Here is a 43,488-nt window from a genome sequence, read left to right as displayed (position 1 = left end):
GGCACGAAGGTCTACAACATCAACCGCGAATGGGCCCGCCTGCTCGGCGAGCGCGGCGAGATCGAAGCCTCGATCGCCCGCGCCCGGCTGCGCGTCAGCGACGCCCGCCTCCAGATCATCGCCGTCGACGAGACCGCCCGCACCGAGGCTCAGCGCGAGCTGCGCCAGGTCGAGGCCAAGGTCTCCGAGCTCAGCGACCGGCGGCTCGCCAGCGAGGACCGGCTCTCACGCTCCGAGATCCGCGCCCCGATCGCCGGCATCGTCAACGAGTTGACCGTCTTCACCGTCGGCGGCGTCATCACCCCGGCTGCCCGTCTCGCCACCATCGTACCGGGCGAGGCCARGCTCACCGTCGAGGTCAGGATCGCGCCGACCGATATCGACCAGGTCAGGCCGGGCCAGCCCGCCCGCCTGCGCTTCTCCGCCTTCGCCAARAATTCGACCCCGGARCTGCCGGGCACCGTCAGCCATCTCTCCCCGGCGACCACCCGCGACCCCACCACCGGCGCCAATTTCTACACCGGCGAGATCCAGATCGACGGCGATCTCGTCGCYGCCCTCGGCGACCGCAAGCTCCAGCCYGGAATGCCGGTCGAGGTCTTCATCACCACCGAGGAACGCACCGCGCTCTCGTTCCTGACAAAGCCCTTCGCGGACCACGCCAACAGGATCTTCAAGGAACGCTGAAACAGAGCCATACGAGGGGAGGGGCTGTGCCCGCCCCTCTTGGAGCACTCATTGCCGCAAGGCCGCCTCGATCCCGGCGGCAATGGCAAACAGGGTGCGATCGCCGCCGGTCTCGCCGGTCAGCATCAATCCGACCGGAGCCTCGCCAAGCTTATGGCAGGGCAGGCTGATCGCGCAGCGATCAAGGAAGTTGCCGAGGCTCGGGTTGCGCAACAGCAGCCCGTTCAGCCGGAAATACTCGGGATCCTCCGTCAGATCGTCCAGGCGCGGCGCCATGATCGGGCAGGTCGGCATCAGCAGCGCGTCGTAGCCTGCGGTAAGCGCATCCATTACCGCGATGATCTCGCGCCGGGCCAGCACGAGATCGAGATAATCGGCGGCCAGCGCCTGTGCGCCGGTCGCGATCCGGCTGCTGACCCGGGGGTCGTAAAGCTCGCCCTTCGTTTCGAGCAGCGCGCGGTGCCAGGCGAAAGCCTCGGGCGCCGCGAAGCCGAACTTGCTGTTGGCCTTGCCAATTGCCGCGAGCGGCGCGAAATCAACATCGCTGATCAGCGCGCCAAGCGCGCTCAGGCGGCTGACTGCGCGGTCGAAAGCGGCGGACACGGTTGCATCCATGCCATCCCTGACGATCTGGGTCGGAATGGCAAGGCGCAGGCCCGCAATCGGGCGTGGCAGCGGCGGCGCAAGAGAGTCGGCCGCCAGGACGCCGTCAACAATGGCGCAACAGGCCACGCTGGCGCCGAGCGGCCCCAATGAATCAAGGCTGCTCGACAACGGGACGACGCCATCGAGCGGCACCCGTCGCGCTGTCGGCTTGTAGCCGACAATGCCGCAGAGCGCGGCCGGAATCCGGCATGACCCGCCCGTGTCACTGCCGAGTGCAACCGGTGCCATGCCATCGGCAACCGCCACGCCGGAGCCTGACGAGCTGCCACCCGGAATGCGGCGTGAGGCGCGATCCCAGGGACTGAGCGGCGTTCCATAATGTGGATTGGCACCGATTCCCGAATAGGCGAATTCGGTCATGTTGGTCCGACCGATCGGGATGAACCCGGCCGAAATCATGCGTGCGATCGTCGGCGCATGAGCCTTCGCCGGCGCGCAATCGGCCAGTGCACGTGAGCCAGCCATGCTCCGTTCGCCGGCAACGTCGAAGAGGTCCTTCACGGCGAAGGGAATGCCGGCGAATGGGCCGGCCGCACGGCCGACACGCCGCAAGCCGTCATGGGCATCAGCCGACGCCCGGGCGCTGTCTGCCGAGACCGAGATGAAGGCGCGTCGACCTTCGCCCGCCGGATCTGAAATCCGTTCGAGGCATTCCTCCACCAGCGCACGGGCGGTGATCGTTCCACCGGCCAGAGCTTCAGCACAATCCTGCAACGTGCGCATGGTCATCGATTCCCCGAAGCAGCCATCATGTCAGGCTGTATCCGGGCTGACGGTCGAAATCCATTCCTGGCGACCATGGCTCTGCCATGCATTTCGAGGCGCGCGGTCCGCATCAATCAAGCCTGCTCCAAGACAATGAGCCAGTGTCCCGAACGGTTGGAATATCGGCAAGCGGAGCCGCCAATCTACTTTCGCATGTTGCCATAAGAGGCTGTCGTAAATGACCTATTTGATTTATCGATCGACTGATTTCCTGATCGGCTGGCTATTCGGCAAGCAAGGCCGCGCCCGGATCAGGGGATCGAGGATCATAGAGTTTGGTTCCAAATAGTGTGGTTTCGGCAATGAAGCTGAGTGAGTGAGTTACAGTGAAATATCATAAAGACACCAGAATATGCGAGATTGTGGACCTCGGTCTATTGCGCGGTCGGGATAGGCGCCTCTGTTGCAGATCAAAATTTGCCTTTTGCAACAGAGTCGTATGCATTGCGGTCACTTTGGGATTTCGATAAAACTGTTGCAGTGTCAGAGCACTCGGCTCTCTGTGGCCAATAGCCAAGGCAGCCGAGGTCCGCTTTCCGGTAAGCTGATTGTCCCGCCAGCAAAAGGCGATAGATGGCCCATCTCGGACATCTGCAGCGTCAGCTTTCGGGCATATTGCTAGCTCGCGCGCACCTTCCACTGTCATCACACACATGCGCTTGGCAGCTCATCCGTGGTGTCACGATCTGGAAGCGACGCCCAAGCCGTGGCCCTTGGCGCCGCGCAGATGCGGTCAAGTGTGCTCGATCGTAAGGACCGGGACGAAACCTCCACGTTTCCGGTTCTGGTCGTAGATTCGCAGCGGCAGGTCGCTCTCGGCATCCAGGCACGACCCGTCTCGACCGCGAACGAGACCGGCACCGCCGAAAAGATATGGATGGTTGCGCCCTCGCCGTGGGAGGCCTCGATACGGTCGAACGCTCGTCGAAGAACCGCGCGGTACGAAACCAAGTCTCGAGGTCGTCTCATCACGTCATTGCCTGGTGTGGCCGCCGCGATCGACCAGATCAAAGTTTCGGCACCGAACACAGCCTCGATGCGCTCGCTACTAACTGTGGCGCTGACGCCGAGCTTCAAAGCGACCACGCCGCCACGCTCTAGGATCTGTGGACACTTATCTGATCCATAGGATCATGGCGGCGATTGTGACGACGGCGAGGTAGTGTTTGGCCGTCTTTTCGAAACGCGTCGCGACCCGACGAAACTGCTTGAGCCTCGAGAAGCAGCATTCGATGAGGTGGCGCTGGGCGTAGAGGTGCTTGTCGAGGGGATATTTGCGCGCCCGTGACGGGTTGTTGGGAATGACGGCGATGGCGCCCTTCTCGGCAATCTTTCGCCTGAGGGGATCGGCGTCATAGGCCGCGTCAGCCATGACGAGCTTTGCGGGCAATCCTTCGATCAGAGCGTGAGCCTGCGGACAATCACCGCGTTGGCCGGCGGTCAGGACGAAGCGCACTGGGCAGCCCAGGCCTCTGACGGCCATATGGATCTTGGTGCTCAGGCCGCCGCGGGAACGGCCAATGGCCTGATCTTCAGGCCCCCCTTTTTAGCGCCCGACGCGTGCTGGTGAGCGCGGATGATCGTGGAATCGACGATCAGATACTCGAAGTCCGGATCGTCCGACATCGCCGCGAAGATGCGCCACCAGACACCCTTGTGGCTCCAGCGGCTGAAACGGCGGAAAACGCTGTTCCAGTCGCCGAAAACCTCCGGCAGATCGCGCCAGGGCGAGCCCGTTCGCACGATCCACAAGACCGCTTCCACGAACATCCGATTGTCGCGACCAGTCGAACCGCGCGTCCTCTCGTCGCCGATGATATGGAGCGATATCCGCTCCCATTGATCGTCCCGAAGAATCAGGCGGTCCAGAACACCCATGGCTGCCTTCCAAAAGACAGCCTTGAATCACGCATCAGCGCCCATGGGAATCCCAAGAGTCCACGGCTCCTAGTGCGCAGCCGGATGGGCGTCCTTGCCGGTGGCGGGAGCATCCTTCTTCTTGCGAGACAGAACGCTCGCGAGCCAGCGCACCACCACATAGAAGACCGGGGTGAACAGCAGCCCGAACAGCGTCACGCCGATCATGCCGGAGAACACCGCGACGCCGAGAACCTGGCGCATTTCGGCGCCGGCACCGACAGAGATCGTCAGGGGCAGCACGCCAAGGATGAAGGCGAGCGACGTCATCAGGATCGGTCGCAACCGGGTCCTGGCCGCTGCGATCGCAGCCTCGCGCCGGCTCATGCCCTCGTCCTCGGCCTGCTTGGCGAATTCGACGATCAAGATCGCGTTCTTCGCAGCAAGGCCGACGAGCACGACGAGACCGATATCGACGAGCACGTTGCGATCGAAGTCCTTGTAACCGACGCCGACCATCGCCGCGAGAATACACATCGGCACGATCAGGATGACGGCGAGCGGCAAGGTCCAGCTCTCGTACAGTGCCGCCAGCAGCAGGAAGACGAAGACGACGGCGAGGCCGAAGGCGATGATCGCAGTGTTGCCGGCAAGCTTCTCCTGCAATGCGATCTCGGTCCATTCGAAACCGAACCCGGCCGGCAGAACCTGCTGCGCGATCTTCTCCACCTCCGCGATGCCCTGGCCGGTCGAGTAACCGCGCGCCATCGAAAGCTGGACCTCGGCCGCCGGATAGAGGTTGTAGCGCGGCACGCGATAGGCGCCGGTCGTGTCGGAGAAGGTCGCGACCGAGCCGATCGGCACCATCTCGCCGTCGACATTGCGCGTCTTCAACGCCGCGACGTCGCGGATGTCGAGCCGGTAGGGATTGTCGGCCTGCGCCGTCACCCGGAAGGTGCGGCCCAGGATATTGAAATCGTTGACATAGGCCGACCCCATATAGACCGACAGGGTCTCGAACACCCGGGTCACGGGCACACCGAGCATTTCAGCCTTGGTCCGGTCGATATCGGCGTAGATCTGTGGCGTCCTGGTCGAGAACAGCGTGAACGGCTGCTGGATGCCCGGAGCCTGGCCCGCGGTTCCAGCCACTGCCCAGGTCGCGCCCTCAAGCGCCGGCAGGCCGCGCCCGCCGCGATCCTGGACATAGCCCTTGAGACCACCGCCGTTGCCGATTCCGGGAACGGCAGGAGGCTCGATCACCAGGGCGAAGGCCTCGCCGATCTGGCCCAGCTGGCTGCGCAGATCGTTGAGGATGCCCTGGGTCGTGAGGCCCGCCTTGGCCCTTTCCCTGAAGTCGGTGAGGGTGACGAAGGCGACGCCGGCATTGGGCGCCAGGGTGAAGGTTGCGCCATCAAGGCCGGCGAAGGCGACGATATGGGCGACGCCAGGCCGCGACAGCAGCATGTCGGTCGCCTTGCGGATGACCTCGTCGGTTCGCGGCAGCGACGAGCCCGGAGGCAGCTGCACGACGGCGATGAAGTAGCCGCGGTCGAGCTGCGGGACGAGGCCCGTCGGAATCGCCGCCAGGCGCTGGCCGGCGACCGCGATCAGGGCGGCATAGACCAGCAGCATCAGGACGCCGACGCGGATCAGGCGCGAGGTCGCCGCGCCGTATGCGCGCGAGAGCCAGTCGAAGGCCATGTTGAAATATTTGAAGAACCAACGCAGCGGCGCACCGATCGCCGCGAAGAAACCCTTCGGCTCCTCATGGCTGTGCGGCTTCAGCAGGATCGCCGACAGCGCCGGTGACAAGGTCAGCGAAACGAAGCACGAGATCGCCGTTGAGGCTGCGATTGTGACTGCGAACTGCTGGTAGAACGTGCCCTGCAGACCAGTGATGAAGGCGGTCGGGATGAACACGGCGCACAGCACGAGCGCAATCGCGAGCAGGGCGCCGCCGACCTCGTCCATGGTCTTGTGCGCTGCGTCCTTGGCGCTCATGCCTTGCGCCAGATACCGCTCGACATTCTCGACCACGACGATCGCGTCATCGACGACGATACCGATGGCCAGCACCAGCGCCAGCAGCGAGATCGTGTTGAAGGAGATACCGACCGCGCTCATCACCAGGAAGGTGCCGACCAGCGAAACCGGGATCGCGATGATCGGGATGATCGCCGCACGCCAGGTCTGCAGGAACAGGATCACGACGAAGACGACGAGCACGATCGCCTCAAGCAGCGTCGTCACCACGGCGGAGACGGATTCAGCGATGAACTCCGTCGGGTTGTAGACGATCTTGTATTCGACCCCGGCCGGGAAGTTCTTCGACAACCCGTCCATTGTCTTGATGAGCGCTTCGGATGCCGACAACGCATTCGAGCCCGGACGCTGGAACACGCCGATCGCGACGGCTTCCTTGTTGTCGAGATAGGAGTTCGACAGATAGTCCTGCGCGCCGAGTTCGACGCGGGCGACGTCGCGGACGCGGATCGTGCCGCCATCCGCGTCCGAGCGGACGACGATGTTGTAGAACTCGTCGATGCTGGTGAGGCGTCCCTGCGTATTGACCGAAAGCTGGAAGGCGCCATCCGACTTCGCCGGCGGCTGGTTGATCGCTCCGGCGGCGACCTGGATGTTGGCGGCACGGATCGCGGCGATGACATCACCCGCCGTCAGATTGCGCGCCGCGACCTTGGCGGGATCGAGCCAGACGCGCATCGAGTAGTCGCGCGCGCCGAAGACCTGCACGTCGCCGACGCCTTCGACGCGGGTCAGCACGTCCTTCACGTTCAGCGTCGTGTAATTCGAGACGTATTGCTGGTCGCGCGAGCCGTCGGGCGACAGCATATGGATGACCATTAGGAAGTCTGGCGAGGCCTTGCGGACCTGCAGGCCGAGCGTACGGACGTCCTGCGGCAGGCGCGGCTCGGCCGCCGACACCCGGTTCTGCACCAGCACCTGTGCCTGGTCGACATCCGTGCCGGCCTTGAAGACGACGCTGATCGTAACACGCCCGTCACCGGTCGATTGCGACGAGATATAGAGCATATCGTCGACGCCGTTGACCTCCTGCTCGATCGGCGCTGCGACGGTCGAGGCGACGACCTCGGCCGATGCGCCCGGATAGGTCGCGGTGATCGTGACGGTCGGCGGCGCGATCTCGGGATATTCCGCGATCGGCAGGCTGCGCTGCGCGATGGCGCCGGCGATCGTCAGCAGGATCGAGAGAACGGTCGCGAAGATCGGCCGGTCGATGAAGAAATGCGCAAAGCGGAACATGCTGGGGTCCTGGCCGGGAGGGCAGGGCGGGCGGCCGATACCGTCCGCTTCCGGTGATGGCGGCGTAAGCCGTCAGTTGGTTGCGGCGACCTTGATCTCGCCGGCCTGCGGTGAGACGGTCGCGCCCGGCCGCACCATCGGGCTGGCGAGCCCGTTGATGATGACCTTGTCGTCCTTCTCCAGGCCCTTGGTGATCACGCGCAACCCGTCCGCGATCTGACCGAGCACCACCGGCTTGGGCACGACCTTGTTGTCGGCGCCGACCGTCAGCACGATCTTGCTGGCCTGGTCCGAGACGATGACGGCGTCGGGAACGAGCAACGCGTCGACCTGGCCGGCATAGATGCGCACGCGCCCAAAGGTGCCGGGCGTCAGGAACTGGTCCTTGTTCTCGAATACGGCGCGGCTGCGAATCGTGCCTGAGCGGGCATTGAAGGCATTGTCGACGAAGTCGATCTTGCCCTGGCGCTTCCAGCTCGTCTCGTCTGCGAGCCTGACCTGTGCGGTCGGAGCGCTTTCACGGTTCGTCAGCCCGCGCTGCTCGCCGGCAAGCCTGGAATAGCGGAGGTAATCGGCTTCCGACGTATCGAACACGAAATTGATCGGATCGGTGGCCACGATCGTCGTCAGCAGCGTCGCACCCGACTGGCCGCCCGCGACGAGGTTGCCCGCATCGACGCGCTTGTTCGAGATCCGGCCGGACAGGGGGGCGCGAACCTGCGTCCATTCCAGATTGAGCTCGGCGGTCTTGAGATTGGCCTCGGCCGCCTGCTGGGACGCGACGGCACCGTTCAAGTTGGCGCGGCGCTGGTCAATGTCGCGAACCGTGATCGTCCGGTTCTGCGTCAGAGCCTCGGCGCGCTCGACCTCGTTCTGGGCGAGCTCGACCTGGGCCTTGGCGCGCGCGACTTCAGCGCGTGCCGCATCGACGGCAAGCTGATACGGGCGCTGGTCGATTGTGAAGAGCAGATCGCCCTTGTTCACCCGATCGCCGTCGCGGAAATGGATGCTGTCGAGGAACCCGGAGACGCGGGCCCTGATCTCGACCTGCTCGCGCGCTTCGAAGCGGCCTGTGTACTCGTCCCAGTTGGTCACGCGCTTGGCGAGCGGCGCTGCAGTCTGGACCGGCGGAGCCGGTGGGGCGCCCTGGGCGAGGGCCGTGGCGGCGGACGTCGCGAGCAGCACCGCGAAGGTGGCAAGAGTCCGACCCGTTGAGCGGCGGATTCGCATGGAAAAACTCCGGATAGCGGGGCCGGCGCAACCACTCTCGGTTTCCGGGCCGCGCGCAAGAAAGGTTGCGTGCTGACGATTGTCAAGTTCCGTCACTCGACAGCACCGTCGAATGACGACAGATTAGCAACATTCCGGCCAGGGGGTGACAGGATGGCAACAGACGCTTGCCGCCCGGGCGCCAAGGTTCTACCGAAGACGCGACCTGACCAGAGTTGGAAGACCGATATGAACGCGCATGCCCGCCCTGCCGACCCGAAGAAGCTGATCAAGGGTGCAACCGGCGATTGGGAAATCATCATCGGCATGGAAATCCATGCCCAGGTCACCTCCAACGCGAAACTTTTCTCAGGCGCCTCCACCGCCTTCGGGGGCGAGCCGAACGAGCATGTCAGCCTAGTCGACGCGGCCATGCCCGGCATGCTGCCGGTGATCAATGCCGAATGCGTGCGTCAGGCAGTTCGTACCGGCCTAGGGTTGAACGCGCGCATCAACAACCGGTCCGTGTTCGATCGCAAGAACTATTTTTATCCCGACCTGCCGCAGGGCTACCAGATCAGCCAGTACAAGAGCCCGATCGTCGGCGAAGGTGAGATCGTTGTCGATCTCTCGCCGACCGAGCAGATCAGCGTCGGCATCGAGCGCCTCCATCTGGAGCAGGATGCCGGCAAGTCGATCCATGATCAGCATCCGACGATGAGCTTCGTCGATCTCAACCGCTCCGGCGTCGCGCTGATGGAGATCGTCTCGCGCCCCGACCTGCGCTCGGCCGACGAGGCAAAGGCCTTTGTCACCAAGCTGCGCACCATCCTGCGCTATCTCGGCACCTGCGATGGTGACATGGAGAAGGGCAACCTGCGCGCTGACGTCAACGTCTCGGTGCGCCGCCCCGGCGAGCCCCTCGGCACGCGCTGCGAGATCAAGAACGTCAACTCGATCCGCTTCATCGGCCAGGCGGTCGATGTCGAGGCGCGCCGCCAGGTCGGCATCCTCGAGGATGGCGGCAAGATCGACCAGGAAACGCGGCTCTATGATCCCGGCAAGGGCGAGACCCGTTCGATGCGTTCCAAGGAGGAGGCGCATGATTATCGCTATTTCCCGGACCCGGACCTGCTGCCGCTCGAATTCGACGATGCCTTCGTCGAGCATCTGAAGGCAGCGCTGCCGGAACTGCCCGACGCCAAGAAGGCGCGCTTCATCGCCGAATACGGCCTGACGCCCTATGATGCCTCCGTGCTCGTCGCCGAGCGCGAGCAGGCGGATTACTTCGAGGCTGTCGCCAAGGGCCGCGACGGCAAGGCCGCCGCCAACTGGGTGATCAACGAGTTGTTCGGCCGTCTGAACAAGGAAGGCAAGGATGTGACCGCCTCGCCGGTCTCTGCCGCCCAGCTCGGCGGCCTCGTCGATCTGCTTGGCGAGAGCGTCATTTCGGGCAAGATCGCCAAGGATCTGTTCGAGATCCTCTGGTCCGAAGGGGGCGATCCGCGCGAAATCGTCGAGACGCGCGGCATGAAGCAGGTGACCGACACCGGAGCGATCGAGAAGGCGGTCGACGAGATCATCGCCGGCAATCCCGACAAGGTCGAGCAGGTCAAGCTGAAGCCGACCATGCTTGGCTGGTTCGTCGGCCAGGCCATGAAGGCGTCGGGCGGAAAGGCCAATCCGCAGGCGCTGAACGAGATCCTGAAGAAGAAGCTGGGTATCGAGTGACGCCAGACAGGCTCATCATCCGCGACGCGGTTGCGGCCGATCTCCCGGCCGTCCGCTCGCTGTTGGTCGAGACCTGGCATGCCACCTATGACGGCATTTATGGCTGGCAGCGTGTCGCCGAGATCACCAATGCCTGGCATTCGCTGGAGAATCTGAGCGCCCAGCTCGGTCGCGACGGCGAAGCCTTTCTCGTCGCTCTGGTCGATGACCAGATCGTTGCGACCTCGTCCGCCCGCCGCGAGCGCGACCGGGCGGCGCTGCTGACGCGGCTCTATGTCCTGCCGACCTATCAGGGCGTCGGGATCGGCCGCACCCTGCTGCACGTCACGCTCGCCCATTTCCCCCTGGCGCCGGTTGCGCGCCTGGAAGTCGAGCTGCAGAACGAGCCCGCGATCGCATTCTACGAGCGGATGGGCTTCTTCCTGCAGCGCTCGGCCCGCTTCGACGGCCGCGATGACACGCCCAACACCTTGCTGATGGCAAAGCGCCTGTTTGCCGAGTGACGGCAGCCGGCGGAGCCCGTCAGCGTGCCGCACGGGCCGGCATGCCGAGTTCCGTTTCGGAAAGGGCTTTGCTAACACCGCGCCAACCGCGGGGCTGTCCAGCGGTCCGGAGGCCTGGCCATGAGCAAGAGCAAGATCGATCCGTCCGAGATTTCCATTCGCCAGGCCCGGCGCGACGATGTCCAGCGTGTCGCCAGCCTGATCGTGCTTGGCTCCGCGACACAGGAAGTGACGGAACAGGACGCCGCAGCTGAAGCCGCGCACCCGGACTATGAGCGGGCCTTCGACGAGGTTCTGGCGAGTCCCGACACCACACTTTTCGTCGCCGAGCGCGCCGGAGAGGTCGTCGGCACCTTCCAGGTCACGCTCATTCCGGGTTTCGCCGCACGAGGGCGCAAGCGTGCGAAGTTCGAGAGTGTCCACGTTGCGCCGGAAACGCGGGGAATGGGGATCGGCGCAGTGATGATGACCCACGGGCTCGCCTTCGCAAAGGAGAAGGGAGCGGGGCTGGTCGAGCTGACCTCGCACAAGGCTCGCACCGACGCCCATCGCTTCTATCGCAATCTTGGCTTCGACCAGAGCCACGAAGGCTTCAAGAAGCCGGTCTGAAGGCCGCAGAGCCGTCCAGGCCGATCGCGGGCGGCTTACCATGCCCGGACATGACCAACCTGCTTGCCAAGCAGGTCGGCAACCCTACCGACGGCCTGCCGGGCGGCCTACATCAGATCCCGGCCCAATCGCGACAGGAAAGCTGTGATGCTCGCACGTTCGTCAAAGCCGATCGATCTCTACTACTGGCCGACGCCCAACGGCTGGAAAATCACCATCATGCTCGAGGAGTGCGGGCTTCCTTACAACCTCATCCCCGTGAATATCGGCAAGGGCGATCAGTTCAAGCCCGACTTCCTGGAGATCTCGCCGAATAATCGCATGCCGGCGATCGTCGATCATGATGGGCCCGGCGGAAAGCCGATCTCGGTCTTCGAGTCCGGTGCGATCCTGCAATATCTCGGCCGCAAGACCGGACAATACTACCCTGCCGATGAGCGTGGCCGCGTCGCGGTCGATGAATGGCTGTTCTGGCAGATGGGCGGCTTTGGGCCGATGCTCGGCCAGACCCATCATTTCCGCATCTACGCGCCCGAGAAGCTGCCTTACGCCATCGATCGCTACACCAACGAAGCCAACCGGCTCTATGGCGTGCTCAATCGCCGTCTCGAGGGCCGCGACTATATCTGCGGCGCTTACTCGATTGCCGACATGGCCTGCATCGGCTGGGCCAGGGGGTGGGAGAAGCAGGGGCAGGACATCAGGCAGTTCCCGAATGTCGGGCGCTGGCTGGAAACGATGCAGGCCCGCCCGGCCGTGCAGCGCGGCCTCGCGATCGGCGCTGAACTGCGCAATCCGGCCGGCATCAGCACGCCGGAAGAGAAGGCCGTTCTGTTCGGGCAGCGGGCCCGCTGAGCTGATCCGTTGGCGATGGTCGTCCTTGGGTTGACCGTCGCCCTCCCGTCATGCTCGGCGCGTGCCGGGCTGGCGGCGCAGATGCCGGTTGCTGACTGACCGGACAGCGCCCTAAGCTCGTCGCGTCAGTTCGCCCGAGTCCATTTCACCGAGCGGCAGATGATACCGCCGAGCACGCAGCCCGAGGTGGTCAGCGCATCTCCGGACAAGGACATCGTGCCGGAATAGGTCTTGCCATCCTCCGGATTGAAGGCGCTGCCGCCCCATTTGCCGGCGCCGGTCGGCTTCATGTCGTAGAAGATGCGCTGGCCGACCTTGGCGGGGCCGTTCGTGTCCTTCAGCCAGGCCAGTGTGCCGCACATCGCCTCGCCGCATTTGGCAAAGCGCACCCGCGAGGCCCCGCTATCGCGCAGCCAGGTGCCGCTGACATCCTGTGCCAGGGCGGAGCCGGTGCCGGCGAGTGCCAGCGTCGCGAATCCGAGCAGAGCGGCCCTGGCCGAGGTTTTGTGAAAGCGCATGCGATCCTCCCGTTTCGACCAGCTATGGCTGCATGGTTCAGATATGAACTATATCCAAGCCGGCTTTCACTTCAAGCAGGGGACGCGTCGGGCTTGATGGACGGCTCCCGCCGGACCGACACGAAGCGGGACAGGCAAACGAAGCCGGCCGGGCAGCCTTGTAGGGCGGGGAGGCGGCAGCTATAAGCCGCCGCATTCTCCAGATTGTCCCTAAGGAACCAACGATGGCTGTCCAGCGTACCTTTTCCATTCTCAAGCCCGACGCGACGCGGCGCAACCTGACCGGCGCGGTCAACGCGGTGATCGAGAAGGCTGGCCTGCGCATCGTCGCGCAGAAGCGCATTCAGATGACCAAGGGCCAGGCCGAGACCTTCTATGCCGTCCACAAGGAACGGCCCTTCTTCGGCGAGCTGGTCGAGTTCATGACGTCCGGCCCGGTCGTCGTTCAGGTCCTGGAAGGCGAGAACGCCATCGCCACCTATCGCGACGTGATGGGCGCCACCAACCCGGCGAATGCCGCCGAGGGCACGATCCGCAAGCTCTTCGCCGAGTCGGTTGGCGAGAACACCGCTCACGGTTCGGATGCGCCGGAGACTGCCGCCATCGAGATCGCGCAGTTCTTCGCCGGCAACGAGATCGTCGGCTGACGCGGCGCGACTGCTGATCGTCTTCGAACGGCGGAGCCAGTGGCTCCGCCGTTTTCGTTCGGGGAACTAGTTGAAGCCGAGATCGAAGGCGTAGCTGGCGGAGACGCCGACAGTCAGCGAATCCCGTGAGCCGAACGGCTTGACGATCGGCGATCTGGTCGCATCGCCGACGAGGTGCTTGTATTCGAGATAGGCAGTCGTCTGCAGCTTCTCGGACCAGTTATAGGTCACCTGCGCGATCGCGCCGATCGAGTTGATCCCGGCATTGTAACGCTGCAGCAGGCCGCCTCTGCCCGCGTAATTGCCGCCGAAATAGGTCCGGACATAGTCGGCCCCGACGACGCTCATGCGCGGGCCGGCGCCGATCGTCCAGGCCCCGATCTTCTGGAAGGCGTCGATCTTGAATTCGGCGACAAGCGCGTCATGCGTGATCACGCCGCGGCGCAGGTCGACGCGGCCGCGCAGCCAGGAGGTCGGGTAGAATTCGACAAAACCGCCGAGCTCGGCGCCGAACTTGACGTCCGGCATGCCGATCAGCGCACGGTTGGTGCTCGCCTTGCGCTCCCAGAGCAGGTTGCCGGAGAAGCCGACGCGCCAGGCCTTGCCCGAGAAGAAGCCGATGCTGATCGCATCGTCTTCCGATGACCACCAGGTGCTCTTGGTGCCACGCGCCAGGTTCACGATCGCCCGCGGCCGGAAGACATAGTCGTTCGAACCGGAATAGTCCGGCGTGTAGCGCAGGCCGCCTCCCAGGGTCAGGTGCCAGTTCTGGACGGATTCGGGGGAGGTGAGGGTGGTGTAATCGCTGGACTGGGCTTGAGCTGAGCCGGCAGGCGACAGGCAGAGACTGGCCGCAAGGCCGGTCAGAAACGCAACGCAACGCATTATCGAACTCCGGCGCAACGGCGCCTTGGCAAGCGGAAGTTCCGACAATCTGAAGCGTTATCGTTAATCCCGGGTTGACGCCGCCGGCATTGACCGCAAAAGCCCGGCGCGTCACCAGTAGCGGGCTGAAGGATCATCCATGACCGAACTGCCCCGCATCACGCATCTGCCGTCAGTCTGCCCACATGACTGCCCATCGGCCTGTTCGCTGGAAGTCGAGGTGATCGACGGGCGCAGCATCGGGCGGGTGCGCGGCAGCAAGCGCCAGAGCTACACCGACGGCGTGATCTGCGCGAAGGTGGCGCGGTATTCCGAGCGCATCCATCATCCGGACCGGCTGCTGCACCCCTTGCGCCGCACCGGACCGAAGGGCTCCGGGCAGTTCGAGCGCATCTCCTGGGACGAGGCGCTGGACGAAACCGCACGCCGCTTCGTCGCGATCGAGGCCGAGCATGGCGCCGACGCCGTCTGGCCCTATTACTATGCCGGCACGATGGGGCTGGTGATGCGTGACGGCATCAACCGGCTGCGCAACGTCAAGCGCTACTCCGGCCAGTATTCGACGATCTGCACGACGATGGCCTGGACCGGGTTCATCGCCGGCACGGGCCGGCTCGCCGGTCCCGATCCGCGCGAGATGGCGCAATCGGACTGCGTGGTGATCTGGGGCACGAACGCCGTGCACACCCAGGTCAATGTCATGCATCACGCGATCAAGGCGCGGAAGGAGCGCGGCGCCAAGATCGTCGCCATCGACATCTACCACAACCCGACGCTGGCCCAGGCCGATCTCGCATTGGTGCTGCGCCCGGGTACCGATGGCGCGCTCGCCTGCGCCGTCATGCATGTCCTCTTCCGCGACGGCCATGCCGACCGCGACTATCTCGCGCGCTACACCGATGCGCCCGCCGAGCTCGAGGAGCATCTCGCCAGCCGCACGCCGGAATGGGCGGCTGCGATCACAGGGCTCGACGTCGCCGCGATCGAGGAATTCGCGACCCTGGTCGGCACCCGCAAACGCAGCTTCTTCCGCCTCGGCTATGGCTTCGCACGCCAGCGCAACGGTGCGGTGAACATGCATGCGGCGCTCTGCGTCCCGACGGTGACAGGCGCCTGGCAGTACGAAGGCGGCGGCGCCTTTCACTCGAACAGCGGCATCTACCAGTGGCGCAAGAGCCTGATCGAAGGGCTGGATGTCCGGGATCCCCGCATCCGCCAGCTCGACCAGTCGCAGATAGGCAGGGTTTTGACTGGCGATACCGAGGCCTTGCGCCAGGGCGGGCCCGTGAAGGCGCTCTTCATCCAGAACACCAATCCCGTCTCGGTTGCGCCCGAGCAGGAACTGGTCAAGCAAGGCTTTGCCCGTGACGACCTGTTCACGGTCGTGCACGAGCAGTTCATGACCGAGACCGCAGCCATGGCCGACATCGTGCTGCCGGCGACGCAGTTCATGGAGCATGACGATCTCTACCAGGGCGGCGGGCATCAGCACATCATGTGGGGCGGCAAGCTCGTCGAGCCGCCCGGCGAGTGCCGCTCGAACCACGAGGTGATCTGTGCGCTGGCCGGGCGCCTGGGCGCCGAACATCGCGGGTTCGCGATGACGCCGCGCGAGATCGTCGACTGGACGCTGCGCGAGACCGGCCGCGGCACGTTGGACGAGCTGATCGCGGCCGATTTCCACGACATCCAGCCGGGGTTCGATCGCGCCCATTACGTCGACGGTTTCGGCTATCGCGACGGCAAGTTCCGCTTCAAGCCGGACTGGCCCAAGGTGCCCAACGCCAATGACGGTCCGGTCGGCCCCTATGGCCAGATGCCGGGGCTTCCCGATCATTGGGGCGTGATCGAGAACACGGACGAGGCGCATCCCTTCCGCCTCGCGACCAGCCCCGCCCGCAGCTTCCTCAACTCGACCTTCACCGAGACACCAAGCTCGCAGAAGAAGGAGGGCGGACCGAGCTTGATGATTCATCCGCAGGACGCGGAGGAGCTCAGCATTTTCGATGGCGGCGAAGTCGTTATCGGCAACCGGCGCGGCAGCGTGCATCTGACGGCGAAATTCTTCTCCGGCGTGGTGCGCGGCGTCGTCATTGCCGAATCGATCTGGCCGAATGCGGCGCACAGGCATGGGCGCGGCATCAACACCATCACCGGCGCCGATGCGGTCGCTCCCTTCGGCGGGGCCGCCTTCCACGACAACAAAGTGTGGATCAAGAAGGCGTGACTGATCGGCCACTTGACCTTTACGGAGGGCTGTGACCATTCCGCCGCGCGCGGGCGAGGCATGGATGATGCTTGCCCCGGCATGGGCATGTCTCGAAGGAACTGCGGAATCATGAAGATGCGGCGGATAGGTGCGGTCGTTCTGGCCGGTGGGTTCCTGATGATGGCTGCGGTTTCGGCCCAGGCCGCGAGCGGCACGAGCGCGTTGCCGCCGCCCGATCCGACCGCCAAGAACCTGACGCCCTACATGATCCAGCTTCGGGCCTTTGATGCCTGCTTGGTCACCCAGTCGCAACTGATGGGCACGACGCGTGAAGCCGTCCACACGCCTTGCAGCTGCTATGCCAAGGGCACCGTCAACGCGATGACCAAGGACGAAATCCAGGCCTTCCGCGAAACCGGCTATTTCAACGACAGCGCCCGCGCCAAGGGCTACGATTTCATCGATCGCTGCAAGCTCAGGCGGCCGAGCTGATCAGCTTCCGGTCGGCGAAATAGCGCGCCCCGATCCGTCCCGCATAGGCGACGAGATTGGGGTGGCTCTCGATCACGCCTCGTATCGGCGATTCGAAAAGAGTGCACAGCCCCGAGGCCAGGAAGGCGCCAAGCGTGGCGTCTGCGCCGCAAGGCTCATTGCCCATCAGATAGAGCCGCTCGCCCAGGATCGCGGCGGCGGCTCCCAGCGCATGCCGGGCAAGCTCCGCCTGTTCAACCGGGCTGTGGCGCCCGGTGCCCTGGCCCTTCAGCGTGCGCTGCACCTGGCGTTTGACCATCGCGGCAACGAGCGGTCGCAACGGCGCCGGAACGACTCTGAAGAACTGAAGCGGCCCCCGGTTGAAATTGCTGTCATTGGCCCAGCGCTCGCTGACCACGAACCAGTAGAGATGATCCTCCAGCATCTTCTCGACGGCCCAGGCGATGCCGCGCTGTTCTGGTGTCAGGCCCTTGTCGAAGTCGATGCCGTATTTCCGCTCCAGATGCAGTCTGATGAAGGTGCTGTCGGCGACGATCTCGCCAGCGTCGATGATCAGCGGCAGCTTGCCCTTGGGCGCCCGCCTCATATTGCCGATCTTGCGCTCATGCGGGAGACCCGACATCTGCAGGAGGATGTCCGCCTTCATGCAGAAGGGGCTCGGATCCGGCAGGCCGAACCCGGGACCGAAGACCTGTAGCGTGATCATGCGAAATCCCCCATTGGCAGAGGCAAGGCGTCGGTTTTCTGCTGACAGACTGCTGACAACTCTTGTCAGCAGAGCTAGAGCATTCTCCTGCCCAACTTGATGCTTGGGAATTCCTCGTCATGCAACGTGCCGAACGTCTGCTCGATCTGATCCAGGGCCTGCGCCGACGTCGCAGGCCGGTGACGGCCGATACCCTCGCCGCCGAACTCGATGTCTCGGTGCGGACGATCTACCGCGATATCGGCGCATTGATGCGCCAGGGCGTGCCGGTGCGCGGCGAGGCCGGCATCGGCTATGTGCTCGACGCTGGCTTCGATCTGCCGCCGCTGATGCTCTCGCCGGACGAGATCGAGGCGGTTCTCGTCGGCATGCGCTGGCTTGGCGAGCGTGCCGACCCGGTGCTGGCACGCGCGGCGGAAGACGTCGTCAGCAAGGTCGCAGCCGTCCTGCCGCCGCATCTGCGGCCGATCCTGCTCGATGGCGCCCTGTTCGCGCCGGCCTATCGCTGCGACCAACCGGTCGATCAGATCGATGCCGCCGGTATCAGGGCTGCGATCCGCCAGGGCCGCAAGCTCGCGATCCGGTATCGCGACGAGGCCGGTCAGGAGACCGACCGGATGATCTGGCCGATCGGCATGACATTCTACGAGCGGGTGCGGATCGTCATCGCCTGGTGCGAGCTGCGGCAGGCCTTCCGGCATTTTCGCACGGATCGCATCACCGATCTCGTCCCGCGCGAAGAGCGCTATCCGGCAAGACGGGCCGATCTGTTCCGTCGCTGGGAGAAGGAAGAGGAAGAGGCGGCACAGGCCCGATCCTGCCCGATCGATCAGCCGCGCACGACCTCGCCCCCGGCCAGCGTGGCCCTACCGGAGGCAACCTCCGCCAGCGCCCGCTGATAGAGCGCGTGTTCGACGCCGAGCACGCGTTGCGCCAGGGCATCCTCGTCGTCGCCGGCAAGCACGGGAACCCGGGTCTGTGCGATCACCGGCCCGGCATCGAGCTCCGGCACGACGAAATGCACGCTGCAGCCATGCTCCTTGACCCCGGCTTCGAGAGCCTGGCGATGGGTATGCGTGCCCTTGAACAGGGGAAGCAGCGAGGGGTGGATATTGAGCAGCCGTCCTTCCCAGCGCCTGACGAACCAGGGCGTCAGGATGCGCATGAAGCCGGCGAGCGCGATGAGCTCGATCTGGTTGACGCGCAGGACATCGTCCATGGCACGCTCGAAAGCCTCACGATCCCGACCGAAGGAGCGGTGATCGACGGTTGCGACGGGCACTCCGGCAGCCGCAGCCCGGGCCAGGCCACCGGCCTCGGGCACGTTCGAGAGCACAAGAGCGATCTCGGCCGGATAGTCGCCGGCCTGCGCCGCCTCGATCAGCGCGGCCATGTTGGAACCGCGCCCCGAGATCAGGATCGCGGTGCGACGGCGCGCCGGCTGAATCACAGGCTGAGCGTCCCGCGATAGCTCACGGGCTCTTCGCCGGCCGCGACCGGGACGATTTCGCCAAGCCGCACCGGCGCTTCGCCGGCGTCCCTCAGGGCGGCCTCGACCTCACCGGCCTTGCCGGCTTCAGCGGTGACGATCATGCCGATGCCGCAATTGAAGGTGCGAAGCATCTCGCGCTCGGCAACGCCGCCGACTTTGGCAAGCCAGCCGAAGACCGGCGGAACCGGAATGGCCGCGAGATCGAGCGCAACGCCGAGCCCTTCAGGCAGCACGCGCGGAATATTGTCGGGGAAGCCGCCCCCGGTGATGTGGGCAAGCGCCTTGATGCCCGCTGTCGCCTTCAGCGCAGCCAGCAGCGGCTTCACATAGATCCGTGTCGGCACGAGCAGCGCTTCGGCGAGGCTGGTCTCAGGCGCGAAGGGGGCGGGAGCCTCCCAGCTCAATCCCGACAGCGCGACAATGCGCCGGACCAGCGAGTAGCCGTTGGAATGGACGCCGGAGGAGGGCAGGCCGAAGACCACGTCGCCAGGCACGAGATCCGCACGTGGCAGCAGTGCTCCGCGCTCGGCGGCGCCGACCGCAAAGCCCGCGAGGTCATAATCCTTCTCGGCATACATGCCGGGCATCTCGGCCGTTTCGCCGCCGATCAGCGCGCAGCCGGCTTGCCGGCAGCCATCGGCGATGCCGCGCACGATCTCGACGCCGACCTGCGGATCGAGCTTGCCGGTAGCGTAATAGTCGAGGAACAGCAGCGGCTCGGCGCCCTGCACGATCAGGTCGTTGACGCACATCGCGACGAGGTCGATGCCGATCGTCGAATGCCGCCCGCTTTCGATCGCGATCTTGACCTTCGTGCCGACGCCGTCATTTGCGGCGACCAGGATCGGGTCATTGAAGCCCGCAGCCTTCAGATCGAAGAGCCCGCCGAAGCCTCCGATCTCCGCATCGGCACCGGGGCGGCGCGTGGCACGCACCAGCGGCTTGATGGCATCGACCATCGCGTTGCCGGCATCGATGTCGACGCCCGCCTGCGCATAGGTCAGTCCGTTCGCTCCTGGCTTGCTCATGGTCCTCGGCTTCCATTCCGTTCGCGCGAGCGATAGGCAAGCCAGCCGCGCCTTGCAAGCCGCTATGACGGATTCGGCCTTGCCGGTGCACCGTTTCGGGCTCTAGCGTCGCACAGGACAGCGCTGCGAATCCGGAAGAGCATGACCCTTCCCAACCTCATCACCATCGGCCGGCTGTTTCTGGTGCCGCTCGTCGTGGTGATGATCACCAATGGACGCTGGGAGACGGCCTTCATCCTCTTCGTGGCGGCCGGGGTCTCGGACGCGGTCGATGGGTTCATTGCCAAGCGCTTCGGCATGACCAGCGAGCTTGGCGCCTATCTCGACCCCGTCGCGGACAAGGCGTTGATCGTCTCGATCTACATCACGCTTGCGCTGGTCGGGGCTATCCCGGTCTGGCTGGTCGTCCTGGTGGTCTCGCGCGACCTGATGATCGTCTCCGCCGTGATCCTGTCCTGGGTGATGGAAAAACCCGTCGAGATCGCTCCTTTCGTGGTCAGCAAGCTCAACACGGCCGCACAGCTCAGTTTCGCCGCGCTGATGCTCGGGAGCAAAGCCTTCGGGGTCGATCCCGGGCCGGCGATCGATGTCGGCCAGCTCCTGGTCGCCGTATTGACGCTGGGATCAATGGCGGCCTATCTCGCGTTCTGGCTGCGCCATATGGCGGCCTGACCTGCGGCGAGCGGGCGCGATTGCGTCCGTTTCAGTGCTGCGGCTTGGAACTTGCTCCGTGTTCACCCATCTTCGTGGACGCGGTCGATGATCTCGCATCGCGGAATCCGCCGGGGACTGCCTGTTCATGTCGTTGCAACGCCAAATCGGTTTCTGGCTGATCTCGCTCGCAGTCTTCGTGCTGTGCCTGGTCTTGCTGCGCGACGTGCTGCTGCCATTCATCGCGGCGCTGGCGCTGGCCTATCTGCTCGACCCCCTTGCGGATCGGCTCGAGCGGCTCGGAATGAGCCGTCTGGCCGCGACGATTGTCATCCTGATCGTCTTCCTTCTGATCTTCGTGCTGTCACTCGTGCTGCTCATGCCCTTGCTCGGCCAGCAGCTCGCCGGCTTCGTCGCGCGGATGCCCGAGGTCGCTGCCAAGCTGCAAACGCTGATCCTGGAGCGGGGGGCGCCGCTCCTCGAGAAGCTGGGCGGTGGCAAGCTTGCCCAGGATGCCCAGAATTCACTCGGAAATCTCGTCGGCGAAGCAACCAAATGGGTCGGCAGTGTCCTGCAATCGCTCTGGTCCGGGGGGACCGCGATCATCGGCGTGTTCTCACTGCTGGTTCTGACCCCCGTCATCGCCTTCTATCTGCTGGTCGACTGGGACCGCATGTGCGCGACCGTCGACAGCTGGTTGCCGCTCGACCATCGCGACACCATCCGCGGCCTGCTGAGCGAGATGGATAAGGCGATCGCCGGCTTCCTGCGCGGGCAGGCGCTGCTCTGCATCCTGCTCGGGACCTTCTATGCCGTGGGATTGAGCATCGTCGGCGTCAATTTCGGCGCGCTCATCGGCATCATCAGCGGCTTCCTCTCCTTCATCCCCTATGTCGGCTCGCTGACGGGCCTCGTGCTGTCGGTCGGCGTCGCGATCGTGCAGTTCTGGCCGGAGTGGACCTGGCCGTTGGTGACGCTCGGCGTCTTTGCCGCCGGTCAGTTCATCGAAGGCAACATCCTGCAGCCAAAGCTCGTCGGCGACTCGATCGGCGTGCATCCGGTCTGGCTTATGTTCGCGCTGCTTGCCTTCGGCTCTCTCTTCGGCTTCGTCGGGCTCCTGCTTGCGGTTCCCCTTGCGGCAGTCATCGGGGTCTTGAGCCGTTTCGCGCTTCGGCAGTATCTGGCGAGCAACATCTATCATGGCGGCGATGTTTCGAAGTCCGCCGAAGCCCGCAAGCGTCTCGGAGCCGATGTCTGACCATACAAGCCGCCCGCGTCAGCTCGCCTTCGACCTGCCCGTCGACAGCCGCCACGGCGTCGAGGATTTCCTGATCGGCCCGTCCAACGAAGCCGCCTATGGGATGATCGAGGCCTGGCCGCACTGGCCCGAGGCCTGGCTGCGCCTGGTTGGCCCGGAAGGGGCGGGAAAGACCCATCTCGCGGCGATCTGGGCCAAGGCGGCCCATGCCTGGGTCGTGCCCGTCTCCGAGGTGACCGAGGAGAACGTGCCGCACCTGATCTCCGGAGGGGCGCTCGTCGTCGAGGATTGCGACAGAGGGCCTCGCGACGAAGCCGCCCTGTTCCACCTCTTGAACGCGATCAAGGCGAAGCGCGGCTCGCTGCTGCTGACCGCACGCGCGGCTCCCGATCAATGGGGCGTACGTATTCCCGACCTGTTGTCGCGCCTGCGGCTGGCGCCGCATGCGACGATCGCGCCGCCGGACGATGCGCTGCTGCGGGCGCTGCTGGTCAAGCTCTTCATCGACCGACAGCTCATCGTCGATGCCGGCATCATCGAAGCGCTAACGCTGCGGATGGAGCGCTCGTTTGCCGCGGCGCGTGCACTGGTCGACGCGCTCGACAGGCTTTCGCTGGAACGCGGGCGGCGCGTCACGCGCGCGCTGGCCGGCGAGGTCCTGGCGGACCTCTTTCCGGATGATGCGAACTGAACAGGCGGCGCAGCCAGGCAGGTTGGAAGGAGAGCGGTATGGCCGACGGGCGTGAGATCCGGCTGTTTTCCTACGGCACATTGCGCCAGAGGAACGTCCAGCTCGCCACATTCGGCCGAGAGTTCGGAGGCCGTGACGACGCCCTTGTCGGCTTCGCCCGCACAATGGTCGAAATCACCGATCCGGAGGTGATCGCCACCAGCGGCGAGACGCATCATCCGATCGTGACCCGGTCCGGCAATCCTGCCGACGAAGTGGCCGGAACCGTCTTCAGCATCACAGCCGCGGAGCTCGCCGCGGCCGATTCCTACGAGGTCACGGATTATCGCCGGATTGCGGTGCGGCTCAGATCCGGGACCGAGGCGTTCGTCTATGTCCGGGCTGCGGACGCGTCCTGAACCGAACGTTCAGGCCGCGCCTTCCGAAGCCGACTTGACCGGCGATCCAACGAGGCGTGCATGCATGGCCTCGATCAGAAGTTCATGCGCACGGGCTGCGATCGCGTCGAGCGAGGGCGTCCGTACGAACATCGCGGCCGCCTTCTCGCTGAGTTCCTCGCGGCTCGGCAGGACCGGCAGATGCCATTGCGCAACGGCGTCCTGGGCCTGCTGCTGCATTTCGGCCAGCCGGTCACCCGCACGTTGCTGCAGTTCGGCGAGCGCATCGCGCAAATCGACGAGCGTCATGGTCGGCAGATGCAGCTCCGACAGGGCAGGGCTCGCCGCATAGGCTTCCCGGAAGGCGCTGACGACGCGGTCCAGCGGCACCGAAGCCGCAAGCCGCTCGGCGGAACGTTCGATGACGCGTGGCGGCAGGGCCTGCGAACGATCGACGACGGCCTGCGGCGGCGCCTTCAGGTCCCAGACCGCGCCGATCTTCGAGAGACCGAGGATCACGTAATAGGTCGGGTCCCACTGCCACCAGCGGAAGCCCTGGCGCACGCTGTACTGATAGGCGTGGTGGTTGTTGTGCCAGCCTTCGCCCATGGTGATGATCGCCAGCCACCAGTTGTTGCGGCTCTCGTCGCCGGTCACATAGTCCTTGTCGCCATGCACATGCGCGAGCGAATTGATGCAGAATGTCGCGTGATAGACCGCAACCGTCGACCAGAAGAAGCCAACGATCAGGCCGGCCCAGCCGTCGATCGCGAAGCAGAGGCCGGCGAGCAGGATCGCGGGCGCCAGCTCGAAACGGTGCAGAAGGCGCAATTCGGGGAACTTCGTCAGGTCCTGAATCGTTGAATCGTCGAAGGTGCTGTGATCCCGGCTGAAGATCCAGCCGACATGCGAATAGGCGAAGGACGTCATGACCGGCGAATGCACGTCATGCTCGGTATCGGCATAGCGATGATGGTGACGGTGCTTGGAGGCCCACCAGAGCACGCTCTTCTGCGCCGTCGATTGGGCCAGCAGCGCGAGCAGAAACTGCCCGAAGCGGCTGGTCTTGTAGGAGCGGTGTGAGAAATAGCGGTGATAGCCACCGGTGACTGCGAACATCCGCAACCAGTACAGCCCGATCGCGAGCCAGACCGAGGTCCAGGTCACACCGCTCCAGAGCGCCCCGAAACAGGCGAGATGCGCCAGCACGAAGGGAACGGCGGATGGGTAGACGATGTCGCCATCATCATGAGGGGCAGTGCTGTCGTTCAAGAATGCTCTCTGTGGGGTTTGCGCGGATCCGCCGCTTCGGTGCGGCACGGGCCGCATGTCCAGCGGCACCAAACAGGACGAGCCGGCGCCGCGCAAGTAGGCCACTCGCCGCAGCATGGCAAAGGAAACCACGTGGGAAGGCAATTGGTTTCGAGGCAACGCAGGAATAGCACTCGCTCGTCATCGAAGCGTCACGCTAGGATGGCTTCAAGTTTGACAAGTGGGCGATCTCGGCCCGGCTTGCGTTCGAGACGAGGGCGAAACTCATGAATATCGAACCGACAAACGTGAAGGCTGCGGACATCGCGCCTGAGGTCGGTCCCGTCGGTCTGCGCCATTCGCCGGCCCGCTTCGTCAATCGCGAGCTGTCCTGGCTGCAGTTCAACCGTCGGGTGATGGAGGAGGCGTCGAACCGCAACCATCCTCTGCTGGAGCAGCTCCGCTTCCTCTCGATCTCTGCCAATAATCTCGACGAGTTCTTCATGGTCCGCGTCTCGGGCCTGCGCGAGCAGCTCAAGGCGGGTGTCGTCACGCCCAGCCAGGATGGATTGACCCCGGCCGAGCAGCTGATCGAAATCGCCAAGGCGACGGCCGATCTTACCGCCGACCAGCAGGCGCGCTGGGTCGAACTCAAGCGCGAGCTGGACGATAATCGGATCGTGCTGCTGGGGCCGAAGGACATCGGTGCGCAGCACCGCACCTGGCTCGAGGACCACTTCCTCCATCTCGTCTTCCCCGTGCTGACGCCATTGGCGATCGACCCGGCGCATCCCTTTCCCTTCATCCCCAACCTTGGCTTCACGCTGGCGCTGGCGCTGGAGCGGATCAGCGATGGCCGGCAGCTCGACGCGCTGATCCGGGTTCCCGGGAAGATCGACCGATTCATCGAGCTGCCCGATCTGGCACGCGACGGCGTGCACCGCTTCATCACGCTGGAAGACACCGTCTCGCTCTTCATCGGCAAGCTCTTCCCTGGCTACGACGTCAAGGGAACCGGCTCGTTTCGCGTCATTCGCGACTCCGACCTCGATATCGAGGAGGAGGCCGAGGATCTGGTCCGCGTCTTCGAGACGATGCTGAAGCAGCGCCGCCGTGGCGTCGTCATCCGTCTCGAGGTCAGCGACGGCATGCCGCCGCATCTGCACCGGCTGATCGTGCGCGAGCTGAAGGTCGATCCCGACGAGATCGTCCAGGTCGATGGTATGATCGGGCTGAACGAGCTCTCGCAGCTGGTCGGCGTCGACCGGCCGGACCTCAAGTTCAAGCCGTACAACGCCCGCTTCCCCGAGCGCATTCGCGAGCATGGCGGCGATTGCTTCGCCGCGATCCGCCAGAAGGACCTGCTCGTCCACCACCCCTATGAAAGCTTCGACGTCGTCGTGCAGTTCCTGCAGCAGGCGGCGCATGACCCCAACGTCGTTGCCATCAAGCAGACGCTCTACCGCACCTCATCAAACTCGCCGATCGTCAGGGCGCTGGCCGAGGCTGCCGAGGCGGGCAAGTCGGTGACGGCCCTGGTCGAGCTCAAGGCGCGCTTCGACGAGGAGGCGAATATTCGCTGGGCCAAGGATCTGGAGCGCGCGGGCGTGCAGGTCGTCTATGGCTTCATCGAGCTGAAGACCCACGCCAAGCTCTCGATGGTGGTGCGGCGCGAGGCCGGCCAACTCGTCAGCTACTGCCATATCGCGACCGGCAATTATCACCCGATCACGGCGCGCATCTACACCGACGTCTCCTTCTTCACCGCCGATCCGGTGATGGGGCAGGACGTCGCGCGCGTCTTCAACTTCATCACCGGCTATGCGGAGCCGGCCGAGCTGGAGCAGATGTCCGTCTCACCGGTGGGGCTGAAACAGCGCCTGCTGTCCGACATCGCCGAGGAGATTGCCCATGTGAAGGCAGGCCGCAAGGGTGCGATCTGGGGCAAGTGCAACTCGCTGGTCGACCCCGAGATCATCGACGCGCTCTATGATGCGAGCCAGGCCGGTGTGGAGATCGACTTCGTCGTGCGCGGCATCTGCTGCCTGAGACCCGGAATTCCGGGGCTGTCGGAGAACATCCGGGTCAAGTCGATTGTCGGACGCTTCCTCGAGCACACCCGGATCTATGCCTTCGGCGCCGGCTTCGGCCTGCCCTCCGCCAAGGCCAAGCTCTATATTTCCTCGGCCGATCTGATGCCGCGAAATCTCGATCGGCGCGTCGAGGCGTTAACCCCGATCCAGAATCCGACGGTGCACCAGCAGTTGCTGGAGCAGATCATGCTGGCGAATTTCCTCGACAACGAGCAAAGCTGGACCATCTTGCCCGATGGTGGCTCAAGACGCATTGTCCCGCCGCCGAGCGACGAGTCGTTCAACGCCCACAAATATTTCATGACCAATCCGAGTTTGTCCGGACGTGGAAAATCGCTCTCCAATTCAAGCCCCCGCAGCCTTGCGCGCCGGACCGGCAGAAAGGCTTGACCCGGCGTTGATCCCGGGGCGGCTGAGCCTCGGCGAGACGCTCGCCATCGTCGATATCGGCTCGAACTCGGTGCGTCTCGTCGTCTACGAGATGCTGTCGCGTTCGCCGGCGCAGGTCTTCAACGAGAAGGAGATGGCCGGCCTCGGCCGTCAGGTCGCGACAACCGGGCGGCTTGCCGATGACGCCATCGAGAAGGCGCTTGGCGCGCTCGTGCGCTTCCGCATTCTCTGCGAGGCGATGCATGTCCGCGATATCCGGGTCATCGCGACGGCTGCGGCACGCGACGCCGCCAATGGACCTGCGTTCATTGCGCTTGCCGAGCGGGCGATCGGCCAGCCGATCGAGCTGATCTCCGGGGGGCGTGAAGCCTATTTGTCGGCTCTCGGCGTGATCTCGGGCTTTGACGCACCGCGTGGCGTCGTCGGCGACCTTGGCGGCGGCTCGCTTGAGCTTGCCGCCGTCGACAACGACCGGGTGGGCGAGGGGGCCAGCCTGCCGATTGGCGTGCTGGCGCTGCTCGACCGCTCGAAAGGCTCGGTCAAGCTCGCCGAGAAGATCGTCCGCGAGGCACTCGACAACCTGCCGCAGCTCGCCGCGATGCGCGGACGCGATTTCTACGCCGTCGGTGGCACCTGGCGTGCGCTCGCAACGTTGCATCAGCGCCAGTCGGTCTATCCGCTGAGCGTGATGCACGCCTACACCGTGCCGGCGCGGGACGTGACGGAATTCGCCAAGCTGGTCGAGCGGGCCGACAGCGCCGTGCTGGAATCGATCGAAGCAGTGTCCTCGGCGCGCCGGCCGCTCCTGGCCTATGGCGCACTGGTGCTCGACCAGTTGATCAAGCGCGGCCGTCCCAGGTCTGTTGTGATTTCGGCCAACGGTGTCCGCGAGGGACTGTTGCACGAACAGCTCCCCGACGAGGAGCGCAGGATCGATCCGCTGCTTCAGGGGGCACAGGACTACAACCAGCTCAGGGCCCGCGACCCGCGGCATGCGATCGACCTGATTGCCTGGGTCGCAAAGCTCTTCGCCAGCGCTGGCATGCATGAGGATGCGGCAAGCCGCCGCTTGCAGGACGTCGCCTGCCTGCTCTCGGATATCGGCTGGCGCGCCCATCCGGACTATCGCGGCGAGCAGAGCCTCAATGTCATTGCCCATGCCGCCTTCAACGGCGTGGATCACCCCGGCCGCGCCTTCCTGGCGCTCGCCGTGTTCCATCGCTATGCCGGCGCCAAGAGCGACACGCCGGTGGCATCCGAGCTGCGGCGCCTCCTGACACCCCGGCAGCTCGAACGCGCGCTGCTGCTCGCGGCGACGTTCCGCGTGGCCTATCTGCTTTCGGCGGGCATGCCCGATATCCTGACCCGCATTTCGCTGACCTGCGTCGACCGCCGGCTCGTGCTGCGCTTCCCGGCAGACCTCAAGGCGCTGTCGAGCGAACGGGTCACCGGGCGGCTGAAGCAGCTCGCCCGCCTGCTCGGCCGCGAGCACGAGGTCGCGGCGGGCTAAGGCATCGGCCGTAAAGAGGGTTCGATCATCGGGCCCGATGCGATACCCGGTCCGGGGACCTAACGCCTGCTGACATCGACCTCGGTCGCCGAGCGTACATCGACATCGACAATCGCGAGGTCGGGGCGATCGATGGCCGGATAGGCGCGCGTCTCGCCTGGCCGTTGCACGAAGACCAGGCTGGCGAGGGCAGGGTGGCTCGCCAGTTTCGAACGTGCCAAGGCTGGCTCCATGGCGCCGGGAAGCACCAGATGTGCCTTTCTGCCTCCTTCGAGGCAGGCATGCAGGTCGCCGAGGCTGAACAGGCCAAGCGGCAGCAGCTCGACACCTGTCAGGATCGCCATACCGGGCCCGGAGGCGAGCGCGGCGAGGTCCCCGCCGACCAGCGTGGTGATGATCCGTGACGAGGCCAGCGGTTTCAGCAGGCGCGAGATCTCCAGCGCCTTGCTCAGCAATGCGCGTTCCGAGATGGCCTGCGGTCCCGCAAAGCTCCTGCTGTCGACGACCTGGAGGGCCGGGCGTTCCGTCGATTCCGGCAGGGGGTGGCGCACGCCATTCGCAATCAGGGTATCGAGCGGAGCGACGCCGTCGGGAATGTCACGGCCGAAACCGCCGACGAAGCGCGTTCCGAAGGCACGCATGGCAAGTGTCCGCAGCATCAGCAATGGGCGAACGTGCCCGATGCGGCCGGCGCCGAGGGCCATCACCGCCCCCGATGCCTCGATCAACCGGAGCAGATCCAGCTCATTGGCGTGCAGCGGCAACATCAGCGGCGAGAGGCCGGAGCGCAAGGCGGCCAGAATGGAAACCAGTGCCTCGGGCCCTAGCGGCGCAAGGATCGCGACGCTCGCGCCGGGCTGGGCATGATTGGTGCTCAGAAGCCCGGCGAGGCGCGAAACCCGGTCGTCCAGTTCCACGAAACTGAGGGAGCGCGGCTGCTCGTCGCTCCAGCTGCGGCGTCCCGGGGGATCGCGCAGCGCCGCCTCGTAGCCGCGGCTGCGCACCAGGGCTTTCAGCAAAGTATCGAGATCGAGGCCGTCTAGCAGGGCAGCAGCGTCGTCGTAGTCAGCCCGCATCGACGATCCTTCAGTTCGCCGGAGCGGGCGGCGCCGGGACGCGGGCCAGAACTTCGGTGGACAGGAAATAGGTCGGCCTGCGGGCCGGCAGCACGACATCGCGTGAACGAGCGAGCCAGGTCTCGGGCAAATAATAGAGCGGCACGACATAGAATCCGGAGATCAGCAGCCGGTCGAGCGTGCGCACCGAGGCAACGAAATCGGCGCGTTCGCGGGCGGAGAGCAGCGTCTTCAATACCGCGTCGACGGCCGGCGATTTCACGCCTGCATAGTTCAACGAGCCCTTGCGCTCGGCATTGCTCGAATCCCAGCGCCCGACCTGCTCGTTCCCGGGAGAGGCCGAGGCCGGCCATGTCCACTGGATCATGTCGAAATCGAAGGTGGAAAGGCGGCGCCAATACTGCACGTCGTCGATCAACCTGACCGTGACGGCGATGCCGAGCCTGGTCAGCGACTTCGCATAGTTCAGCGCAAGCCGCTCCTGCGGCCGGCTGGTGACGGTGATCTCGAAGCTCAGCGCCTCGCCGTTCTTGTTCTGGCGCAGCACGCCGTCCTGAAGTGCGTAACCAGCGCTCTGCAGCAGATCGAGCGCTTTGCGCGCCTGATCGCGGTCACGGCCGGAACCGTCGGTCGCCGAGGGCATCCAGGTTCCCGCGAGAACGTCCTCCCGGACGGCCCCGGGGAAGCCTGCGAGCAGTGCCTTCTCGCGCGCATCCGCCGCCACTCCGAGCGCGGAGAGCTCCGAATCCGCGAAGAAGCTGCCGGCCCGTCGATAGACGCCATGGAACAGATTGCGGTTGGCCCATTCGAAGTCGAACAGGATGCCGAGCGCCTCGCGCACCCTGACATCGGCGAAGACCGTGCGGCGCGTGTTGAAGACGAAGCCCGTCATGCCCTTCGGCGCCTCGAAGCGCAGCTCCTCCCGGACGATGCGGCCATCGCGCACGGCGGGAACATCATAGCCCGTCATCCAGCGTGTCGGGTCCCCTTCGAGACGGATATCGTAGAGGCCGGCCTTGAACGCTTCGAAGAGCGTATTGGCGTCTCGATAGAAATCGTAGCGGATCTCGTCGGCATTGAAGAGACCGCGGGTCAGCGGATGATCCTCGGCCCAGAAGCCGCTGCGGCGCTTCAAGGTCAGTGCCTCGCCCGGCTTCACGTCACTCACGAGATAGGGACCGGAGCCGAGAGCGGGCTTGAAGCTGGTCTCTGCGAAGGTTTCCGCATTGGTCGCGTGCTTGGCGAAGATCGGCATGGCGCCGATCACCAGCGGCAATTCGCGATTGGAGCCGTCGCCGAGCTCGAACTCGATCCGGCGCAGCGTGGGCACTGCGACCTTGGTCACGCGCCCAAGACTGGAGCGATGGAACGGCTTGCCCTTGGTCCTCAGCATGTCGAAGGTGAAGCGCACATCTTCGGCGGTGACTGGCTGGCCATCCGAAAAGGTGGCCCGCGGATCGATCTCGAAGGCGAGCCGCGTGCGGTCGTCATTGAGCTCGATCTTGCTCGCCAGCAGGCCATAGGCCGTGAAGGGCTCGTCAGCCGAGCGGAAGAGCAAGCTCTGCTGCACATAGCGGGGCACGGCGTCCGGGGCGACGCCGAGCACCACGAGCGGATTCAAGCTGTCGAAGGTGCCCTGCAGGCCAAAAATGATTCGCCCACCCTTGGGAGCGGCCGGATCGGCATAGGGCAAATGCGCAAAGCCCTTCGCCAGGGCGGGCTCGCCATGCATGGCGATGGCATGATCGACCGATGGCGATTCGGCGCGCGCAACCGCGCCCGCCGCCAGAACGACGGCAAGAATTGCGAAGATATGCCGTACCGCAACGCCAATCGCTGCAGCCGGCGCAAGATATGAACCCATTGCCTGACCTGATTCCCAGCGGCAAGAATAACACGGCTTGCCGGCCGTCACGTAAGCTGTTCAGACTGGAAACCTGCAGCAGAACTCGCTAAACGCAGCGCGAGGTGTCATTCAAACGCCGCAATCGCAACCGATGTGCACGGCCTTCCAGGGGCTGGCGCGCGTAAGCGATTGAGCCCGTCGACAATGATGCGCGCGGCTTGCGAAGTCGTGTTTCGAGATTCGCCTGGTAAGGAAAACCATATGACCGCTTCGTTCAGCCCGTCTCAGCGCCTGTCCGCCCGAGCGTTCGGCCTGGCCATGAGCGCCGTGATCGGCCTCAGCCCGGTCGCCGCCTTCGCTCAGCAGCAGCGTCCCGCCCAGCGCCCGGCCCAGCCACCGGCTCAGCAGCAGCCCGCGCAGCCGCCGGCCGGACAAGCTCAGCAGGGTGGTCCGACCGTCGTTCAGGTCAAGCCGGAGCCGTCTCAGACCAGCTGGACCAAGGTTTGCGGCAAGGATCAGGCCGCCAACAAGGAAATCTGCTACACGACGCGCGATTTCGTCTCGGATCAGGGCCAGCCGGTGCTTGCGGTTGCCGTCTATGACGTCAAGGGCGACGCGACCCGGATCGTGCGCTTCCTGATGCCGCTCGGCCTGATGCTGCAGCCTGGTGTCCGCTTCGGCGTAGACGCGGCGCAGCCGGTGCCCGGCCGTTACGCCATCTGCTTCCCGAACGGCTGCTTCGCCGAGGCGCAGGTGAAGGACGATGTCATCAACGCGATGAAGAAGGGCAATACGCTCAATATCAGCGTGCAGAATCAGACCGGCCGCGAGGTGACCTTCTCGATTCCGCTTGCCGATTTCGGCAAGGGCTTCGATGGCGCCCCGATCGACCCGAAGGTGCTCGAAGAACAGCAGAAGCAACTGCAGGACGAATTGTCCAAGCGCCAGGAAGAGCTGCGCCAGCGTCTTGGCGGCGGCGGAGCCAATGCGGCTCCGGGCGCTCCGGCGGCTCCCGGCGCGGCTCCCGCTCCCGGCGCTCCGGCTGCTCCCAAGCCCTGATCGGGTTGCCGTTCGCACAAACAGAAAAGGCCGGTCCCTCGGGGCCGGCCTTTTTCATGGGCCTTCTGCGTTTGCATCAGCTTTCCCGAGAGCCGGAACCCACTCTTCGGGCGGGCACTCCAATGGCGTCGGGCGGCGGGATCAGTTCAGGTCGGCCTTGTCGATGAGATAGCGGCCCTTGCGGTCGCGCCTGAAGAATTCCTTGGCCTGCGGATGGCGGATCGGCCGGCCGGATTCGTCGATCACGAGATTTTGCTCGGAAACATAGGCGACATACTCCGTCTCCTCGTTCTCCGCGAAGAGATGGTAGAATGGTTGGTCCTTCGACGGACGCAGGTTCTCCGGGATCGCCAGCCACCATTCCTCCGTATTGGAGAAGGTGGGGTCGACGTCGAAAATCACCCCTCGGAACGGATAGACACGGTGTTTCACCACCTGCCCGATCCGGAATTTCGCTGAACGCGCTTCCATGTCTCGCCTTGATCCGTCCTCAAGCCGGCAGGCTCTCATACTGCCGGCTAACGTCGCCATCTCGCGCATGCGGTAGGATTGCGTCGCAAATAGGTCAAGATCAACGGCTGAAAGTCGCTAGTTCGGCGGCAATCCATAGCGCTCGGCGAGAGCCGGATCGCGAGCGGCAACTTGGTGGGCCAGATCGACGATGACCTTGGCCTGTTTCCAGGTGGCATCGTCCTGCATCTTGCCGTCGATCATGACCGCGCCCGAGCCGTCGGGCATGGCCTCCAGGATGCGTCGGGCGAACGCGACCTCTCCGGGATCCGGGCTGAAGACGCGCTTGGCGATCTCGATCTGCGAGGGATGCAAGGTCCAGGCGCCGGCGCAACCGAGCAGGAAGGCGTTGCGGAACTGAGCTTCGCAGGCGGCTGCATCCGAGAAGTCGCCGAAGGGGCCGTAAAAGGGCTTCAACCCGGCCGAAGCGCAGGCGTCGACCATCTTCGCCAGCGTATAATGCCAGAGATCCTGCTGAGCGACAGCGCGAGTGCCGCCTTCGGGGGAGTGGTCGGCGATCACCTTGTACTCGGGATGCCCGCCGCCGACGCGCGTCGTCTTCATGGCGCGCGAAGCGGCCAGATCGGCTGGGCCAAGGCTCATGCCGTGCATGCGGGGGGAGGCCGTGGCGATGGCTTCGACGTTCTTCACGCCTTCGGCTGTTTCAAGAATGGCATGGATCAGGATCGGCTTGCGGAGCTGATGCCGCGCCTCGAACTGAGCGAGCAGCTGATCGACATAATGGATGTCCCAGGGGCCCTCAACCTTCGGCACCATCACGACATCGAGCTTGCCGCCGACCTCGGACATGATCGTGCTGATATCATCGAGAAACCAGGGCGAGTTCAGGGCGTTGACCCGCGTCCATAGGCCGGTCGCGCCGAAATCGACGGACTTGGCCATCATGATGAATCCGTCGCGCGCAGCCGTCTTGGCGTCGACCGGGATCGCGTCCTCGAGATTGCCGAGCACGATATCGACCTGACCGGCGAGTTCCCCGACCTTGGCGCGGACCTTTTCAAGATGTGGCGGCACGAAATGGATCATGCGCTCCAGTTTCAGCGGCAGCTCCCGCAAGGGCACCGGCGCGCCGATGGCGAGCGGGCGGAAGAACTGGCGCGGCGTCTTGGTTGGCATGGTGGGCTCCATGGTGCGTTGCAGCGAATGTGCCGGACCATGCCGCGCCCGTCCATTGGGCTTTCGCAGCGCGCCGGGCGTCGAATTGAGAATGATAGCCTAGGATGAAATTCCAGCGGGCGCGTCAGACAATATTCCTAGGCATTCATGCCTGTTGCGATGCATTGCCGGGCTACGAGCGATGCGCTGCGCGGCTTTGCCGTTGGCCCTCGACCCGCTACACCGCCGCGATGCGCCTGCCTGTTACCCGAAAGGTGCACCCGCCCGAGGTTCCAGCGCGTATGGCCGAACTTGCCAGCCTGTTCAATCTGGTCGCGCCGTTCTTCGGCCTGATCGTCCTTGGCTTCGCTGTCGGGCGCTACAAGCGGCTCCCGGAAGAGGGGCTGGCGTGGATGCAGTACTTCCTGATCTACATCGCCCTGCCGGCGCTGTTCTACCGCCTGATTGCCGACAAGCCGCTGAGCGAGCTCTCGAACTGGGGCTTTGTCGGCGCCACGACGCTCGCCACCTTCTGTGTCTTCTCGCTCTCCTTCCTCATCGGCTTGAAATCCACGCACGGGCATATGCCCCAGGCGGTGATGCAGGCGGTCGCCGGCTCCTACTCGAATATCGGCTATATGGGCCCACCGCTGATCCTGGCCGCGCTCGGGCCGGTCGCGAGCGCGCCGGTGGCGCTGATCTTTGTCTTCGACAATATTCTGCTGTTCTCGCTGGTGCCCTTCCTGATGGCCCTGGCCGGCGTCGAGAAGAAGGGCTTTCTCGCGACAGCCGGCGAGGTGCTCTGGAAGGTGGTGACGCACCCCTTCAATCTCGCGACCCTGGCCGGCGTGATCGCGAGCTACACCAAGCTCGAATTGCCGACTGCGCTCGACAAGATGACGCTCTGGCTGTCGCAGGCGGCGGCTCCCTGCGCGCTGTTCCTGCTCGGCGTCACGGTGGCGCTGCGGCCGATGAGGTCGATGCCCGCGGAAGTGCCGGCCCTGGTCGCGGTCAAGCTCGTCCTCCACCCGCTGCTGGTCTGGGTGCTGCTCTCGGCGCTTGGAAATTTCGCCGACCCCTGGGTCTATGCGGCGGTGATCATGGCGGCGCTGCCGCCGGCCCTGAACATCTTCGTGATCTCGACACAGTACAAGGTCGGCGTCGAGCGCGCCTCGGCCTGCATCCTCGTCGGCACCATCGTCTCGATGGTGACGCTGACGGGCTTCCTGTGGCTGGTGAAGACGGGCAGGATGGCGGCAGACCTGTTTCCCTGACGGCTGCCCTGCGCCCGTCCAATCCCCGGGATCGCGATGCTGCCGCTCGACGACCTTCTGGTTCTGGATTTCTCGACATTGCTGCCGGGCCCGCTTGCGAGCCTGTTCCTGGCCGAGGCGGGTGCCGAGATCATCCGGATCGAGCGGCCGGGTGGTGAGGACCTCCGCCGCTTTCCCCCGCGCTTCGGCGAGACCTCGGCTCCCTTCGCTGCGCTCAACCGCGGCAAGAAGAGCATCGAGATCGACCTGAAATCGTCCGATTCCGCCGAATTGCTGCGCCCTTTGGTCGAGCGCGCCGACATCCTGATCGAGCAGTTCCGCCCTGGCGTGATGGAGCGGCTCGGTCTCGGTTTCGAAGCCCTCCACATGATCAATCCCCGGCTGATCTATTGCTCGATCAGCGGCTATGGCCAGACCGGGCCGCGCTCCCAGGATGCCGGGCATGATATCAATTACCAGGCGATCGGCGGGCTGCTCGGGCAATCGCTGAAACGTGGCGAGCCTCCGCCGCTGCCGCCGACGCTCGTTGCCGATATCGCAGGCGGGGCGATGCCGGCGGCGCTCAACATTCTGCTGGCGCTGCGCCAGCGCGAGCGCACTGGTCGGGGCTGCCATCTCGACATCGCGATGAGCGACGCGATGCCGACCTTCACCTGGTACAGCCTTGCCCAGGGGCAGGTGACGGGAAACTGGCCGGAAGGCGGCGAGGGGCTCCTGACCGGGGGAAGCCCGCGCTACGGGCTCTATGCCACCGGCGATGGCTGGTTTCTCGCGGTTGGAGCCCTGGAGCAGAAATTCTGGGAGGTCTTTTGCGAGGCGATCTCGCTCGATCCCGGCTTGAGCGATGATCGGATGAATCCGGAGGCGACGCGCTCCGCGATCGCCTCCATCATCGCATCGGAACCGGCGTCGTACTGGCGGAGCTATCTCGAGCCGCGCGATTGCTGCTGCACGGTCGTGCGCAGCCTCGAGGAGGCGCTGGCCGACCCGCACCTGACTGCGCGCGGCCAGCTCGACAACCAGGCGGAGGAGCCCGGAGGCAGGCGCCTTGTCTCGACCCCCTTGCCACTGGCCCCGGTTTTCCGGGAGCACGCGCCCGCACTGCTGCGCGTGCCGTCGAGCGGTGGTGATCAGGAGTTGCTGCAGACAGAACCCGACAAGGGCGACTGATCGCGGGCCGCTCAGTTGGCCATGCCGCCAGCCAGGCCCTGGCGCATGACGATCCGGCGCAACGGCCCGATCTGCGAGAGCGCAAGCAGGCTGGCCCCACGCATCAGGTCGGCCGGGAGCAAATCGGTCAGCAAGGTCCGGTTCAGCGCATCGACCGCACCGGTACGCAGCCGTACATCCGTCTGCCGCGCCGAATCATAGGCGGCAATCACCGCGTCGCTGCCCGGGTCTTCGGCGTCATGCAGGACGCGACGCAGGGCTGCGACGTCGCGCAAACCGAGATTGAGCCCCTGAGCGCCGATCGGCGGGAAGACATGGGCCGCTTCCCCGATCAATGCCATCCGGTTCGCCCCGAAACGTGTTACCGAGAGGCCGCCCATGGGAACGCGCCCACGCGCCCCCTCGACGGTCATGGCCCCGAGCAGGGAATGCGTCTGCCTCTCGACGCTGCGGGCGAACGTGGCATCGTCCAGCGCGGCGATCCGCTCGGCCTCTCTCGGCTCGAGCATCCAGACCAGCGAAGAGCGGTGGCCGGGCAGGGGAACGAGCGTGCAGGGGCCGCTGCGCGTGTGGAATTCCGTCGAGGTCTCGCGATGGTCGCGGCGATGGCCGAGGATCGCCGTCAAGGCGATCTGCGGATAGCGCCAGTCCCTGGTGGTGATACCGGCAGCGTCCCGCACGCGGGATTGGCGACCATCGGCGCCGATCACCAGCCGGGCGCAGAAGGGCTCGAACTCGGCTCCGGAGATCCTGACCGCATCATCTTGGGCTTCGATCGCCGAAACCATATGGGGCACGCTCCGGATGTTCGGGTTGGCCTGGACATGCTCGGCCAGCGCCGCAACGAGATCGGCATTCTCGACATTCCAGCCGAAAGCGTCGAGCCCGAGTTCGGACGCGTAGAACTCGACCGGTGGCTGCCGGAACAGGCTGCCGGTGTCATCGACAAGGCGCATCACCGCGAGCGGAGCAGCCTTGCCGTCGAGGGCCGGGAGCAGGCCGAGCTCGGCGAGCATCCGCCAGGAGCCGTCGAGCAGCGCCACGGTGCGACCGTCTCGCGGGGCGACCGGGCGGCCGAATACGGTGACCTGCCAGCCATCTGCCGCACAAGCGAGCGCGGCGGCCAGCCCAACGGCGCCGGCGCCAATGATGGCGATCTCGGCCTGATCAGAATGCGGGAGCGTAGCACGCGAAGTCATGGCACTTGGCTAGCCGACCCGAAGGTGTCTGGCCAGTCCGCGCTGCGTCGCAGCCCCGCACAGAGACTGCGTGAAATGGGCCCTGACGAAGGACGGAAGCGTTCATGCCGCGCCCCGATCCCGCACCATCATCTGCCGACCCGGCGTTGGGCGCCGACCCGCCCAGCAGTCCGGCCGTTGCGTTGATGCGATGCAAGTCCCTATGGTCCGGCCTTCACGTGATGGAGCAATGTCAATGGTCAAGGCGATACGCGTTCACCAGACCGGCGGACCCGAGGTTCTGAAATACGAGGACGTTGCGTTGCCGGCGCCCGGGCCAGGCGAGCTGCTGGTGAGGAACCGCGCGATCGGCCTCAACTTCATCGATACCTATTTTCGATCGGGCCTTTACGCGGCCCCCAAGCTGCCCTTCGTGCTCGGCAACGAGTCGGCCGGTGACGTCCTTGCCGTCGGCCCCGATGTCACCGAGTTCAAGCCGGGCGACCGCGTCGCCTGCGTTGCGACGCTCGGAGCCTATGCCGAGGAGCGCATCGTGGCGGCGGCATCGACGGTGGCTCTGCCGGCTGCGATCTCCTTTGAGGCTGCGGCCAGCATGATGCTGAAGGGCCTGACCGCCGAATATCTGCTGCACCGGACCTACAAGGTGAAGCCGGGCGACACGATCCTTGTGCATGCTGCCGCTGGCGGCACCGGCCTGATTCTGTGCCAGTGGGGCAAGGCGCTCGGCGCGACCGTGATCGGCACCGCAGGCTCCAGGGACAAGGCCGAGCTCGCCAAGGCGCATGGTGCCGACGAGGTCATTCTCTACCGTGACGAGAATGTCGCGGCGCGGGTCAAGGACATCACCGGCGGAAAGCTCTGCGACGTGGTCTACGACGGCGTCGGCAAGGACACGTTCATGGCCTCGCTCGACTCGCTCAAGCCCTTTGGCGTGCTTGCGAGCTTCGGCAATGCGTCGGGCGCGGTCGAAGCGTTCAATCTCGGCATCCTGGCTGCAAAGGGCTCGCTCTACGTCACCCGTCCGACACTGAACTCCCACACCGCAAAGCGCGAAACGATGGTCGAGATGGCGAAGAACCTGTTCGGCGCCGTCACCTCGGGCAAGGTCACGATACCGGTGAACGCGACCTTCCCGATGAAGGATGCAGCCGAGGCACATCGCACGCTGGAGAGCCGCGGCACGACGGGCTCGACGGTCCTCATTCCGTAGCGTTCGCCGCCTCGTCGCAGCAATCTCGCCCAGATTGTTGCCTAGATCTCCTGCCGCCGGGGGCGGCAGGATGGGTGGCTGGGCAAGATGAAGAAGGCGATTCGGGCACTATGTGTCGTGCCGGCGCTGATCGGCGCGGGCGTATTGGTGCTGCCGCGCGGGTGGAATGGCCTGCAGTTGCAGGTGGCGGCCAATGACCCCGTGGCCCTGTCGGACCTGCGTCTGCAGGGCGTGCTTGCGTCCGGGCGCATCGCAGACGAGATCGATGCGGCGATTGCCGCTGGCGACACCGACCTTGCCGGCAGCTTTGTCGATCTGGCCGCCGAGCATCGCCTCATTGTCACAGAGGACCAGCGCAAGCGCCTCGCGCGCTTGAAGGACGAGGCGACGACGCGCGCGCTCAAGGATTTCGGCTCCGGTTTCCTGTCGGGCGAACGCGCGAGCAATGCCGGCTTCGCCGGCGCGGTGGTCAGCGACGTTGTCGGCGTCGGCGACCTGCGGGACATCGCCGGTGAAGGCCAGAAGCTGCTCCGCGGCGAGGCAACGGATCATGTTGTCCTGGTGCTGGCGGCCGGCGGGCTCGCTCTGAGCGTTGCGACATGGGCGAGCCTCGGCAGCGGCCTGCCGGCACGCGGTGGTCTCAGCGTCGTCAAGGCAACGGCGAAGGCAGGCATGCTGTCGCCAAAGCTGACGGCCAATCTCACGCGCATGGCCGCGGGAGCCGTCTATCGTCCGGCTCTGACAGCCAGTCTCTCCGCTGCTGCGCGCTTCGACCTGGCAGCAGCCCGCGCATCCTCGGCTGCGATCGTGCGGCCGGCGGCAATGACGCGCCTGGCAACGCTTGGGCAGGATGCCGGCGCAGTCTATGCCCGGACCGGCCAGGCCGGTCTGCGCCAGGTTCTCGCGGTTGCAGACGAGGCCGGCGATATTGGGCGCGCGGCACGGCTGAGCGCCGCCAAGGGGTCCACCACCCGTGCGGTCCTGAAGGTGCTCGGACGTTCGGCGCTGGTGCTGGGCGCGCTCAGTCTCACGACCATGAGCTGGATCTTCGCCCTGATCGGCTATGCGGTGGCGCTGGCCATGCTCGCGCAGAGATTTGGCTGGTGGCTCGGGCGCCTCGGTTCAGCCCGGCGAAAGCCGGCTATCTGAGAGCAGGGCCGATCATCGTTCCGACGCCTGTGAACCTGCTGCGGAGACGACGCGACCAATGAGGGCCAGCGGACGCTGATCCTCATTCGGGAGCATGTCATGAACCGGACACTTCGTTTCACTGGTCTGTTCTTGGCCTCTCTCACCATCTCGACGGTCGCAATGTCGCAGCAGAACGGCAGCGGGCATGGCGGCGACGATGGCGGTCGGAGCGGCAAGGGCGCAGCAGGCGGAAGCGCTCGGTCCGTGTTTCAGCTGCTGCGCGAATTCCCTGGGGGGAAGGCACGCCTCACCCGCGCAGTCGCGCTCCGTGGCGGGGGCGCCAACCGGATCGATCAGGTCTGCAGCGAGCCGCCTCCGTCACGGCGCCTGCCGTCGCGTTCCAACAGACCTGCCTTGGGGTAGCGAGGTCTTCCTCTATCGCGGGCGCGGCGACCAGATCATGCGCGCCCTTGCGAAAGTGGACAGGCCCGATCAGACCGCGATTCCGTGCAGATCGTAGGCGTCGGCCCGCTCGATCTTCACCGTCACGATCTCGCCGGCCCGGAGCGGCCGGCGGCTCGCAACATAGACATTGCCGTCGATCTCGGGCGCATCCCATTTGGAGCGGCCCTTGGCGACCGTCGGGCCCGCCTCGTCGATGATCACCTGAATGCGCTTGCCGACCCGGCTCTTGACGATCCGGGTACTGATTTCGGCCTGCGCCTTCATGAAACGATGCCAGCGCGCTTCCTTCTCGTCCTCCGGGATCAGCGGCAGGCCGAGATCATTGGCAGGCGCACCCTTGACCGGCTCGTATTTGAAGCAGCCGACGCGCTCGAGCTTTGCTTCCCTCAGCCAGTCGAGCAGGAACTGGACATCCTCTTCCGTCTCGCCGGGGAAGCCGACGATGAAGGTTGAGCGGATGGCGAGATCGGGACAGATCTCGCGCCATTTGCGCAGGCGGTCGAGCGTGCGGTCCTGATGAGCCGGGCGCTTCATCGCCTTGAGAACGCTGGGAGATGCGTGCTGAAAGGGAATATCGAGATAGGGCAGAATGAGCCCTTCCTGCATCAGCGGGATGACCTCGTCGACATGCGGATAGGGATAGACATAGTGCATCCGCACCCAGACCCCCATCTGGCCGAGTTCCCGCGCCAGCTCGAAGAAGCGCGTGCGGACCTCGCGATCCTTCCAGAGCGAGGGGGCGTATTTGACATCGAGGCCATAGGCACTGGTGTCCTGGGAGATGACCAGCAGTTCCTTGACGCCAGCCTTGACCAGTTTCTCGGCCTCGCGCAGCACATCGCCGATCGGTCGCGAGACCAGGTCCCCGCGCAGCTTCGGGATAATGCAGAAGCTGCAGCGATTGTTGCAACCCTCTGAAATCTTGAGATAGGCGTAGTGCCTCGGCGTGAGCTTGATGCCCTGGTCCGGCACCAGGTCGACAAAGGGATCGTGCCTGGGCGGCACCGCCTGATGCACGGCCGAGACGACGCTCTCATACGCCTGGGGACCGGTGATCGCCAACACGTTCGGGAAGGCGTCGCGGATCTGCTCGGGCTCGGCGCCCATGCAGCCGGTGACGATGACCTTGCCGTTCTCGGCCATGGCTGAGCCGATCGCCTCCAGCGACTCCGCCTTGGCGCTGTCGAGGAAGCCGCAGGTATTGACGATGACGAGGTCAGCGCCCGCATGGCTCTTGCTGAGCTCATAGCCTTCCGAGCGCAACGAGGTGATGATGCGTTCGGAATCGACGAGGGCCTTGGGGCAGCCCAGGGAGACGAAAGAAATCTTCGGCGCGACGGCGTTCATCGGCGACAAGCTCGGACACTGGATCAGGAAGGGGCGCGGCGGGGCCGGCGCATATGGCGCTTCCTTTGACGTGTTTTTAGAGGTTTTGCAAATTGCAGCCGAGATCGCAGGCAAAGCCGCCGGATTCCCTATCCCTTGCAATGTTCATTCAATCGAGCCCCGGGACGATGCCGGCGGGCGAGGCAGCCGTTGCGTCGTCGCGGATGGAGATCACGATGAACAGGGCCCGCACCAGCATCGCCAGGGGCGTCGCGACCATGCTGGCGCTTTCAGGTGCCGCCGCTTCGGCACAGGCGCATCCAAAGGCCGGCTTGGCGCCGCCATTGCCCGCCAGTGCGCCGCGCGTGCGGCCGGTCGAGGACGAAGGAGCGCCCCATTCGCCCTGCAGGGATGGGCGCTTCAGCTTCGGCCGACCGGTCGATTGCGAGGCGGAACTGCGACGCTGGCACGCAGGCCGCGCGCCCTCCGATCCCTGCACGGACGGGCGCTACAGTTCAGGCGAAGCGTATGACTGCCATGCGGAGTACCAGCCCTGAAGGTGGCGGGAGCGGGCGAAGGACAACGGCTTCTGGAAATAGCTGCGTGCTCAGGCGGCCAGGCCTGGCTGGGGGAAGACCATCCTGAGACAGGCACCGCCCGATGCTGAATCGAGCGCGAGCACCTCGCCTCCGTGACGATGCATGATCTCGCGAACAAGGTTGAGACCGAGGCCCGAGCCGCGGCTTTGCGCATGAAGCCTTTGAAAGGGCTCGAAGACACGTTCGCGTTGCTCGCGCGGAATGCCGCATCCGTCGTCCTGGATGTCGATGATCGCGGAGTGACCGACGCGGACGGCAATCGTTCCAGCCCGGCCGCCATGCTCGATCGCGTTCTGGACCAGATTGGTCAGGGCCCGCTCGACCGATAGCGGATCTCCAATGACCGTGACCGGATCTCCCTCGGGCTTGAACTCCATCTGATAGCCGGCGGCGAAGGCCAGGGGCGCGAGGTCGACCACGACCCGCTTCGCAATCGCGTTGAGGTCCATGGGCGTGAACGTGTCCGTCTGCTGATCGAGCCGCTCAAGGTCGAGAAGCTGCTCCATCATGGTCGCCAGCCGCGCAACGTCCTGGAGGAGACGCGTCTTCTCTTCGCCCGCCGGCAGGGATGCCAGCCTCGTATTGAGAATGGCGACGGGCGTCCGCAGTTCATGCGCGGCTGCCGCCAGGAAGCGCTTGTGTTGCTCGTAGCCCCTGTCGAGACGTCCAAGGGCGGCATTCACCGCCGTGACCAGCGGCGTGATCTCGACCGGCACGTCATCGAGGGGCAAACGAACGCCCCGCCGGTCGATCTCGATGCGCCCGGCCTGCGCCGCTGCCCGGCCCAATCCGGCCAAGGCTCCTCGGACCACCAGCGGAGTGACGAGCAGGGCCGCGACCGCCATCACGGCGAGAACGGGCAGAACCTCCTTGAGGAACACGAGGCTCATCCCCAGGGCCACAAGATAGAGCGATGCCCGGGTCTCGGTGCCCGTCACGACCTGGACCTCGCCAGCTGCGCTGTTCACCCATCTGACCCGTGCCGTGGCGCGGGGAGGATCGCCGATATTCCAGCCGAGCCGGGCCTGGCCGATATGGTCGAGGCTGTCGCCGAGCTGGCTGAAATCCGCAGGAACGGCTCCTTCGGACACGCGGTGGCCCGTGCGGTCCCGGATGACGAACCAGAGATTTGGATTAGAAGC

General features: G+C 65.2%; 39 protein-coding genes (1 of these 39 only partly in view). 20 read left to right on the top strand and 19 right to left on the bottom strand.

The features are described from left to right. A partial coding sequence (locus tag AB4118_RS21960) for a beta-barrel domain-containing protein (protein ID WP_441491737.1) occupies positions 1 to 687 on the top strand: 687 nt, incomplete at its 5' end. A gap of 48 nt (positions 688 to 735) precedes the next feature. On the opposite strand, the gene AB4118_RS21955 is transcribed toward AB4118_RS21960, so the two are convergent. From AB4118_RS21955 to AB4118_RS21935, 5 genes are all read right to left on the bottom strand, one after another. After that, complete coding sequence (locus AB4118_RS21955; protein WP_441491736.1) at positions 736 to 2,082, bottom strand: amidase; 1,347 nt, start codon at positions 2,080 to 2,082, stop codon at positions 736 to 738. Between the two features lie 681 nt (positions 2,083 to 2,763). After that, on the bottom strand, positions 2,764 to 3,204 hold the full coding sequence (locus AB4118_RS21950) for an SAVED domain-containing protein (protein WP_441491735.1): 441 nt from the start codon (positions 3,202 to 3,204) through the stop codon (positions 2,764 to 2,766). Positions 3,205 to 3,232: 28 nt separating this feature from the next. Then, positions 3,233 to 3,996 (bottom strand): IS5 family transposase gene (locus AB4118_RS21945; RefSeq protein ID WP_441491734.1). Its coding sequence is split into 2 segments (ribosomal slippage): positions 3,233 to 3,652 and positions 3,655 to 3,996, totalling 762 coding nucleotides; the frame shifts between segments, so codons are not numbered across the junction. A 69-nt stretch (positions 3,997 to 4,065) separates the two neighbouring features. After that, on the bottom strand, positions 4,066 to 7,260 hold the full coding sequence (locus AB4118_RS21940; RefSeq protein ID WP_441491733.1) for an efflux RND transporter permease subunit: 3,195 nt from the start codon (positions 7,258 to 7,260) through the stop codon (positions 4,066 to 4,068). Positions 7,261 to 7,332: 72 nt separating this feature from the next. Next, a complete protein-coding gene (locus tag AB4118_RS21935; protein WP_441491732.1) occupies positions 7,333 to 8,490 on the bottom strand; it encodes an efflux RND transporter periplasmic adaptor subunit in 1,158 nt (385 codons plus the stop codon). Positions 8,491 to 8,718: 228 nt separating this feature from the next. Between AB4118_RS21935 and gatB the strand changes: the two genes are divergently transcribed. The 4 genes from gatB to AB4118_RS21915 all read left to right on the top strand — a co-directional run bounded on the left by gatB (position 8,719) and on the right by AB4118_RS21915 (position 12,167). Continuing rightward, positions 8,719 to 10,200 carry an Asp-tRNA(Asn)/Glu-tRNA(Gln) amidotransferase subunit GatB gene (gene gatB, locus AB4118_RS21930; protein WP_441491731.1) on the top strand — a complete coding sequence of 494 codons (1,482 nt, stop codon included), beginning with the start codon at positions 8,719 to 8,721 and terminating at the stop codon, positions 10,198 to 10,200. After that, positions 10,197 to 10,703 (top strand): GNAT family N-acetyltransferase, encoded by a 507-nt coding sequence (locus AB4118_RS21925; protein WP_441491730.1) that lies wholly within the window; start codon positions 10,197 to 10,199, stop codon positions 10,701 to 10,703. The genes gatB and AB4118_RS21925 overlap by 4 nt, the downstream gene beginning before the upstream one ends. A 120-nt stretch (positions 10,704 to 10,823) precedes the next feature. Next, on the top strand, positions 10,824 to 11,312 hold the full coding sequence (locus AB4118_RS21920; RefSeq protein ID WP_441491729.1) for a GNAT family N-acetyltransferase: 489 nt from the start codon (positions 10,824 to 10,826) through the stop codon (positions 11,310 to 11,312). A 147-nt stretch (positions 11,313 to 11,459) separates the two neighbouring features. Continuing rightward, positions 11,460 to 12,167, top strand: a complete 708-nt coding sequence (locus AB4118_RS21915; RefSeq protein WP_441491728.1) for a glutathione S-transferase N-terminal domain-containing protein — start codon at positions 11,460 to 11,462, stop codon at positions 12,165 to 12,167. A gap of 125 nt (positions 12,168 to 12,292) precedes the next feature. On the opposite strand, the gene AB4118_RS21910 is transcribed toward AB4118_RS21915, so the two are convergent. After that, a complete protein-coding gene (locus tag AB4118_RS21910) occupies positions 12,293 to 12,685 on the bottom strand; it encodes a DUF2147 domain-containing protein (protein WP_441491727.1) in 393 nt (130 codons plus the stop codon). 224 nt (positions 12,686 to 12,909) lie between these two features. On the opposite strand from AB4118_RS21910, the gene ndk reads away from it, so the two are divergent. After that, a complete protein-coding gene (gene ndk / locus AB4118_RS21905; RefSeq protein WP_441491726.1) occupies positions 12,910 to 13,332 on the top strand; it encodes a nucleoside-diphosphate kinase in 423 nt (140 codons plus the stop codon). A gap of 66 nt (positions 13,333 to 13,398) precedes the next feature. Here ndk and AB4118_RS21900 read toward each other — a convergent pair whose 3' ends face one another. Next, on the bottom strand, positions 13,399 to 14,217 hold the full coding sequence (locus tag AB4118_RS21900; protein ID WP_441491725.1) for a MipA/OmpV family protein: 819 nt from the start codon (positions 14,215 to 14,217) through the stop codon (positions 13,399 to 13,401). A gap of 139 nt (positions 14,218 to 14,356) precedes the next feature. On the opposite strand from AB4118_RS21900, the gene AB4118_RS21895 reads away from it, so the two are divergent. After that, positions 14,357 to 16,444 (top strand): molybdopterin-containing oxidoreductase family protein, encoded by a 2,088-nt coding sequence (locus AB4118_RS21895; protein ID WP_441491724.1) that lies wholly within the window; start codon positions 14,357 to 14,359, stop codon positions 16,442 to 16,444. 111 nt (positions 16,445 to 16,555) lie between these two features. Further along, positions 16,556 to 16,918 carry a hypothetical protein gene (locus AB4118_RS21890; RefSeq protein WP_441479122.1) on the top strand — a complete coding sequence of 121 codons (363 nt, stop codon included), beginning with the start codon at positions 16,556 to 16,558 and terminating at the stop codon, positions 16,916 to 16,918. Here the strand turns inward: AB4118_RS21890 and AB4118_RS21885 are convergent. Next, the gene (locus tag AB4118_RS21885) at positions 16,902 to 17,624 is read right to left on the bottom strand and encodes a glutathione S-transferase family protein (RefSeq protein ID WP_441491723.1); all 723 of its coding nucleotides are present in this window, start codon (positions 17,622 to 17,624) and stop codon (positions 16,902 to 16,904) included. The two genes, AB4118_RS21890 and AB4118_RS21885, sit on opposite strands and share 17 nt — an antisense overlap. Positions 17,625 to 17,743: 119 nt before the next feature. Between AB4118_RS21885 and AB4118_RS21880 the strand changes: the two genes are divergently transcribed. Then, positions 17,744 to 18,523, top strand: coding sequence for a helix-turn-helix transcriptional regulator (locus tag AB4118_RS21880; RefSeq protein ID WP_441491722.1), 780 nt, complete (start codon positions 17,744 to 17,746; stop codon positions 18,521 to 18,523). Here the strand turns inward: AB4118_RS21880 and purN are convergent. Both purN and purM read right to left on the bottom strand, forming a co-directional pair. Next, complete coding sequence (gene purN / locus AB4118_RS21875) at positions 18,454 to 19,017, bottom strand: phosphoribosylglycinamide formyltransferase (RefSeq protein WP_441491748.1); 564 nt, start codon at positions 19,015 to 19,017, stop codon at positions 18,454 to 18,456. The two genes, AB4118_RS21880 and purN, sit on opposite strands and share 70 nt — an antisense overlap. Positions 19,018 to 19,070: 53 nt before the next feature. Beyond that, the gene (gene purM / locus AB4118_RS21870; RefSeq protein ID WP_441491721.1) at positions 19,071 to 20,144 is read right to left on the bottom strand and encodes a phosphoribosylformylglycinamidine cyclo-ligase; all 1,074 of its coding nucleotides are present in this window, start codon (positions 20,142 to 20,144) and stop codon (positions 19,071 to 19,073) included. A gap of 141 nt (positions 20,145 to 20,285) precedes the next feature. Between purM and AB4118_RS21865 the strand changes: the two genes are divergently transcribed. From AB4118_RS21865 to AB4118_RS21850, 4 genes are all read left to right on the top strand, one after another. Next, positions 20,286 to 20,816, top strand: a complete 531-nt coding sequence (locus AB4118_RS21865; protein ID WP_441491720.1) for a CDP-alcohol phosphatidyltransferase family protein — start codon at positions 20,286 to 20,288, stop codon at positions 20,814 to 20,816. Positions 20,817 to 20,943: 127 nt separating this feature from the next. Next, entirely contained in the window at positions 20,944 to 22,053 is a 1,110-nt protein-coding gene (locus tag AB4118_RS21860) for an AI-2E family transporter (protein WP_441491719.1), read from the top strand. Further along, entirely contained in the window at positions 22,046 to 22,744 is a 699-nt protein-coding gene (locus AB4118_RS21855) for a P-loop NTPase family protein (protein ID WP_441491718.1), read from the top strand. The genes AB4118_RS21860 and AB4118_RS21855 overlap by 8 nt, the downstream gene beginning before the upstream one ends. A 38-nt stretch (positions 22,745 to 22,782) precedes the next feature. Beyond that, on the top strand, positions 22,783 to 23,142 hold the full coding sequence (locus AB4118_RS21850; protein WP_441491717.1) for a gamma-glutamylcyclotransferase family protein: 360 nt from the start codon (positions 22,783 to 22,785) through the stop codon (positions 23,140 to 23,142). A gap of 9 nt (positions 23,143 to 23,151) precedes the next feature. On the opposite strand, the gene AB4118_RS21845 is transcribed toward AB4118_RS21850, so the two are convergent. After that, entirely contained in the window at positions 23,152 to 24,393 is a 1,242-nt protein-coding gene (locus tag AB4118_RS21845; protein ID WP_441491716.1) for an acyl-CoA desaturase, read from the bottom strand. A 266-nt stretch (positions 24,394 to 24,659) separates the two neighbouring features. Here AB4118_RS21845 and AB4118_RS21840 point away from each other — a divergent pair, with 266 nt between their 5' ends. Together AB4118_RS21840 and ppx are read left to right on the top strand one after the other, a co-directional pair. Continuing rightward, the gene (locus tag AB4118_RS21840; protein WP_441491715.1) at positions 24,660 to 26,855 is read left to right on the top strand and encodes an RNA degradosome polyphosphate kinase; all 2,196 of its coding nucleotides are present in this window, start codon (positions 24,660 to 24,662) and stop codon (positions 26,853 to 26,855) included. Positions 26,856 to 26,862: 7 nt separating this feature from the next. Beyond that, the gene (gene ppx / locus AB4118_RS21835) at positions 26,863 to 28,365 is read left to right on the top strand and encodes an exopolyphosphatase (protein WP_441491714.1); all 1,503 of its coding nucleotides are present in this window, start codon (positions 26,863 to 26,865) and stop codon (positions 28,363 to 28,365) included. A 59-nt stretch (positions 28,366 to 28,424) separates the two neighbouring features. Here the strand turns inward: ppx and AB4118_RS21830 are convergent, their stop codons facing one another. Beyond that, the gene (locus tag AB4118_RS21830) at positions 28,425 to 29,441 is read right to left on the bottom strand and encodes an AMP-binding protein (protein ID WP_441491713.1); all 1,017 of its coding nucleotides are present in this window, start codon (positions 29,439 to 29,441) and stop codon (positions 28,425 to 28,427) included. 10 nt (positions 29,442 to 29,451) lie between these two features. Further along, positions 29,452 to 31,305, bottom strand: a complete 1,854-nt coding sequence (locus AB4118_RS21825) for an extracellular solute-binding protein (RefSeq protein ID WP_441491712.1) — start codon at positions 31,303 to 31,305, stop codon at positions 29,452 to 29,454. Between the two features lie 243 nt (positions 31,306 to 31,548). Here AB4118_RS21825 and AB4118_RS21820 point away from each other — a divergent pair, with 243 nt between their 5' ends. Then, positions 31,549 to 32,346 (top strand): invasion associated locus B family protein, encoded by a 798-nt coding sequence (locus tag AB4118_RS21820; RefSeq protein WP_441491711.1) that lies wholly within the window; start codon positions 31,549 to 31,551, stop codon positions 32,344 to 32,346. A gap of 141 nt (positions 32,347 to 32,487) precedes the next feature. Here the strand turns inward: AB4118_RS21820 and hspQ are convergent, their stop codons facing one another. After that, positions 32,488 to 32,817, bottom strand: a complete 330-nt coding sequence (gene hspQ, locus AB4118_RS21815) for a heat shock protein HspQ (RefSeq protein WP_043242591.1) — start codon at positions 32,815 to 32,817, stop codon at positions 32,488 to 32,490. Between the two features lie 117 nt (positions 32,818 to 32,934). After that, a complete protein-coding gene (locus AB4118_RS21810) occupies positions 32,935 to 33,993 on the bottom strand; it encodes an HpcH/HpaI aldolase/citrate lyase family protein (protein ID WP_441491710.1) in 1,059 nt (352 codons plus the stop codon). Positions 33,994 to 34,274: 281 nt separating this feature from the next. On the opposite strand from AB4118_RS21810, the gene AB4118_RS21805 reads away from it, so the two are divergent. Both AB4118_RS21805 and AB4118_RS21800 read left to right on the top strand, forming a co-directional pair. Next, positions 34,275 to 35,246 (top strand): AEC family transporter, encoded by a 972-nt coding sequence (locus AB4118_RS21805; RefSeq protein WP_441491709.1) that lies wholly within the window; start codon positions 34,275 to 34,277, stop codon positions 35,244 to 35,246. A gap of 36 nt (positions 35,247 to 35,282) precedes the next feature. Then, positions 35,283 to 36,416, top strand: a complete 1,134-nt coding sequence (locus AB4118_RS21800; protein WP_441491708.1) for a CaiB/BaiF CoA transferase family protein — start codon at positions 35,283 to 35,285, stop codon at positions 36,414 to 36,416. An 11-nt stretch (positions 36,417 to 36,427) separates the two neighbouring features. Here the strand turns inward: AB4118_RS21800 and AB4118_RS21795 are convergent, their stop codons facing one another. Continuing rightward, positions 36,428 to 37,615 (bottom strand): UbiH/UbiF family hydroxylase, encoded by a 1,188-nt coding sequence (locus AB4118_RS21795; protein WP_441491707.1) that lies wholly within the window; start codon positions 37,613 to 37,615, stop codon positions 36,428 to 36,430. Positions 37,616 to 37,850: 235 nt separating this feature from the next. Between AB4118_RS21795 and AB4118_RS21790 the strand changes: the two genes are divergently transcribed. Both AB4118_RS21790 and AB4118_RS21785 read left to right on the top strand, forming a co-directional pair. Continuing rightward, entirely contained in the window at positions 37,851 to 38,825 is a 975-nt protein-coding gene (locus AB4118_RS21790; protein WP_441491706.1) for a quinone oxidoreductase family protein, read from the top strand. A gap of 87 nt (positions 38,826 to 38,912) precedes the next feature. Further along, on the top strand, positions 38,913 to 39,974 hold the full coding sequence (locus AB4118_RS21785) for a hypothetical protein (RefSeq protein WP_441491705.1): 1,062 nt from the start codon (positions 38,913 to 38,915) through the stop codon (positions 39,972 to 39,974). A 474-nt stretch (positions 39,975 to 40,448) separates the two neighbouring features. Here AB4118_RS21785 and rimO read toward each other — a convergent pair whose 3' ends face one another. The 3 genes from rimO to AB4118_RS21770 form a co-directional block, all read right to left on the bottom strand. Next, complete coding sequence (gene rimO, locus AB4118_RS21780; protein ID WP_441491704.1) at positions 40,449 to 41,768, bottom strand: 30S ribosomal protein S12 methylthiotransferase RimO; 1,320 nt, start codon at positions 41,766 to 41,768, stop codon at positions 40,449 to 40,451. A 148-nt stretch (positions 41,769 to 41,916) separates the two neighbouring features. Next, complete coding sequence (locus AB4118_RS21775; RefSeq protein ID WP_441491703.1) at positions 41,917 to 42,246, bottom strand: hypothetical protein; 330 nt, start codon at positions 42,244 to 42,246, stop codon at positions 41,917 to 41,919. A 108-nt stretch (positions 42,247 to 42,354) separates the two neighbouring features. Then, positions 42,355 to 43,488, bottom strand: partial view of a sensor histidine kinase gene (locus tag AB4118_RS21770; protein WP_441491747.1) — the 3' portion only. It continues 225 nt past the right edge of the window; only the last 1,134 of its 1,359 coding nucleotides appear in the window; its start codon lies beyond the right edge, outside the window; its stop codon occupies positions 42,355 to 42,357.

The organism is Allobosea sp. 2RAB26 (assembly GCF_052115465.1).
GTDB lineage: Bacteria > Pseudomonadota > Alphaproteobacteria > Rhizobiales > Beijerinckiaceae > Allobosea.
Note: the sequence above shows the minus strand (reverse complement) of the source record. Positions and strands in the feature narration are given on the sequence as shown.

Excerpts from the sequence above, each read along its gene's own strand:
- AB4118_RS21955 (WP_441491736.1), bottom strand. The coding sequence starts at position 2,082 with ATGACCATGCGCACGTTGCAGGATTGTGCTGAAGCTCTGGCCGGTGGA.
- AB4118_RS21940 (WP_441491733.1), bottom strand. The coding sequence starts at position 7,260 with ATGTTCCGCTTTGCGCATTTCTTCATCGACCGGCCGATCTTCGCGACC.
- AB4118_RS21935 (WP_441491732.1), bottom strand. The coding sequence starts at position 8,490 with ATGCGAATCCGCCGCTCAACGGGTCGGACTCTTGCCACCTTCGCGGTG.
- gatB (WP_441491731.1), top strand. The coding sequence starts at position 8,719 with ATGAACGCGCATGCCCGCCCTGCCGACCCGAAGAAGCTGATCAAGGGT.
- AB4118_RS21920 (WP_441491729.1), top strand. The coding sequence starts at position 10,824 with ATGAGCAAGAGCAAGATCGATCCGTCCGAGATTTCCATTCGCCAGGCC.
- AB4118_RS21915 (WP_441491728.1), top strand. The coding sequence starts at position 11,460 with ATGCTCGCACGTTCGTCAAAGCCGATCGATCTCTACTACTGGCCGACG.
- AB4118_RS21910 (WP_441491727.1), bottom strand. The coding sequence starts at position 12,685 with ATGCGCTTTCACAAAACCTCGGCCAGGGCCGCTCTGCTCGGATTCGCG.
- ndk (WP_441491726.1), top strand. The coding sequence starts at position 12,910 with ATGGCTGTCCAGCGTACCTTTTCCATTCTCAAGCCCGACGCGACGCGG.
- AB4118_RS21900 (WP_441491725.1), bottom strand. The coding sequence starts at position 14,217 with ATGCGTTGCGTTGCGTTTCTGACCGGCCTTGCGGCCAGTCTCTGCCTG.
- AB4118_RS21895 (WP_441491724.1), top strand. The coding sequence starts at position 14,357 with ATGACCGAACTGCCCCGCATCACGCATCTGCCGTCAGTCTGCCCACAT.
- AB4118_RS21890 (WP_441479122.1), top strand. The coding sequence starts at position 16,556 with ATGAAGATGCGGCGGATAGGTGCGGTCGTTCTGGCCGGTGGGTTCCTG.
- AB4118_RS21885 (WP_441491723.1), bottom strand. The coding sequence starts at position 17,624 with ATGATCACGCTACAGGTCTTCGGTCCCGGGTTCGGCCTGCCGGATCCG.
- AB4118_RS21880 (WP_441491722.1), top strand. The coding sequence starts at position 17,744 with ATGCAACGTGCCGAACGTCTGCTCGATCTGATCCAGGGCCTGCGCCGA.
- purN (WP_441491748.1), bottom strand. The coding sequence starts at position 19,017 with ATGGCCGCGCTGATCGAGGCGGCGCAGGCCGGCGACTATCCGGCCGAG.
- purM (WP_441491721.1), bottom strand. The coding sequence starts at position 20,144 with ATGAGCAAGCCAGGAGCGAACGGACTGACCTATGCGCAGGCGGGCGTC.
- AB4118_RS21865 (WP_441491720.1), top strand. The coding sequence starts at position 20,286 with ATGACCCTTCCCAACCTCATCACCATCGGCCGGCTGTTTCTGGTGCCG.
- AB4118_RS21860 (WP_441491719.1), top strand. The coding sequence starts at position 20,944 with ATGTCGTTGCAACGCCAAATCGGTTTCTGGCTGATCTCGCTCGCAGTC.
- AB4118_RS21855 (WP_441491718.1), top strand. The coding sequence starts at position 22,046 with ATGTCTGACCATACAAGCCGCCCGCGTCAGCTCGCCTTCGACCTGCCC.
- AB4118_RS21850 (WP_441491717.1), top strand. The coding sequence starts at position 22,783 with ATGGCCGACGGGCGTGAGATCCGGCTGTTTTCCTACGGCACATTGCGC.
- AB4118_RS21840 (WP_441491715.1), top strand. The coding sequence starts at position 24,660 with ATGAATATCGAACCGACAAACGTGAAGGCTGCGGACATCGCGCCTGAG.
- AB4118_RS21830 (WP_441491713.1), bottom strand. The coding sequence starts at position 29,441 with ATGCGGGCTGACTACGACGACGCTGCTGCCCTGCTAGACGGCCTCGAT.
- AB4118_RS21825 (WP_441491712.1), bottom strand. The coding sequence starts at position 31,305 with ATGGGTTCATATCTTGCGCCGGCTGCAGCGATTGGCGTTGCGGTACGG.
- AB4118_RS21820 (WP_441491711.1), top strand. The coding sequence starts at position 31,549 with ATGACCGCTTCGTTCAGCCCGTCTCAGCGCCTGTCCGCCCGAGCGTTC.
- hspQ (WP_043242591.1), bottom strand. The coding sequence starts at position 32,817 with ATGGAAGCGCGTTCAGCGAAATTCCGGATCGGGCAGGTGGTGAAACAC.
- AB4118_RS21810 (WP_441491710.1), bottom strand. The coding sequence starts at position 33,993 with ATGCCAACCAAGACGCCGCGCCAGTTCTTCCGCCCGCTCGCCATCGGC.
- AB4118_RS21805 (WP_441491709.1), top strand. The coding sequence starts at position 34,275 with ATGGCCGAACTTGCCAGCCTGTTCAATCTGGTCGCGCCGTTCTTCGGC.
- AB4118_RS21800 (WP_441491708.1), top strand. The coding sequence starts at position 35,283 with ATGCTGCCGCTCGACGACCTTCTGGTTCTGGATTTCTCGACATTGCTG.
- AB4118_RS21795 (WP_441491707.1), bottom strand. The coding sequence starts at position 37,615 with ATGACTTCGCGTGCTACGCTCCCGCATTCTGATCAGGCCGAGATCGCC.
- AB4118_RS21790 (WP_441491706.1), top strand. The coding sequence starts at position 37,851 with ATGGTCAAGGCGATACGCGTTCACCAGACCGGCGGACCCGAGGTTCTG.
- AB4118_RS21785 (WP_441491705.1), top strand. The coding sequence starts at position 38,913 with ATGAAGAAGGCGATTCGGGCACTATGTGTCGTGCCGGCGCTGATCGGC.
- rimO (WP_441491704.1), bottom strand. The coding sequence starts at position 41,768 with ATGAACGCCGTCGCGCCGAAGATTTCTTTCGTCTCCCTGGGCTGCCCC.